Source organism: Pseudomonas alkylphenolica (genome assembly GCF_000746525.1).
Lineage (GTDB): Bacteria > Pseudomonadota > Gammaproteobacteria > Pseudomonadales > Pseudomonadaceae > Aquipseudomonas > Aquipseudomonas alkylphenolica.
This window is the reverse complement of record NZ_CP009048.1, coordinates 440,954-498,624: the sequence shown is the minus strand read 5'-3', so window position 1 is coordinate 498,624 and position 57,671 is coordinate 440,954. Positions and strand designations below refer to the sequence as shown.

The 57,671-nt window shown below is 61.4% G+C and carries 50 protein-coding genes and 1 tRNA gene (1 of these 51 cut by a window edge); 35 read left to right on the top strand and 16 right to left on the bottom strand.

What is annotated here, in order from left to right; genetic code table 11:
- The 10 genes from surA to PSAKL28_RS02210 all read left to right on the top strand — a co-directional run.
- Positions 1-1,022, top strand: the 3' portion of a protein-coding gene (gene surA / locus PSAKL28_RS02255; RefSeq protein WP_038606048.1) for a peptidylprolyl isomerase SurA. 295 nt of this gene lie to the left of the window's left edge; the window shows 1,022 of its 1,317 coding nt (coding positions 296-1,317); its start codon lies off the left edge, out of view; it ends in the stop codon at positions 1,020-1,022.
- Positions 1,019-2,008 carry a 4-hydroxythreonine-4-phosphate dehydrogenase PdxA gene (pdxA, locus tag PSAKL28_RS02250; protein ID WP_038606045.1) on the top strand — a complete coding sequence of 330 codons (990 nt, stop codon included), beginning with the start codon at positions 1,019-1,021 and terminating at the stop codon, positions 2,006-2,008. Before surA ends, pdxA begins: the two co-directional genes overlap by 4 nt.
- The gene (gene rsmA, locus PSAKL28_RS02245) at positions 2,005-2,811 is read left to right on the top strand and encodes a 16S rRNA (adenine(1518)-N(6)/adenine(1519)-N(6))-dimethyltransferase RsmA (protein WP_038606042.1); all 807 of its coding nucleotides are present in this window, start codon (positions 2,005-2,007) and stop codon (positions 2,809-2,811) included. The genes pdxA and rsmA overlap by 4 nt, the downstream gene beginning before the upstream one ends.
- 105 nt (positions 2,812-2,916) lie before the next feature.
- Positions 2,917-3,297 carry a Co2+/Mg2+ efflux facilitator ApaG/CorD gene (gene apaG / locus PSAKL28_RS02240; RefSeq protein WP_038606039.1) on the top strand — a complete coding sequence of 127 codons (381 nt, stop codon included), beginning with the start codon at positions 2,917-2,919 and terminating at the stop codon, positions 3,295-3,297.
- Positions 3,297-4,172: a symmetrical bis(5'-nucleosyl)-tetraphosphatase gene (locus PSAKL28_RS02235; RefSeq protein WP_038606036.1), complete on the top strand. Its 876-nt coding sequence runs from the start codon at positions 3,297-3,299 to the stop codon at positions 4,170-4,172. Before apaG ends, PSAKL28_RS02235 begins: the two co-directional genes overlap by 1 nt.
- 14 nt (positions 4,173-4,186) lie before the next feature.
- Positions 4,187-4,516, top strand: a complete 330-nt coding sequence (gene glpE / locus PSAKL28_RS02230; protein ID WP_038606033.1) for a thiosulfate sulfurtransferase GlpE — start codon at positions 4,187-4,189, stop codon at positions 4,514-4,516.
- 282 nt (positions 4,517-4,798) lie between these two features.
- Positions 4,799-6,721: a PrkA family serine protein kinase gene (locus tag PSAKL28_RS02225; RefSeq protein WP_038606031.1), complete on the top strand. Its 1,923-nt coding sequence runs from the start codon at positions 4,799-4,801 to the stop codon at positions 6,719-6,721.
- A 104-nt stretch (positions 6,722-6,825) separates the two neighbouring features.
- On the top strand, positions 6,826-8,097 hold the full coding sequence (locus tag PSAKL28_RS02220) for a YeaH/YhbH family protein (RefSeq protein WP_038606029.1): 1,272 nt from the start codon (positions 6,826-6,828) through the stop codon (positions 8,095-8,097).
- Positions 8,094-9,656, top strand: coding sequence for a SpoVR family protein (locus tag PSAKL28_RS02215; RefSeq protein WP_038606026.1), 1,563 nt, complete (start codon positions 8,094-8,096; stop codon positions 9,654-9,656). The genes PSAKL28_RS02220 and PSAKL28_RS02215 overlap by 4 nt, the downstream gene beginning before the upstream one ends.
- A 55-nt stretch (positions 9,657-9,711) precedes the next feature.
- The gene (locus PSAKL28_RS02210; RefSeq protein ID WP_038606023.1) at positions 9,712-10,941 is read left to right on the top strand and encodes a multifunctional CCA addition/repair protein; all 1,230 of its coding nucleotides are present in this window, start codon (positions 9,712-9,714) and stop codon (positions 10,939-10,941) included.
- A 75-nt stretch (positions 10,942-11,016) separates the two neighbouring features.
- Here PSAKL28_RS02210 and folK read toward each other — a convergent pair whose 3' ends face one another.
- Positions 11,017-11,526 (bottom strand): 2-amino-4-hydroxy-6-hydroxymethyldihydropteridine diphosphokinase, encoded by a 510-nt coding sequence (gene folK, locus PSAKL28_RS02205; RefSeq protein ID WP_038606021.1) that lies wholly within the window; start codon positions 11,524-11,526, stop codon positions 11,017-11,019.
- The gene (folB, locus tag PSAKL28_RS02200) at positions 11,517-11,870 is read right to left on the bottom strand and encodes a dihydroneopterin aldolase (protein WP_038606019.1); all 354 of its coding nucleotides are present in this window, start codon (positions 11,868-11,870) and stop codon (positions 11,517-11,519) included. Before folB ends, folK begins: the two co-directional genes overlap by 10 nt.
- A gap of 74 nt (positions 11,871-11,944) precedes the next feature.
- Here folB and plsY point away from each other — a divergent pair, with 74 nt between their 5' ends.
- Positions 11,945-12,514 (top strand): glycerol-3-phosphate 1-O-acyltransferase PlsY, encoded by a 570-nt coding sequence (plsY, locus tag PSAKL28_RS02195; RefSeq protein ID WP_038606016.1) that lies wholly within the window; start codon positions 11,945-11,947, stop codon positions 12,512-12,514.
- A 23-nt stretch (positions 12,515-12,537) separates the two neighbouring features.
- Here plsY and tsaD read toward each other — a convergent pair whose 3' ends face one another.
- Positions 12,538-13,563: a tRNA (adenosine(37)-N6)-threonylcarbamoyltransferase complex transferase subunit TsaD gene (gene tsaD / locus PSAKL28_RS02190; protein ID WP_038606013.1), complete on the bottom strand. Its 1,026-nt coding sequence runs from the start codon at positions 13,561-13,563 to the stop codon at positions 12,538-12,540.
- A 202-nt stretch (positions 13,564-13,765) separates the two neighbouring features.
- Here tsaD and rpsU point away from each other — a divergent pair, with 202 nt between their 5' ends.
- From rpsU to PSAKL28_RS02165, 5 genes are all read left to right on the top strand, one after another.
- Complete coding sequence (gene rpsU / locus PSAKL28_RS02185) at positions 13,766-13,981, top strand: 30S ribosomal protein S21 (protein ID WP_002551877.1); 216 nt, start codon at positions 13,766-13,768, stop codon at positions 13,979-13,981.
- 304 nt (positions 13,982-14,285) lie between these two features.
- Positions 14,286-16,256, top strand: a complete 1,971-nt coding sequence (gene dnaG, locus PSAKL28_RS02180; protein ID WP_038606011.1) for a DNA primase — start codon at positions 14,286-14,288, stop codon at positions 16,254-16,256.
- 67 nt (positions 16,257-16,323) lie between these two features.
- Entirely contained in the window at positions 16,324-18,174 is a 1,851-nt protein-coding gene (gene rpoD / locus PSAKL28_RS02175) for an RNA polymerase sigma factor RpoD (RefSeq protein ID WP_038606008.1), read from the top strand.
- Between the two features lie 127 nt (positions 18,175-18,301).
- The gene (locus tag PSAKL28_RS02170) at positions 18,302-22,045 is read left to right on the top strand and encodes an EAL domain-containing protein (RefSeq protein WP_038606006.1); all 3,744 of its coding nucleotides are present in this window, start codon (positions 18,302-18,304) and stop codon (positions 22,043-22,045) included.
- A gap of 13 nt (positions 22,046-22,058) precedes the next feature.
- Positions 22,059-22,135: transfer RNA gene (locus tag PSAKL28_RS02165), tRNA-Ile, on the top strand.
- A 94-nt stretch (positions 22,136-22,229) separates the two neighbouring features.
- Here PSAKL28_RS02165 and PSAKL28_RS02160 read toward each other — a convergent pair.
- Positions 22,230-22,775: a serine acetyltransferase gene (locus tag PSAKL28_RS02160; protein ID WP_038606003.1), complete on the bottom strand. Its 546-nt coding sequence runs from the start codon at positions 22,773-22,775 to the stop codon at positions 22,230-22,232.
- A 306-nt stretch (positions 22,776-23,081) separates the two neighbouring features.
- Between PSAKL28_RS02160 and PSAKL28_RS02155 the strand changes: the two genes are divergently transcribed.
- From PSAKL28_RS02155 to PSAKL28_RS02100, 13 genes are all read left to right on the top strand, one after another.
- The gene (locus PSAKL28_RS02155; protein ID WP_038606000.1) at positions 23,082-23,873 is read left to right on the top strand and encodes a WaaZ-like lipopolysaccharide core biosynthesis protein; all 792 of its coding nucleotides are present in this window, start codon (positions 23,082-23,084) and stop codon (positions 23,871-23,873) included.
- Positions 23,874-23,965: 92 nt separating this feature from the next.
- Positions 23,966-24,436: an Lrp/AsnC family transcriptional regulator gene (locus tag PSAKL28_RS02150; RefSeq protein ID WP_051939134.1), complete on the top strand. Its 471-nt coding sequence runs from the start codon at positions 23,966-23,968 to the stop codon at positions 24,434-24,436.
- A gap of 159 nt (positions 24,437-24,595) precedes the next feature.
- Positions 24,596-26,110: an IS21-like element IS1491 family transposase gene (gene istA / locus PSAKL28_RS02145; RefSeq protein WP_019364253.1), complete on the top strand. Its 1,515-nt coding sequence runs from the start codon at positions 24,596-24,598 to the stop codon at positions 26,108-26,110.
- A gap of 17 nt (positions 26,111-26,127) precedes the next feature.
- Positions 26,128-26,883, top strand: coding sequence for an IS21-like element ISPpu7 family helper ATPase IstB (gene istB, locus PSAKL28_RS02140; RefSeq protein WP_003290589.1), 756 nt, complete (start codon positions 26,128-26,130; stop codon positions 26,881-26,883).
- Positions 26,884-27,281: 398 nt separating this feature from the next.
- Positions 27,282-28,964, top strand: coding sequence for a flavin monoamine oxidase family protein (locus tag PSAKL28_RS02135; RefSeq protein WP_038605997.1), 1,683 nt, complete (start codon positions 27,282-27,284; stop codon positions 28,962-28,964).
- 13 nt (positions 28,965-28,977) lie between these two features.
- The gene (locus tag PSAKL28_RS02130) at positions 28,978-29,781 is read left to right on the top strand and encodes a carbon-nitrogen hydrolase family protein (protein WP_038605994.1); all 804 of its coding nucleotides are present in this window, start codon (positions 28,978-28,980) and stop codon (positions 29,779-29,781) included.
- Between the two features lie 38 nt (positions 29,782-29,819).
- Positions 29,820-32,165: a pyrroloquinoline quinone biosynthesis protein PqqF gene (gene pqqF, locus PSAKL28_RS02125; RefSeq protein WP_038605992.1), complete on the top strand. Its 2,346-nt coding sequence runs from the start codon at positions 29,820-29,822 to the stop codon at positions 32,163-32,165.
- Between the two features lie 157 nt (positions 32,166-32,322).
- Positions 32,323-32,394, top strand: a complete 72-nt coding sequence (gene pqqA, locus PSAKL28_RS26645) for a pyrroloquinoline quinone precursor peptide PqqA (RefSeq protein WP_008365141.1) — start codon at positions 32,323-32,325, stop codon at positions 32,392-32,394.
- 67 nt (positions 32,395-32,461) lie between these two features.
- Entirely contained in the window at positions 32,462-33,373 is a 912-nt protein-coding gene (gene pqqB, locus PSAKL28_RS02120; RefSeq protein WP_038605989.1) for a pyrroloquinoline quinone biosynthesis protein PqqB, read from the top strand.
- Positions 33,374-33,384: 11 nt separating this feature from the next.
- Complete coding sequence (gene pqqC / locus PSAKL28_RS02115) at positions 33,385-34,140, top strand: pyrroloquinoline-quinone synthase PqqC (protein ID WP_038605986.1); 756 nt, start codon at positions 33,385-33,387, stop codon at positions 34,138-34,140.
- On the top strand, positions 34,137-34,412 hold the full coding sequence (gene pqqD, locus PSAKL28_RS02110) for a pyrroloquinoline quinone biosynthesis peptide chaperone PqqD (protein ID WP_038605984.1): 276 nt from the start codon (positions 34,137-34,139) through the stop codon (positions 34,410-34,412). Before pqqC ends, pqqD begins: the two co-directional genes overlap by 4 nt.
- Entirely contained in the window at positions 34,384-35,544 is a 1,161-nt protein-coding gene (gene pqqE, locus PSAKL28_RS02105; RefSeq protein ID WP_038605981.1) for a pyrroloquinoline quinone biosynthesis protein PqqE, read from the top strand. The genes pqqD and pqqE overlap by 29 nt, the downstream gene beginning before the upstream one ends.
- Positions 35,510-37,348 (top strand): S9 family peptidase, encoded by a 1,839-nt coding sequence (locus PSAKL28_RS02100; protein WP_038605978.1) that lies wholly within the window; start codon positions 35,510-35,512, stop codon positions 37,346-37,348. Before pqqE ends, PSAKL28_RS02100 begins: the two co-directional genes overlap by 35 nt.
- Before the next feature lie 98 nt (positions 37,349-37,446).
- Here PSAKL28_RS02100 and PSAKL28_RS26640 read toward each other — a convergent pair whose 3' ends face one another.
- Positions 37,447-37,605, bottom strand: a complete 159-nt coding sequence (locus PSAKL28_RS26640; protein ID WP_003177654.1) for a YqaE/Pmp3 family membrane protein — start codon at positions 37,603-37,605, stop codon at positions 37,447-37,449.
- A gap of 162 nt (positions 37,606-37,767) precedes the next feature.
- Complete coding sequence (locus PSAKL28_RS02090) at positions 37,768-39,048, bottom strand: aspartate aminotransferase family protein (protein WP_038605974.1); 1,281 nt, start codon at positions 39,046-39,048, stop codon at positions 37,768-37,770.
- A 158-nt stretch (positions 39,049-39,206) separates the two neighbouring features.
- On the opposite strand from PSAKL28_RS02090, the gene PSAKL28_RS02085 reads away from it, so the two are divergent.
- The gene (locus tag PSAKL28_RS02085; RefSeq protein WP_038605972.1) at positions 39,207-40,130 is read left to right on the top strand and encodes a LysR family transcriptional regulator; all 924 of its coding nucleotides are present in this window, start codon (positions 39,207-39,209) and stop codon (positions 40,128-40,130) included.
- Between the two features lie 228 nt (positions 40,131-40,358).
- Here PSAKL28_RS02085 and PSAKL28_RS02080 read toward each other — a convergent pair whose 3' ends face one another.
- The 9 genes from PSAKL28_RS02080 to bioB form a co-directional block, all read right to left on the bottom strand.
- Complete coding sequence (locus PSAKL28_RS02080; RefSeq protein WP_038605969.1) at positions 40,359-42,137, bottom strand: acyl-CoA dehydrogenase C-terminal domain-containing protein; 1,779 nt, start codon at positions 42,135-42,137, stop codon at positions 40,359-40,361.
- Positions 42,138-42,260: 123 nt separating this feature from the next.
- On the bottom strand, positions 42,261-43,544 hold the full coding sequence (locus tag PSAKL28_RS02075) for a GGDEF domain-containing protein (RefSeq protein WP_038605967.1): 1,284 nt from the start codon (positions 43,542-43,544) through the stop codon (positions 42,261-42,263).
- 257 nt (positions 43,545-43,801) lie between these two features.
- The gene (locus tag PSAKL28_RS02070; RefSeq protein WP_038605966.1) at positions 43,802-45,607 is read right to left on the bottom strand and encodes a phenylacyl-CoA dehydrogenase; all 1,806 of its coding nucleotides are present in this window, start codon (positions 45,605-45,607) and stop codon (positions 43,802-43,804) included.
- A 264-nt stretch (positions 45,608-45,871) separates the two neighbouring features.
- Complete coding sequence (locus PSAKL28_RS02065; RefSeq protein ID WP_038605964.1) at positions 45,872-46,168, bottom strand: hypothetical protein; 297 nt, start codon at positions 46,166-46,168, stop codon at positions 45,872-45,874.
- Positions 46,169-46,275: 107 nt separating this feature from the next.
- The gene (bioD, locus tag PSAKL28_RS02060; RefSeq protein ID WP_038605962.1) at positions 46,276-46,956 is read right to left on the bottom strand and encodes a dethiobiotin synthase; all 681 of its coding nucleotides are present in this window, start codon (positions 46,954-46,956) and stop codon (positions 46,276-46,278) included.
- Between the two features lies 1 nt (position 46,957).
- A complete protein-coding gene (gene bioC, locus PSAKL28_RS02055) occupies positions 46,958-47,782 on the bottom strand; it encodes a malonyl-ACP O-methyltransferase BioC (RefSeq protein ID WP_038605960.1) in 825 nt (274 codons plus the stop codon).
- Positions 47,775-48,506, bottom strand: coding sequence for an alpha/beta fold hydrolase (locus PSAKL28_RS02050; RefSeq protein WP_038605958.1), 732 nt, complete (start codon positions 48,504-48,506; stop codon positions 47,775-47,777). Before PSAKL28_RS02050 ends, bioC begins: the two co-directional genes overlap by 8 nt.
- Complete coding sequence (bioF, locus tag PSAKL28_RS02045; protein WP_038605955.1) at positions 48,499-49,671, bottom strand: 8-amino-7-oxononanoate synthase; 1,173 nt, start codon at positions 49,669-49,671, stop codon at positions 48,499-48,501. The genes PSAKL28_RS02050 and bioF overlap by 8 nt, the downstream gene beginning before the upstream one ends.
- 7 nt (positions 49,672-49,678) lie before the next feature.
- Complete coding sequence (gene bioB, locus PSAKL28_RS02040; RefSeq protein ID WP_038605953.1) at positions 49,679-50,737, bottom strand: biotin synthase BioB; 1,059 nt, start codon at positions 50,735-50,737, stop codon at positions 49,679-49,681.
- A gap of 89 nt (positions 50,738-50,826) precedes the next feature.
- Between bioB and PSAKL28_RS02035 the strand changes: the two genes are divergently transcribed.
- The 5 genes from PSAKL28_RS02035 (at position 50,827) to rarD (ending at position 56,463) form a co-directional block, all read left to right on the top strand.
- The gene (locus PSAKL28_RS02035) at positions 50,827-51,564 is read left to right on the top strand and encodes a ComF family protein (RefSeq protein WP_038605950.1); all 738 of its coding nucleotides are present in this window, start codon (positions 50,827-50,829) and stop codon (positions 51,562-51,564) included.
- Positions 51,565-51,624: 60 nt separating this feature from the next.
- A complete protein-coding gene (locus tag PSAKL28_RS02030) occupies positions 51,625-52,389 on the top strand; it encodes a TOBE domain-containing protein (RefSeq protein ID WP_038605947.1) in 765 nt (254 codons plus the stop codon).
- A 63-nt stretch (positions 52,390-52,452) separates the two neighbouring features.
- Entirely contained in the window at positions 52,453-54,354 is a 1,902-nt protein-coding gene (locus PSAKL28_RS02025) for a PhoX family protein (protein WP_038605944.1), read from the top strand.
- A gap of 183 nt (positions 54,355-54,537) precedes the next feature.
- Positions 54,538-55,512 (top strand): serine/threonine protein kinase, encoded by a 975-nt coding sequence (locus tag PSAKL28_RS02020; protein WP_038605942.1) that lies wholly within the window; start codon positions 54,538-54,540, stop codon positions 55,510-55,512.
- Positions 55,513-55,575: 63 nt separating this feature from the next.
- On the top strand, positions 55,576-56,463 hold the full coding sequence (gene rarD / locus PSAKL28_RS02015) for an EamA family transporter RarD (RefSeq protein ID WP_038605940.1): 888 nt from the start codon (positions 55,576-55,578) through the stop codon (positions 56,461-56,463).
- 343 nt (positions 56,464-56,806) lie between these two features.
- Here the strand turns inward: rarD and PSAKL28_RS02010 are convergent, their stop codons facing one another.
- The gene (locus tag PSAKL28_RS02010) at positions 56,807-57,325 is read right to left on the bottom strand and encodes a glycine cleavage system transcriptional repressor (RefSeq protein WP_038605938.1); all 519 of its coding nucleotides are present in this window, start codon (positions 57,323-57,325) and stop codon (positions 56,807-56,809) included.
- Positions 57,326-57,671 lie beyond the last annotated feature (346 nt).

The following is a 57,671-nucleotide window of genomic DNA, read 5'->3' as shown; positions in this document are numbered from 1 at the left end:
AAGAGCTGAACCAGGCCATCGGCACCATCGCCCAGCGCAATGGCATGAACCTGGAGCAGTTCCGCGCGGCCCTGGCCCGCGACGGTCTGTCCTATGACGATGCTCGCGAGCAGGTACGTCGCGAGATGATCATCAGCCGCGTGCGTCAGCGTCGTGTCGCCGAGCGCATTCAGGTGTCGGAGCAGGAAGTGAAGAACTTCCTCGCCTCGGACATGGGCAAGATGCAGCTGTCGGAAGAGTTCCGCCTGGCCAACATCCTGATCCCTACCCCGGAACGCGCTGATTCGACCGCCATCCAGGCCGCAGCCAAGCAAGCAGAACAGGTTTACCTGCAGCTCAAGCAGGGTGCCGACTTCGCTCAACTGGCGATCGCCCGTTCGGCAAGCGAAAGCGCGCTGGAAGGCGGTGAGATGGGCTGGCGTAAAGCGGCTCAGCTGCCACCACCTTTCGACCGTATGCTCAGCGCCATGTCGGTGGGCGATGTCACCGAGCCTGTCCGTACACCAGGCGGCTTCATCATCCTCAAGCTGCAGGAAAAGCGTGGCGGCCAGACCATGGTGCGTGACGAAGTGCACGTTCGCCATATCCTGATCAAGCCTAGCGAGATCCGCAGCGAAGCGGCTACCAAAGCACTGGCAGAGAAACTCTACGAGCGCATCCAGAACGGTGAAGATTTCGCCCAACTGGCGAAGAGCTACTCCGAAGACCCGGGTTCGGCTCTCAACGGTGGCGACCTGAACTGGATCGACCCGAATGCCCTGGTGCCCGAGTTCCGTGAAGAAATGGCCACTGCCCAGCAGGGTCAGGTCACCAAGCCGTTCAAAACCCAGTACGGCTGGCACGTCCTTGAAGTCATCGGCCGTCGCGCCACTGACAGCACCGAGCAAGCCCGTGAGCAACAAGCGATGAACGTACTGCGTAACCGCAAGTACGACGAAGAGCTGCAAACCTGGCTGCGTCAGATCCGGGACGAAGCCTACGTTGAAATCAAGCTTCCTGGCGCCGATCAGGCCTCCCAGTGAAACTTCAGCGCTTCGCCCTCACACCCGGTGAGCCGGCCGGTATAGGTCCCGACCTGTGCCTGCTGCTCGCCGCGCAAGCCCAGCCTCACCCCCTGATTGCCATCACCAGCCGTGACCTGCTCGCCGAGCGGGCCACGCAGCTGGGTGTGGCTGTCAATCTGCTCCCGGTCAGCCTCGACACCCTTCCTGACCAGCCTGCTCCAGCCGGTAGCCTGTATGTCTGGGACACGCCGCTGCAGAACCCGGTGGTGGCTGGCCAGCTGGACAAGGCCAATGCCGCTTTCGTTCTGGAAACCCTGACCCGCGCAGGCCAAGGCTGCCTGGACGGGCATTTTGCCGGGATGATCACCGCGCCTGTGCACAAGGGTGTGATCAACGAGAGCGGTATCGCCTTTTCCGGCCACACCGAATTTCTCGCCGATCTCACCGGCACCGCGCAAGTGGTGATGATGTTGGCCACTCGCGGCTTGCGCGTAGCCCTGGTGACCACTCACCTGCCCCTGCGCGATGTAGCCGACGCCATCACCCCGGAACGCCTGGAACGCGTCACGCGGATCCTGCACGCCGACCTGCAACAGAAGTTCGGCATTGCCAATCCGCGCATCCTGGTCTGCGGCCTGAACCCGCACGCCGGTGAAGGTGGCCACCTTGGCCATGAAGAAATCGACACCATCGAACCCACATTGGCGCGCCTGCGCAGCGAAGGCATGGACCTGCGCGGCCCGTTGCCTGCCGATACCCTGTTTACCCCCAAATATCTGGAGCACTGCGACGCAGTGCTGGCGATGTACCACGACCAGGGCTTGCCCGTACTCAAGTACAAGGGCTTTGGCGCCGCCGTCAACGTGACTCTGGGCCTGCCGATCATCCGCACGTCGGTCGATCACGGCACCGCCCTGGATCTGGCCGGCAGCGGCAAGATTGACACCGGCAGCCTGCAAGTCGCCCTGGAAACCGCCTACCAGATGGCCGAGACCCGACTATGAGTGAGCAATACCAACACCGGGCGCGCAAGCGCTTCGGCCAGAACTTCCTGCACGATGCCGGGGTCATTGACCGCATCCTGCGCTCGATCCACGCCAAGGCGGGCGATCGCATGCTGGAAATCGGCCCGGGCCAGGGCGCCCTGACCGAAGGCCTGCTGGGCAGCGGCGCACAGCTTGACGTGGTCGAGCTGGACAAGGACCTGGTGCCGATCCTCAACCAGCAATTCGCTGGCCGCGACAACTTCCGCCTGCACCAGGGCGACGCCCTGAAGTTCGACTTCACCAGCCTGGGCGCCGCGCCAAACAGCCTGCGCGTGGTCGGCAACCTGCCGTACAACATCTCCACGCCACTGATCTTCCACCTGCTGGCCAATGCCGAGCTGATCCGCGACATGCACTTCATGCTGCAGAAGGAAGTGGTCGAGCGCCTGGCTGCAGGTCCCGGGGGTGGCGACTGGGGCCGCCTGTCGATCATGGTTCAGTACCACTGCCGGGTCGAGCATCTGTTCAACGTCGGCCCCGGTGCGTTCAATCCGCCACCGAAGGTCGACTCGGCCATCGTACGCCTGGTTCCCCACGAAACCCTGCCGTTCCCGGCCAAGGATCACCGCCTGCTTGAGCGCATCGTCCGCGAAGCCTTCAACCAACGCCGCAAGACCCTGCGCAATTCCCTCAAGGCCCTGCTCAGCAGCGAAGCCATCGAAGCCGCTGGCGTCGACGGCAGCCTGCGCCCGGAGCAGTTGGACCTGGCCGCCTTCGTCCGCCTGGCTGACAAGCTGGCCGAGCAACAAGGCAGCCACTAAGCTGCTGCAACGGCCAGTCATGCCCGCATGACTGGCCGGCAACCCCGCCAATAGCCTAGACTGGACGCAATTGCCGTATCCGCGTCTGCTTCCAAGGCCCCTTGCATGTCTGATCCCCGCTACCAGATCGACGTCAGCGTCGTGACCCGCTTTCTCAAAGAACAATCCGACCCCGAAAACGAGCGTTTCGCCTTCGCCTATACCATTACCGTGCAGAACAATGGATCGGTGCCGGCCAAACTGATGTCGCGTCACTGGCTGATCACCAATGGCGATGGTCAGGTCGAAGAGGTAAAGGGCGCCGGCGTGATCGGTCAGCAACCGCTGATCGAACCCGGCAAGAGCCATACCTACAGCAGTGGCGCAGTGATCAGCACCCAGGTCGGCACCATGCAGGGCAGCTACCAGATGTTCGCCGAAGACGGTAAACGCTTCGAGGCCATCATCGCCCCGTTCCGCCTGGCCGTTCCCGGAGCCCTGCACTAATGGCGGTGTACGCAGTAGGTGACTTGCAAGGGTGCCTGCAACCGCTCAAGTGCCTGCTTGAGCGGGTCAACTTCAACCCCGCCGTCGACCGTCTGTGGCTGGTGGGTGACCTGGTCAACCGTGGCCCGGAGTCGTTGGAAACCCTGCGCTTCCTGTACTCCATCCGCGACTCACTGGTGTGTGTGCTGGGCAACCACGACCTTCACCTGCTGGCGGCCTGGCACAACATCGAGCGCCTGAAAAAGAGCGACACCCTGCTCGAGATTCTCCAGGCGCCGGACGCTGACGAACTGCTTGACTGGTTGCGACGGCAAAAACTGCTGCACTACGACGAGCAGCGTGGCGTAGTCCTGGTCCATGCTGGCATTCCACCGCAGTGGACCCTGGGCAAGGCGCTGGAGCTGGCGAGCGAGGTCGAGGAAGTGCTGCGCGACGACAACCGCCTCAAGCCCTACCTGGACGGCATGTACGGCAATGAGCCGAACAAGTGGAGCAAGGATCTCAGTGGCGTAACCCGCCTGCGGGTGATCACCAACTACTTCACCCGCATGCGCTTTTGCACCAGTGAAGGCAAGCTCGACCTCAAGGGCAAAGAAGGTGTCGAGACCGCCCCGCCGGGCTACAAGCCGTGGTTCGCCCATAAAGGGCGGCGCTCACGGCATGTGAAGATCATCTTTGGCCACTGGGCGGCGCTTGAAGGCCGCTGCAAGGAGCCAGGTGTGATTGCCCTGGACACCGGCTGCGTCTGGGGCGGTGCAATGACCCTGTACAACGTCGATAACGGCCAATTGCATCGCTGCGATTGCACCGACGAAGGCACACCGCGCCCTCTACCCGCGCCAGCACAACCCGCTAGAATAAGCGACCAGTCCTGAAGGAAACCGTACCCATGAGCGAATTCAAACGCATCCCTCCCGAGCAGGCTCAGGCGCTGCGCGAGCAAGGTGCGGTCGTGGTCGATATTCGCGACCCGCAAACCTATGCCCTCGGCCACATCAGCGGTTCCAGGCATCTGGACAACCATTCGGTGGCAGACTTCATCCGCGGCGCCGACCTCGACGCCCCCACTGTGGTGGTCTGCTATCACGGCAACTCCAGCCAGAGCGCTGCGGCCTATCTGGTCAGCCAGGGCTTTTCCGACGTCTACAGCCTCGACGGTGGCTTTGAGCTGTGGCGTGGCACGTACCCGGCAGAAACTGCTCAAGGCACTGCCGAATAATTTTTTTCACCTGCCGCAGCCCGCGTCCTGTGCGGGCTCGCGCCTGACCAGACGAACGGTCATGGCGAACTTCATGCGCAACCACCCTTGACCTCCCCGATTACGAACTATCCTTAAGCCCAGGCCATCCAAAAAGGGGAGAGCCGGTACACCGGCGTGCGGGTCATCGGTAGCGAGTTCTAGGTGTTCTGGGGGGTATACAGCAATCGGCACTCGTCGATTGCATGCCAGCATCAGCTGACTGATCCGGCGTCGGCTCCACGTATCGAGCGAGGTGACGTCATGAGTATTTTTAGCCACTTCCAACAACGTTTCGAGTCCACCCGTCAGGAAGAGTTTTCGCTGCAAGAGTACCTTGAGCTCTGCAAAAGCGATCGCAGTGCTTACGCGTCGGCGGCTGAACGCCTGTTGATGGCCATCGGCGAGCCGGAACTGGTCGACACCTCGAACAACTCAAGGCTGTCGCGAATCTTCTCCAACAAGGTGATCCGCCGTTATCCGTCCTTTGAGGACTTCCATGGCATGGAGGAGTGCATCGATCAGATCGTCTCCTACTTCCGCCATGCCGCTCAGGGCCTGGAAGAAAAGAAACAGATCCTCTACCTGCTCGGCCCCGTGGGTGGCGGCAAGTCCTCCCTGGCCGAAAAACTGAAGCAACTGATGGAGAAGGTGCCCTTCTATGCCATCAAGGGCTCACCGGTCTTCGAGTCGCCTCTGGGGCTGTTCAACGCCACGGAAGACGGTGCGATTCTCGAAGAAGACTTCGGTATTCCGCGGCGTTACCTGAATACCATCATGTCGCCCTGGGCGACCAAGCGACTGGCCGAGTTCGGGGGCGACATCAGCCAGTTCAAGGTGGTCAAACTGTACCCGTCGATCCTCAACCAGATCGCCATCGCCAAAACCGAACCGGGTGACGAGAACAACCAGGATATTTCCGCCCTGGTCGGTAAGGTCGATATCCGCAAACTCGAGGAATACCCACAGAACGACGCCGACGCCTACAGCTACTCGGGCGCACTGTGCCGGGCCAACCAGGGCCTGATGGAATTCGTCGAGATGTTCAAGGCGCCCATCAAGGTTCTGCACCCGCTGCTGACTGCCACCCAGGAAGGTAACTACAACAGTACCGAAGGCCTTGGTTCGATCCCCTATTCCGGGATCCTGCTGGCCCACTCCAACGAATCGGAATGGCACAGCTTCCGCAACAACAAGAACAACGAAGCGTTCATCGACCGGATCTACATCGTCAAGGTGCCTTACTGCCTGCGGGTCAGCGACGAGATCAAGATCTACGACAAACTGCTGTTCAACAGCTCGCTGGCCAAGGCCCATTGCGCACCTGACACCCTGAAGATGCTCGCCCAGTTCACCGTGCTGTCGCGACTCAAAGAGCCGGAAAACTCGAACATCTATTCGAAGATGCGCGTCTACGACGGCGAAAATCTCAAAGACACCGACCCCAAAGCCAAATCGATCCAGGAATACCGCGACGCTGCCGGGGTGGACGAAGGCATGAACGGCCTGTCGACCCGCTTCGCCTTCAAGATCCTGTCGAAGGTGTTCAACTTCGATCCTCACGAGATCGCTGCCAACCCGGTGCACTTGCTCTACGTGCTGGAGCAGCAGATCGAACAGGAACAGTTCCCGGCCGAAGTGCGCGAGCGCTACCTGCGCTACCTGAAAGAGTACCTGGCACCGCGTTACATCGAGTTCATCGGCAAGGAAATCCAGACGGCTTACCTGGAGTCCTACAGCGAGTACGGACAGAACATCTTCGACCGCTACGTGCTGTACGCCGACTTCTGGATCCAGGACCAGGAGTACCGCGACCCGGAAACCGGCGAAATTCTCAACCGCATCGCCCTCAACGAAGAGCTGGAAAAAATCGAGAAACCGGCGGGCATCAGCAATCCGAAGGATTTCCGCAACGAGATCGTCAACTTCGTGTTGCGCGCCCGGGCCAACAACAACGGCAAGAACCCGACCTGGCTCAGCTACGAAAAACTGCGGGTAGTGATCGAGAAGAAAATGTTCTCCAACACCGAAGACCTGCTACCGGTCATCAGCTTCAACGCCAAGGCGAGCAAAGAGGATCAACAGAAACACAACGACTTCGTCACTCGAATGGTGGAACGCGGCTACACAGACAAGCAAGTTCGGCTGCTCTCGGAATGGTACCTGCGGGTCAGAAAATCGCAGTGACCGAGCTGTAAGTGGCAAGCCGCAAGCTCTGCGCCAGGCTCTTGTCAGCCGCCTGGCCCGGCTTGCGGCTTGAAGCTTGAGTCTTCAGCTCCCCGGAGGGGCCTATGAGCTATGTGATCGACCGACGCCTGAACGGCAAGAACAAGAGCACGGTCAACCGCCAGCGTTTCCTGCGGCGTTACCGTGACCACATCAAGAAAGCCGTCGAGGAGGCCGTAAGTCGCCGCTCCATTACCGACATGGAGCATGGTGAGCAGATCAGCATTCCCGGTCGTGATATCGACGAACCGGTGCTTCACCACGGCCGCGGCGGCAAGCAGACCGTGGTCCACCCAGGCAACAAGGAATTCACCGCCGGCGAACACATCGCCCGGCCACAGGGTGGCGGTGGCGGCGGTGGGCGAGGCAAGGCCGGCAATTCCGGCGAGGGCATGGACGAATTCGTCTTCCAGATTACCCAGGAGGAATTTCTCGAATTCATGTTCGAGGACCTGGAGTTGCCCAACCTGGTCAAACGCCATCTGGCCGGCACTGACACCTTCAAGACCGTGCGAGCCGGTATCAGCAACGAAGGCAACCCGTCGCGCATCAACATCATCCGCACGCTGCGTTCGGCTCACGCCCGACGCATCGCCTTGTCTGGCAGCAGCCGCGCCAAGCTGCGTGTAGCGCAAGAGGAACTGGCGCGACTTAAACGGGAAGAACCAGACAATTTCGGCGATATTCAGGAAATAGAAGCCGAAATTGAGCGTTTGAGCGCACGTATAAACCGCGTACCTTTCCTCGACACCTTCGACCTCAAATACAACTTGCTGATCAAGCAACCCAACCCCAGCTCGAAAGCGGTGATGTTCTGCCTGATGGACGTTTCCGGATCCATGACCCAGGCCACCAAAGACATCGCCAAGCGCTTTTTCATCCTTTTGTACCTGTTTCTCAAGCGCAACTACGACAAGATCGAAGTGGTGTTCATCCGCCACCACACCAGTGCCCGCGAAGTCGACGAAGAGGAGTTCTTCTACTCCCGGGAAACCGGCGGCACCATCGTCTCCAGCGCCCTTAAACTGATGCAGGAAATCATGGCCGAACGCTACCCGGCCAATGAATGGAACATCTATGCCGCCCAAGCCTCTGACGGCGACAACTGGAACGATGATTCACCGATCTGCCGCGAAATCCTCACCAAGCAGATCATGCCGTTCGTCCAGTACTACACTTACGTTGAGATCACCCCCCGCGAACATCAGGCATTGTGGTTCGAATATGAACGCATCGGCGAAGCCTTTGCCGATACGTTCGCCCAGCAGCAGCTGGTGTCGGCCGGCGATATCTATCCGGTCTTCCGTGAACTCTTCCAGCGCAGGTTAGTGACATGACCGCTAGAGAGCAGAAGCGCCAACCCATTTCCACCGGGTCTGAATGGACATTCGAACTGATCCAGGCCTATGACCGGGAAATCAGCCGCCTGGCCGAGCGCTATGCCCTGGACACCTACCCCAACCAGATCGAAGTGATCACCGCCGAGCAGATGATGGATGCCTACGCGTCCGTCGGCATGCCTCTGGGCTATCACCATTGGTCCTACGGCAAACACTTCCTCAGCACCGAGAAGTCCTACAGCCGGGGCCAAATGGGCCTGGCCTACGAGATCGTGATCAACTCCGACCCGTGCATTGCCTACCTGATGGAAGAAAACACCATCTGCATGCAGGCCCTGGTGGTTGCTCACGCCTGTTACGGGCACAACAGTTTCTTCAAGGGCAATTACCTGTTCCGTACCTGGACCGATGCCAGCTCGATCATCGACTACCTGGTGTTCGCCAAGCAGTACATCACCCAGTGCGAGGAACGCCACGGCATCGATGCGGTGGAAGACCTGCTCGACTCCTGCCACGCCCTGATGAACTACGGTGTCGACCGCTACAAGCGCCCCTACCCGATTTCCGCCGAGGAGGAACGACGGCGGCAGAAGGAGCGCGAAGAACACCTGCAAAAGCAGATCAACGACCTGTGGCGGACCATCCCCAAAGGCGCCGACAAGAACAGCGACCGTGACAACGCGCGCTTTCCGGCCGAGCCCCAGGAGAACATTCTCTACTTCATCGAGAAACACGCACCGCTGCTCGAGCCCTGGCAACGCGAGATCGTGCGCATCGTGCGCAAGATCGCCCAGTACTTCTACCCGCAGCGCCAGACCCAGGTAATGAACGAAGGCTGGGCGACTTTCTGGCACTACACCCTGATGAACGACCTGTACGACGAAGGCCTGGTTACCGAGGGCTTCATGATGGAGTTCCTGCAGTCGCACACCAGCGTGGTGTTCCAGCCCGGCTTCGACAGCCCCTACTACAGCGGCATCAACCCCTACGCCCTGGGTTTTGCCATGTACCGGGACATCCGGCGCATGTGTGAACACCCCACCGAAGAGGACCGCCGCTGGTTCCCGGAAATCGCCGGCAGCGACTGGCTGTCGACCATCAAGTTCGCCATGAGCAGTTTCAAGGACGAGAGCTTCATCCTGCAATACCTGTCACCCACGGTGATCCGCGACCTCAAGCTGTTCAGCATCCTCGATGACGACCAGCGCGATGACCTGCTGGTACCGGCCATCCATGACGAAAGCGGCTACCGGATCATCCGTGAAACCCTGGCCGCTCAATACAACCTGGGCAACCGCGAACCCAACGTGCAGATCTGGAGCATCGACCGTCGTGGCGACCGCTCCCTGACCCTGCGCCACCAGCAACACGATCGCAAGCCGCTAGGCGACTCGACCGAGGAGGTGCTCAAGCACCTGCACCGCCTCTGGGGCTTCGATATCCACCTGGAAACCCTGCAGGGTGACCAGATCATGAAAACCCACCACGTGCCGCCCAAGGGCGAGCATGGCGAGGCCGAGTACGGGCGCCTGGACCTGGCGGTCGTGCACCTCTAGCCAGCCCTCCGTTGCTGCCAGACAGGGTATCCTGTGGCATCAACGGAGGATTTTCATGCAGATCTACAAAGTCGGCGGTGCCGTACGCGACCGCCTGCTCGGCCGGCCGGTCAGTGATATCGACTGGGTTGTGGTCGGCGCTAGCGCAGAGCAAATGCAGGCGCTCGGCTATCGGCCCGTGGGTGCCGACTTTCCGGTGTTCATCCACCCCAAAAGCGGCGAGGAATACGCCCTGGCGCGCACCGAGCGCAAGAGTGGCCGCGGTTACGGTGGCTTCACCTTTCACGCCAGCCCCGAGGTAACCCTCGAGGAAGACCTGATCCGGCGCGACCTGACCATCAATGCCATGGCCGAAGATGAGCAGGGTAACGTCAGCGATCCTTATGGCGGCCAGAAAGATCTCGAAGCCCGCATTTTGCGCCATGTTTCCCCGGCATTCGCCGAAGATCCCTTGCGAGTCCTGCGCGTCGCCCGTTTTGCCGCGCGCTACGCCGCAATGGGTTTCAAGGTAGCGCCGCAAACCATTGAGCTGATGCGCCAGCTCAGCGAATCCGGTGAACTCCAGGCACTCACCGTCGAGCGCAGCTGGAAAGAAATTGCCCGGGCACTGATGGAAGATCAACCCCAGGTGTTCATTCAGGTGCTGCGCGATTGTGGCGCTCTCAAGGAGCTGATGCCTGAACTCGACGCCCTGTTCGGCGTACCGCAACCTGCGGCCCACCACCCGGAAATCGACAGTGGCATCCACACCCTCTCGGTCCTCGAACAAGCCGCACAGCATCAGCAACCCCTGAGTGTGCGCTGGGCTTGCCTGCTCCACGATCTGGGCAAAGGGCTTACCCCGGAGGAGGAATGGCCGCGGCACATCGCTCACGAGCAACGCGGGCTCAAGCTGATCAAGGCCGTCAACCAGCGCTTCAAGGTGCCACGCGAGTGCCAGGAGTTGGCGGCACTGGTCGGTGAGTACCACACGCACTGCCACCGCGCTCTGGAGCTCAGGGCCTCGACCTTGCTTGAACTGCTGCAAAGCTTCGATGTTTATCGTCGGCCGCAGCGTTTTGAGGAGTTCATCGCAGCGTGCGAAATGGACGCCCGGGGACGCAAGGGGCTGGAGCAGCGGCAGTACCCACAAGCCGATTACCTGCGCGGTGCGGCGGCGGCAGCGCGGGCAGTACAGGTGCAGCCACTGGTGCAGCAAGGGCTGACCGGGCAAGCGCTGGGAGAGGCGCTCAAGGGCGAGCGCTTGAAAGCCTTGAAGGCCTACAAGAACAACTTCGGCGCCTGAAAGCATCGCGGGGCAAGCCCGCCCCCACAGAACCGGTGGGAGCGGGCTTGCCCCGCGACAGGGACCAGAAAAAGCTCAGAGACAGGTCAACTGCTGCCCGTGCCACTCAAAGGGTACAGGCGCAAGCACCTGGTCGATCTGCGCCTCTTCCCACAACCGGCCCATGGTTTTGCCAGCTCCCGGATGCAGCAACTCAGGGGCAATCAACGAAAGCGGCCACAGCACAAAGGCATTCTTGAGGATCTCGGCGCGGGGCAGCACCAGTCCGTCAAAACTGCCATGCAGATCGTTGTACATCAGCACATCGATATCCAGCGGCAGGCCTTTGCGCTCTGGCGCATAGCGGCCATTGTCAGCCTCGATGAACTTGAGCCGACGGTCCAGCTCCATCAACGGCATATCGGTCAACCCGGTCACTACCAGATTGAAGAACGGGCCGCTTTTGATGCCTACCGCCTGGCTTTCGAACACTGGCGAACACTGCATGTCCTGCAGAAAAACGGCCAGCGCATCCAGCCCCGCCGTCAAATGCCGTTCACGCTCGACATTGCTGCCAAGGCCAAGGTAAACCCGGTTCAGAGACATCCGCGCTCGATCTCCACGCCCACTCCAGTGGCGGCCGACACGGCGCCGGGCTTGGTCAGTTTGAGCTGCAGCCAGGGAATCTGGAACTCGCTCATCAGCACCGCGGCCAGGCGCTCGGCAAAGGTCTCGACCAACTGGAACTCGGACTGCTCGGCAAACGCCTGGATACGCGCAGTCACACTGGCATAGTCCAGGGCCAGGGTCAGGTCGTCGCCCGCCGCTGCCGGCCGGTTGTCCCAGGCAAAACGCAGGTCCAGGCGCAGGCACTGGCGAATGCCACGCTCCCAGTCATAGGCACCGATGACGGTATCGACTTCCAGGCCTTCGATGAACACTCTGTCCAAGCACTTCTCTCCACTGCACGACAAGGGCGACTGGCGCCGTTAGAATCAAGGCGTCCTCGCCCGGAATAGTTAGCATGTTTTGGTTACTGGCGCTGCTCGCCTACCTGCTTGGCTCGCTGTCCTTTGCCATACTCCTCAGCCGCCTCAATGGCAGCCCGGACCCGCGCATGAGCGGTTCTGGCAACGCCGGGGCAACCAACATGCTGCGTCTGGCCGGCCGCAAGCTGGCGGTCCTGACCCTGCTTGGCGACCTGTGCAAGGGCTTGTTGCCCGTACTGGTCGCCAATCTTGCCGGCCTTGACCTGCAACAACAGGCCTGGATCGGCGTGTGTGCGGTCATCGGCCACCTGTTTCCGGTGTACTTCTGCTTTCGCGGCGGCAAAGGTGTCGCCACCGCTGCCGGCCTGTTACTGGGGCTCTACCCGCCAGCAGCACTGCTGGCCATCTGCGCCTGGCTGCTGACCTTCTACCTGACCCGCACCAGCTCCCTCGCGGCACTGATCGCCACACCTCTGACCCTGCCACTGCTGGCCTGGCGCGAGCCGGAAGCGCTATTGCCAATCAGCGTGCTGACCGTGCTGATCGTCTGGCGTCACCGCGGCAATCTACGCGACCTTTTTGCCGGCCGCGAACGGCATTTCTGAATCGGACGCATGAACGCCGCTCATCACAGCGGCGCCAGCTGTTCCATTGGCCAACGTGCCTGCACACTGATCGCCAGGCTTTCCTGCTGCCCAGCAGCCAACCGCTGGCAACCGGCATAGGCGATCATGGCGCCATTGTCGGTGCAGAACTGTGGGCGGGCGTAGTACACATTGCCCTTGATGCCCTCGAGCATGTCTTCCAGCGAGGTCCGCAGGGCCTTGTTGGCACTGACACCACCGGCGATCACCAGGCGCTTGAGGCCGGTCTGCTTCAGGGCACGCTTGCACTTGATGGTCAGAGTCTCCACCACCGCCTGCTGGAAGGCCAGCGACACGTCGCAACGGGTTTGCTCGCCGTCGTCTCCAGCACTCTGGCACTGCTGCCAGGTGTTCAAGGCAAAGGTCTTGAGGCCGCTGAAGCTGAAATCCAGGCCAGGTCGATCGGTCATCGGCCGCGGGAAAACGAAACGCCCTGGAACGCCCTGGGTCGCAAGACGGGCGATTTCCGGGCCACCTGGATAATTCAGTCCCATCAGCTTGGCGGTCTTGTCGAACGCCTCGCCCGCTGCGTCATCAAGGGTTTCACCCAGCAATTGGTAACGGCCAATGCCGTCCACGCGCACCAGCTGGGTATGTCCACCGGACACCAGCAAGGCGACAAACGGGAACTCAGGCGGCTGCTCTTCGAGCATCGGCGCGAGCAGATGACCTTCCATGTGATGTACGCCCAACGCCGGAATACCCCAGGCAAACGCCAGGGCCTGGGCGCAGGACGCCCCTACCAGCAGCGCGCCGACCAGCCCGGGGCCGGCGGTATAGGCAATGGCATCAATTTCGGTAGCGACACAGTCGGCCTCGTCCAGCACCTGGCGGATCAACGGCAGCATACGCTTGACGTGATCGCGCGAGGCGAGCTCCGGCACCACGCCGCCATAGGCACGGTGCAGGTCGATTTGACTGAACAATGCATCGGCCAAAAGGCCGCGTTCACTGTCGTATAATGCGACGCCGGTTTCGTCGCAGGATGTTTCCAATCCCAGTACTAGCATGGGTCTGCGCCTTGTGGAGGCTGAATTCGAAGGCGCGCATGATAGTCCCCACTCCCGGTGCCGACCAGCGGTTTTCGATCAGAGGCTTTGCATTCCGGCTGGCTAAGGGTTAACATCCGCAACCCTTAAAAACCGACGTTCTCCAGTGCACAGTTTTGCCACGAGTTCGTTGACCCCCGGTAATGAATGAAGGTAGCTCTGGATGCCAGCCGTCAAAGTTAAAGAGAATGAACCCTTCGACGTAGCTCTGCGTCGTTTCAAGCGCTCCTGCGAAAAAGCCGGTGTTCTGGCTGAAGTTCGTAGCCGCGAATTTTACGAGAAGCCGACTTCTGAGCGTAAGCGCAAAGCAGCAGCCGCTGTTAAACGTCACGCCAAGAAAGTTCAGCGCGAACAGCGCCGCGCCGTTCGTCTGTACTAATACAGACGTCCGTCGCAAGCTTCTGCCTCGCCCGGCCCAAAGCCGGGCTGCCGGCAGTAGTTGTTTGATCCTCAGACCTTCGTGTCCGAGGCGTCCCATTGCCCTGCAGTGTGGACAACCTGCCTGAAACGTCAGAACTGGCCTCAACGCCAGCTGTGCACGTCATTACTGACGAGCCCTCACCGGCTACAGACGAGCACGTCTTTCCGAATTTTGTGTTACGCCATTCGACATCGCTCGAACGCGCAGCCGTTCCCGCAGCATTAGCGATTACACTTGCTTATCGCCTGATGATGAGAGTGCCATGGCCGGGCTGATTCCCCAAAGCTTCATCGACGACCTCCTCAACCGTACCGACATCGTCGATGTGGTGAGTTCGCGCGTGCAGCTGAAAAAGGCCGGCAAGAACCTCACCGCCTGCTGCCCGTTCCACAAGGAAAAAACCCCGTCCTTCAGCGTCAGCCCCGACAAGCAGTTCTATTACTGCTTTGGCTGCGGCGCGGGCGGCAACGCCCTTGGCTTCATCATGGACCACGACAACCTGGATTTCCCCCAGGCCGTCGAGGAGCTGGCCAAGGCTGCCGGCATGGAAGTCCCTCGCGAGGAAGGTGGACGCGGGCAAAAGCCCCGGCAACCTACCGACTCGCCGCTGTACCCCCTGCTGGAAGCGGCTGCCGAATTTTATCGCCAGGCCCTGAAAAGCCATCCGACCCGTCGCTCGGCGGTGGAATACCTCAAGGGCCGCGGCCTGTCCGGGGAAATCGCTCGCGACTTCGGTCTCGGCTATGCCCCGCCTGGCTGGGACAACCTGTTCAAACATTTGAGCAGCGATACCCTGCAACAAAAGGCCATGATCGATGCCGGCCTGTTGATCGAGAACGCCGAGTCCGGCAAGCGCTACGATCGCTTCCGTGACCGGGTCATGTTTCCGATCCGCGACAGCCGCGGCCGGGTCATCGCCTTTGGCGGCCGGGTGCTCGGCGACGACAAGCCCAAGTACCTGAACTCCCCGGAAACCCCGGTGTTCCACAAAGGCCAGGAGCTGTACGGGCTCTACGAGGCGCGCAAGTTCAACCGCAACCTCGATGAAATCATCGTTGTCGAAGGTTACATGGACGTCATTGCCCTGGCCCAGCAAGGCCTGCGCAATGCGGTGGCGACCCTGGGTACCGCCACCAGCGAAGAGCACCTCAAGCGCCTGTTCCGCGTGGTTCCCAGCGTATTGTTCTGCTTCGACGGCGACCAGGCTGGCCGCAATGCCGCCTGGCGCGCCCTGGAGGCCACCCTTTCGAGCCTGCAGGACGGTCGCAAAGCGCGTTTCCTGTTCCTGCCCGAAGGTGAAGACCCGGACACCCTGATCCGCGCCGAAGGCACTGACGCGTTCCGCGCCCGCATCAACCAGCATGCCCAACCTCTGGCCGACTACTTTTTCCAGCAGTTGACCGAAGAAGCCGACCCGCGCTCGCTTGAGGGCAAGGCGCATATGGCCACCCTGGCAGCACCGTTGATCGAAAAAGTGCCCGGTGCCAACCTTCGCACGCTGATGCGCAATCATCTCAAGGAAATCACCGGGCTCGACAACCAGCAGGTCGAGCAACTGAGCCATAGCGCCCCCACCGAAGCGCCACCCAGCTACGACCCGGGCATCGATTACGACGCCATTCCCGACTACACCCCGGACTACGGCGACTTCCACCAACCCGAGTACGCACCAGCGCAACAGCAGTGGACGCCGAACAAGGGCGGCAAGAAGAAATGGGAAGGCAAACCGTGGGACAAGAAGGGCAAGCCCTGGGAACGCAACGGTCAACGCCAGGATGCGCCGCCACGGGTGCCGACTTCGGTGGAACCCCCGACCTTGAGCGCTTTGCGCACCCTACTGCACCATCCGCAGCTGGCCAAAAAAGTCGAAGATGCCGGCCATTTCGCGGCCGAAGAACACGTCTACGCCCAGTTGCTGGTGGCGCTGCTGGAAGCGTTGCAAAAGAATCCTGAGCTACGCTCACTACAGCTGATTGCACGCTGGCACGGCACCGAACAAGGCCGATTGCTGCGGGCATTGGCAGAAAAGGAATGGCTGATCGATGCCGACAACCTTGAACAACAGTTTTTCGACACTATAACTAGCTTGTCCGCTCGCCAACGCGAGCGAAGCCTGGAACATTTGCTCAGGAAAGCACGTCAAAGTGAACTGAGCGCAGAGGAAAAAAATCAGCTGCGCGACCTGTTAAGCCGGAATGTTCCCGCACAAACCCCGACCTCAACTGGCGCGTGAGGTCCTAGCTCGGGTATAATCCTCGGCTTGTTTTTTGCCCGCCAAGACCTTCAGTGGATAGGGTGTTATGTCCGGAAAAGCGCAACAGCAGTCTCGCATCAAAGAGTTGATCACCCGCGGTCGTGAGCAGGGCTACCTGACTTACGCGGAGGTCAACGACCACCTGCCAGAGGATATTTCAGATCCGGAGCAGGTGGAAGACATCATCCGCATGATCAACGACATGGGGATCAACGTATTCGAGAGTGCTCCGGATGCGGATGCCCTTTTGTTGGCCGAAGCCGATACCGACGAAGCCGCAGCTGAAGAAGCCGCCGCAGCGTTGGCGGCTGTGGAAACCGATATCGGTCGCACGACTGACCCAGTGCGCATGTACATGCGTGAAATGGGTACCGTCGAGCTGCTGACCCGCGAAGGCGAGATCGAAATCGCCAAGCGTATCGAAGAAGGTATTCGCGAAGTCATGGGCGCTATCGCTCACTTCCCGGGTACTGTCGAATACATTCTCAGCGAATACGACCGGGTAACCGCCGAAGGCGGCCGCCTGTCGGATGTTCTCAGTGGCTACATCGACCCGGACGACGGCATCGCCCCGCCGGCCGAAGTACCGCCGCCTGTCGATCCGAAAGCACCGGCCAAGGCCGAGGCTGACGACGAAGAAGACGAAGAGAAAGAAAGCAGTGACGATGAGGAAGAGGCCGAAAGCGGTCCCGATCCAGTCGTTGCCCAACAGCGCTTTGGTGCCGTCCAGGAACAACTGAACGCCACCCTCAAAGTGCTGAAAAAGAACGGCCGCCAGCACAAGGACAGCCTCAAGGCGATGCTTGAACTGGCAGAACTGTTCATGCCGATCAAGCTGGTGCCAAAGCAGTTCGAAGTACTGGTCGAACGCGTTCGTGGGGCCCTGGATCGTCTGCGTCAGCAAGAACGCGCCATCATGCAACTGTGTGTCCGTGACGCACGCATGCCACGCGCCGACTTCCTGCGCCTGTTCCCGAGCAACGAAGTCGACCAGACCTGGGCCAGCGATCTTTCCAAGCGCAGCACCAAGTGGGCTGCTGCACTGGGCGAGAAAAGCGACGCCATCGTCGCTTGCCAGCAAAAGCTGATCGACCTGCAGGACGAAACCGGCCTGACCATCGCCGAGATCAAGGACATCAACCGTCGCATGTCGATCGGTGAAGCCAAGGCTCGCCGGGCGAAGAAAGAGATGGTTGAGGCCAACCTGCGTCTGGTTATCTCGATCGCCAAGAAGTACACCAACCGCGGCCTGCAGTTCCTCGACCTGATTCAGGAAGGCAACATCGGCCTGATGAAGGCGGTGGACAAGTTCGAATACCGTCGTGGTTACAAGTTCTCGACCTATGCCACCTGGTGGATTCGCCAGGCGATCACCCGTTCGATCGCCGACCAGGCCCGCACCATCCGTATTCCGGTGCACATGATCGAGACGATCAACAAGCTCAACCGTATTTCCCGGCAGATGCTGCAGGAAATGGGTCGCGAACCGACCCCGGAAGAGCTGGGTGAGCGCATGGAAATGCCTGAGGACAAAATCCGCAAGGTATTGAAGATCGCCAAAGAGCCGATCTCCATGGAAACCCCGATCGGCGATGACGAAGATTCGCACCTGGGTGACTTCATCGAAGACTCGACCATGCAGTCGCCAATCGATGTCGCCACGGTCGAAAGCCTCAAGGAAGCGACCCGTGATGTGCTCTCCGGTCTGACCGCACGCGAGGCCAAAGTGCTGCGCATGCGTTTCGGTATCGACATGAACACCGATCACACCCTCGAAGAGGTCGGCAAACAGTTCGACGTGACCCGTGAACGGATCCGTCAGATTGAAGCCAAGGCGCTGCGCAAGCTGCGCCACCCGACGCGAAGCGAGCATTTGCGCTCCTTCCTCGACGAGTGATGACAAACCCCGGCCCAGGCCGGGGTTTTTCTTTTCTGCGATCACACACTTTAAGTCTTTCGCCACTACCCTGGCGCAGAAATGCCCGTCTACACTCGAAGCAGTTCATCTGTGTGACGAGGCCGTTATGCCCAAAATGCCGGCCCTCCTGTTGCTGTTCCAGATGCTCTGGAGCGCAACGGCCGGCGCCTTGACCCTGACCGACGAAGAACAAGCCTGGCTCAGCGCCCACCCGCAGCTGCGCCTGGGCGTCGACGCATCCTGGCCACCGTTTGAATACCGTGACCAGGACGGTCGCTACCAGGGATTGGCTGCCGATTACATTGCCCTTATTCAGGAACGACTGGGCGTAGTGTTCAAACCGGTCGAGCCGTCCAGTTGGTCTGCCGTGCTTGAACAGGCACGGCGAAACCAGCTGGAGTTACTCCCTGGAGTCATGTCGACACCGGAGCGTCAGGGTTTCCTGGCCTTCACCCGCCCCTACCTGGATTTCCCGATCGTCATTCTGGCCCATGAGGGCGGAGCACAACCGCGTACCCTGAAGGACCTCTACGGGCTGAAGATTGCCGTGGTGGAGAACTATGCGCCGCATGAACTGCTGCGCACCCATCACCCTGACCTGAACCTGGTGGCCTTGCCCAACGTCAGCTCGGCACTGCAGGCACTGGCCACCGATGAAGTCGACGCGGTGGTCGGCGACCTCGCATCGAGCATCTGGAGCCTGCGTCAGCTCAAACTCGACGGTCTGTATGTCAGCGGTGAAACCAACTACCGCTACCAGCTGGCCATGGCGGTACCGCGGGAGCAAAAGATCCTGGTCGGCATTCTCGACAAAGTCATGGCCGACATGAGCACCAGCGAAATCAGCAAGATCCAGGAGCGCTGGGTCGGCAATGTCCTCGATCACCGGACCCTCTGGTACGACCTGTTGATCTACGGACTGCCCGGCATATTGCTGTTGGTGGCAATACTGGCGGCAATGATGCGGGTCAACCGGCGGCTGAGTTCGGAAATTTCCCGCCGCATCGCCCTGGAACAGGAACTGCGCAGCAGCGAATACCACTACCGCGGCCTGATCGAAAGCCTCTCGGCGATCGCCTGGGAAGCCGATGCCAACGACTTCACTTACAGCTACGTCTCGCCGCATGCCGAAGACCTGCTCGGCTACCCGCTGGGTCATTGGCTGCGCCCGGGCTTCTGGCGCAGCATCATTCACCCCGATGACGCCCTTTGGGCCCAGGCCTACTGCGACAGCGAGACCGCTGCCGGGCGCGACCACAGCCTCGATTATCGGGTGATTTGCGCCGATGGCCGCAGCCTGTGGGTGCGCGATATCGTCAGCCTGATCGAGCACGGGCACAAGCCGGTGATGCGCGGCTTGATGATCGATATCAGCGAAACCAAGAATGCCGAGGATGCCCTGCGCCTGTCGGAGCAGAAATTCGCCTCGGTATTCCAGCAGTGCCCGGACATCCTGCTGATCGCCCGCCTCAGCGACGGCTGTTTGCTGGAGGTCAACGAGGCCTTCGAAGAGCAGATCGGCCTGAGCTCGGCAGAGGTCATTGGCCGCACCGCTACAGAGTTGAGCATCTGGGGAGTCGACGGGATCGGCCCAGGATTACTCCTGCGCCTGCAGTCAGGCAGCATTCGCAACCTGGAAACGCTGTTCCGGCGCAGCAACGGCCAGTTGTTCACCGGTTTGATCTCGGCGGAGACCTTTGAGCTCGACAACACACCAGCCCTGGTCGTGGCCGTGCGCGATATCAGCCAGCTCAAGGAAACCCAGGAGCAACTGCAAACCTCCGAAGAGAAGTTCGCCAAGGCCTTCCACGCCTCGCCTGACGGTCTGCTGTTGTCACGCCAGAGTGATGGCTTGCTGCTTGAGGTCAACGAAGGTTTCTGCCGCCTGACCGGCTTCGACAGCCATACCTCGCTGGATCACACCTCGCTGGACCTGGGCATCTGGGTGGACCTTAACGAACGTCGGCGCCTGCTGGAGATGCTGAAAAAAGACGGCTTCGTCCGTGATTTCAGCTGCCATATCCGCCGCAGCGACGGCCAGATACGCCTGTGCGAGCTGTCTGCCCGGCCATTGCCGATAGCCGGTGTCGACTGCATGCTGACCATCGCCCGCGACATCACCGAACGCCACCTGATGCAGGAAAAGCTGCAACTGGCCGCCACCGTATTTGAAAATACCGCCGAAGGTGTGTTGATCACTGACACCGAACAGCGCATCAGCGCCGTCAACCGGGCCTTCAGCGAAATCACCGGTTACAGCGAATTCGAAGCTTTGGGGCAAACACCGCGCTTGCTCGCCTCAGGTCAGCACGACAGCGCTTTTTATGCCGCCATGTGGCACCAGTTGACCGCCGAAGGGCACTGGCAAGGCGAAATCCATAACCGGCGCAAAAATGGCGAGCTGTATCCCAGCTGGCTGACCATCAGTGCCGTGCGCAACAGCGAACGGGCCATCACCCACTTTGTCGCGGTGTTCGCCGATATTTCCAGCCTCAAACATGCCCAGGCGAAACTCGACTACCAGGCTCACCATGATCCACTCACTGGCTTGCCCAACCGCACGCTGTTCGAAAACCGCCTGCAAGCGGCCCTCACCTGTGCCCAGAGCTCCAAACGTCAGGGGGCCGTGCTGTTTCTCGACCTCGACCGTTTCAAGCACATCAACGACAGCCTTGGCCATCCGGTCGGCGACCTGCTGCTCAAAGGCATCGCCCAACGCCTGAAAGAACAGGTGCGCGATATCGATACAGTGGCGCGTTTGGGCGGTGATGAGTTCATCATCCTGTTGCCCGGCCTGCATCAGCCCAGCGACGCCAGTCATATCGCCAACAAACTGCTGGCCTGCTTCAGCGCGCCGTTCCAGGCCGGCGAACACGAGTTCTTCACCAGCGCGAGCATTGGCACCAGCCTGTACCCGCAGGACGGCACCGACGTCGCCTCATTGATCCGCAATGCCGACGCGGCGATGTACCGTTCCAAGGCCAAAGGCCGCAACCGGGTCGAATGCTACACCCGCGACCTCACGGCCCAGGCCAGCGAGCGCATTGCCCTGGAGCACGAGTTGCGCCGGGCCATAGAACGCAACGAGCTGAGCCTGTGCTACCAGCCCAAATTCAGCCTGAAAACCCAGAGTCTGGTGGGCGCCGAAGCCCTGATTCGCTGGACCCACCCACTGTTTGGCGACGTGCCTCCAGAACATTTCATCGGCCTGGCCGAAGAGAACGGCATGATTCTGCAACTGGGCGACTGGGTGCTGGAACAGGCCTGTCGGCAAATGCAGATCTGGAAGAAACGCTACCAGGCCTTCGGTCCGCTGTCGGTCAACCTGGCCGGCGCCCAACTGCGTCAAACCAGTTTGATCAAACGCATAGAACAGCTGCTCAAGACTCACCAGCTCAAAGCCGGTGACCTGCAACTGGAAATTACCGAGAACTTCATCATGAGCCAGGCCGAAGAAGCCCTGGCCATTCTGCACCAGCTCAAGCACCTGGGAGTGCAACTGGCGATCGACGACTTTGGCACCGGCTACTCGTCACTGAGCTACCTCAAGCGCCTGCCGCTGGACATCCTCAAGATCGACCAATCGTTCATTCGCGGCCTGCCGGATGACCCTCACGATGCCGCCATCGCCCGGGCGATCATAGCCCTGGGGCGCAGTATGCAATTGACCATCATTGCCGAAGGTGTCGAGAACCAGGCCCAACAGCAATTTCTCGCCGCTGAAGGCTGCGAGCAGATCCAGGGCTACATCGTCAGCCTGCCGTTACCTGCGGAGGAATTCGCCGCGTCATTCCTTCGTATAGCAGTTTCGGATCTTTCGGATGGCACTGCCTGGAAACCCTCGTTATAATTCGCGACCACTGGGGCCTATAGCTCAGTTGGTTAGAGCAGAGGACTCATAATCCTTTGGTCCACGGTTCAAGTCCGTGTGGGCCCACCAAAACAGAAAGCCGCGCATTGCGCGGCTTTCGTCGTTTCAGGGAATCATCAACACAGCAGACCAGGGGTTTCGACTCCAGGCCCGCTACAGTCATTCACTTCTGATTGATCGTCGTTACGTGCCGGGTAAAGCAAGTGCTGTTATCCGGTACATCCTTGTTGATAAAGGCCATTGCTCCGATGGTTACATTGTCGCCGATGCGTAGGTTGTCGCCGATTATGCAAACATTGGCCCCTACTACTACGTTGTCGCCGATGTGGATCAAACCTTTCTGGCCAGCGGTTTTCACACCGATAGTGGTGTTTTGGCGAATGGACAGGTTTTTGCCTATGCGTGCCGCATCCGCGATCACTATCCCTACACGGTGAGAGAAGCTCAGACCAGGACCGATTTCCGCCGCCAGCATGATATCGATGCCATGGGTACGCACTAAACTTGCGTGGATTCGACGGGCAATCTTGGGGTAATTGAGCACCCCTTTCCGGCGTCGGTGAAGATGCTGCGCCAGCCTGAACCAGAACAGATAATGCTCTTGTTCTTTTAGGCGAATACGTCGAAATATCCGTTTGAACTTCAATTTCTTTTCTTCACCGCCCATCACTTCGATGCGCCAGAATCTCTTCAGATTCTCCCAATCCATGTATTCCACTTGCGATCTTCTCCCGGATGAATCCGAATCCATCCGCCTGGACAGTTTCTCTATAGATGGCGCAATTGTATCGAATTCGACATAGCGCCGACACATTCGGCGGGATGGACGGAACTCCCGCCCCCCCTGTCGACCGAATAGACAGAACTGCTCAAGCGCTTGCTCGATGGTGGGCGCAGCACCCTCTATCAGGCTACCCACGCAGGCGATTAGCAATCAGGTCAGGAAAACTTATAAAATAAGAGGTCTTCGCCCAGCCATCCCCCCAATCATCGATGCAAGTTAAGGATTTCTAAAATGGACGCTTCCACAGCACAGTTGATTTCTGACGTGCCATTCAGCGTCAGCCATTTCGATGATTGCCGCAATGCAGGGTCAGGCTCGGTTTTCGTGATTGCCTCGGGCAGTTCGGCAAAGGACTTTCCTTTTCAGGAATTCTCCGACATCCCGATGATCACGATGAACGGCGCGATCTCCATGTTCGTCGATACGCCGATCAAGCCATTTTTTTATGTCTGCACGGACAAGGACTTTTCCAACCAGCAACCCGAGCTGTTTGCCGAAGCCATGCGCCGCAGTGAACGGGTTGCGCTCTGGGAGGACCACTACAAGTCCGCCGGTGTTGCCGCCAGCGGCGAGCTGTATTTTCTGCGCAAAGCCCGCAAGGCGAAGTTTTCCGACCTGCTGCGAAAAGACCCTGAACTCATCCGCAATCGCCCCTTCCCGGGCAGTCGCCGGAAACCCCTGGGGTTCAGCAAGAACCTGCACCGCGGCTTCTTTGATGCTCGCACGGTGGCTTACGTAGCGCTGCAGATTGCCTACCATGCGGGTTTCAACAAGGTCTTCATGGTGGGAGTGGACTTGAACCAGAATGCTGGCAGGTTCTACGAAAACCGACATTCCAAGCTGTCACCTTGCGGCCTGGACCAACACTTCGATTCGCGCATCCTGCCGTCCTTCGAGTTGCTGGCCGAGTCGGTGGTCGACAAGGATTTCGCCGTCTACAACCTGTCGCCCACCTCCCGACTGCCACGCACAGTGATTCCTTACAAAACCCTCGATGAAGTGCAGGCACTGGTGCGCAGCTGAGCAAGCGCGGCTTGCTCGCCAGCGTGCGGTGTGGATAGGCTAATGCATTCAGTTCATGCGCCGTACTACGCGGCGCACACCCGAGAGTCTCCATGTCCGACAGCCGTCCCGTCGCCCTCGATGAAATCGACCGCCAACTGATTTCGCTACTGCAGATCAATGCCCGCGAAAGTGTCGCCATGCTGGCCCGGCAGCTGGGCATCGCACGCACCACGGTGACCTCGCGCCTGGCGCGACTGGAAAAGACCAAGGTCATCAGCGGCTATGGCGTACGCCTGGGCCAGCGCCTGATCGACGGCGGCTTGCAGGCCTATGTCGGGATCAAAGTGCAACCACGCTCGGGCAAGGACGTGGTGCGCCGCCTGAGTGCCATGGGACAAGTCCAGCAGTTGTGCGCGGTCAGTGGCGAGTTCGACTACGTGGCCTGGCTGCGCAGTGATTCACCGGAGCAACTGGACCAGTTGCTCGACCAGATCGGCAGTGTCGATGGTGTGGAAAAGACCACGACCTCGATCATCTGCGGATTCCACGGTCATCTGGCCACCCATTCCATGAGCATCTGACCACCGATTCCACGCTGATCCGGCCACCCATTCCACGCGCATCCGGCCACTGATTCCACGGCCATCCGGCCACTCAACCGGGCAGGCAGCTACGCAGGATTTCTTCACTACCATCGACCTCTTTTTCGAAGCAGAGAGGTCGTCGTGGAGCGTTTATCCATGCGTAAGATTCGCGAAGTACTACGTCTCAAGTTCGAGGTCGGACTATCAGCTCGCCAGATTGCGGTCAGCGTGCAGGTCGGTCGTGTCACCGTCGGCGACTACCTCAATCGTTTTGCCGCCAGTGGTCTCAGTTGGCCCTGTTCGTTGTCCGATGCCGAGTTGGAGCAGCAACTGTTCCCGCCGGCCCCGGCGGTTGCCAGCGAGAAGCGGCCTTTACCCGATTGGGCATGGGTGCATGCCGAACTGCGCCGCCCCGGGGTGACCCTGGCGCTGCTCTGGCAGGAGTACCGCCTGAGCCAGCCGCAGGGCTTTCAGTACAGCTGGTTCTGTGAGCACTACCGGGCCTGGCAGGGCAAGCTGGACGTGGTGATGCGTCAGGAGCACCGCGTCGGCGAGAAGCTGTTCGTCGACTATGCCGGCCAGACGGTGCCGGTTATCGACCGCCACAGCGGCGAGATCCGCCAGGCGCAGGTGTTCGTCGCGGTGCTCGGCGCGTCCAGCTACACCTTCGCCGAAGCCACCTGGTCGCAGCAGCTGCCGGACTGGCTAGGCTCGCATACCCGTTGCTTCGCCTTCCTCGGCGGCGTGCCGGAGATCGTGGTGCCGGACAACCTGCGCAGCGCGGTGAGCAAGGCCCATCGTTACGAGCCGGACATCAACCCCAGCTACCGCGACCTTGCCGAGCACTACGGAGTGGCGGTGGTGCCGGCGCGGGCACGCAAACCGCGCGACAAGGCCAAGGCCGAAGTCGGCGTGCAGGTGGTCGAGCGTTGGATCCTCGCGGCCCTGCGCAACCGTCAGTTCTTCTCCTTGGACGAACTCAACAGCGCCATCTCCGTGTTGCTGGAGCGGCTCAACCAACGCCCGTTCAAGAAGCTGCCGGGCTCGCGCCAGACGGCCTTCGACAGCCTGGATCGTCCGGCGCTGCGCCCCCTGCCGGAGCAACCCTACGTCTACGCCGAGTGGAAGAAAGCGCGGGTGCACATCGACTACCACGTCGAGGTCGATGGGCATTACTACTCGGTGCCGTATCAACTGGTGAAGAAGCAGCTGGAGGTGCGCCTGACGGCGCGCACCGTCGAGTGTTTCCACGCCAACCAGCGAGTGGCCAGCCACCTGCGCTCAATGCACAAGGGCCGGCACAGCACGCAGGCCGAGCACATGCCCAAGAGCCATCGCGAGCATGCCGAGTGGACGCCACAACGGCTGATCCGCTGGGCCGAGCAGACCGGGCCGAACACCGCCGGCGTGATCCGGCACATCCTCGAACGGCGCATCCATCCGCAGCAGGGCTACCGGGCCTGCCTGGGCATCCTGCGCCTGGGCAAAACCCACGGCGAAGTGCGCCTGGAGTTGGCCTGCCGTCGCGCCATCAGCCTCGGCACGTGCAGCTACAAGAGCCTCGAATCGATCCTGCGCCAGGGGCTGGAGAACCTGCCGCTGGCCCAGCAGCACCTGCCCCTGCTGCCGGACGACCACGCCAACCTGCGCGGCCCCGGCTACTACCACTGAACACAAGGAATCCCACCATGCTGCCCCATCCGACCCTGGACAAGCTGCAAACCCTGCGCCTGCACGGCATGCTCAAGGCGCTGAACGAACAACTGAAAACCCCGGACATCGACAGCCTGAGCTTCGAGGAACGCCTCGGCCTGCTGGTCGACCGCGAGCTGACTGAACGCGACGACAAGCGCCTGAGCAGCCGCCTGCGCCAGGCCCGGCTCAAGCACAACGCCTGCCTCGAAGACATCGACTACCGCAGCCCGCGCGGGCTGGATAAGGCGCTGATCCTGCAACTGAGCGGCGGCCAGTGGCTACGCGACGGCCTCAACCTGATCATCGGCGGCCCCACCGGTGTCGGTAAAACCTGGCTGGCCTGCGCCCTGGCCCACCAGGCCTGCCGAGAAGGCTACAGCGTGCGTTACCTGCGCTTGCCGCGTTTGCTGGAAGAACTGGGTCTGGCCCATGGCGACGGGCGCTTCGCCAAGCTGATGAGCAGCTACGCCAAGACCGACCTGCTGATCCTCGATGACTGGGGCTTGGCCCCGTTCACCGCCGAACAGCGGCGCGACATGCTGGAGCTACTGGACGACCGCTACGGCCAGCGCTCGACCATCGTTACCAGCCAGATGCCGGTGGACAACTGGCACGAACTGATCGGCGATCCGACCCTGGCCGACGCTATCCTCGACCGCCTGGTGCACAACGCTTACCGGATCAATCTGAAGGGTGAATCAATGCGCAAACGGACGCAGAAATTGACGACGCCAGCCAACCCGGACTAACAATGCCACCCCTGCGTCGCTGCGCTCCGACTGCCCGGCCGGATGGCCGTGGAACAGGTGGCCAGATGGCCCTGGAATGCCTGGCCAGATGAGAGCGGACTGGGTGGCCGGATGGCGTGGAATCCGCAATCATCCTCAGCAGCAAGGTTGACCGAGGGTAGGAGCGGGCTTGCCCCGCGATGGGGCCAGTGCATTCAGCACATGCTTTTCGCGGGGCAAGCCCGCTCCCACAGCATGCACCCTGCCGATATGACGAACAAACCACTCAAAACGACAAATAACACCACAAATAGACGACACTCTGCATCTTAATTACGTAACTCCCAGCCTCTAAACTGACCGCCAGCGTTTTCCTATACTCAAGCTCCGCATCCTGCGCAGCCCTGGCAAGGTCATCTATGAACAAGAACAATCGCCACCCCGCCGACGGCAAGAAACCTGTCACCATCTTCGGCCCGGACTTTCCGTTCGCCTTTGACGACTGGATCGAGCACCCCGCTGGCCTGGGCAGTATCCCGGCCGAACGCCAGGGTGAAGAAGTGGCGATTGTCGGTGCCGGTATCGCCGGCCTGGTGGCGGCCTACGAGCTGATGAAGCTGGGCCTCAAACCGGTGGTCTACGAAGCGTCGAAGATGGGTGGCCGCCTGCGCTCGCAGACCTTCGAAGGTACCGACGGGATCATCGCCGAGCTTGGCGGTATGCGTTTCCCGGTATCGTCCACGGCGTTCTATCACTATGTGGACAAGCTGGGCCTTGAGACCAAGCCCTTTCCCAACCCGCTGACGCCGGCCTCAGGCAGTACGGTCATCGACCTGGAAGGTCAGACCCACTACGCCGAAAAACTTTCCGACCTGCCGAAACTGTTCCAGGAAGTCGCCGATGCCTGGGCCGACGCGCTGGAAGATGGCGCCCGCTTCGGTGAAATCCAGCAGGCGATCCGCGACCGCGATGTGCCACGTCTCAAAGAACTGTGGAACACCCTCGTGCCGCTGTGGGACGACCGCACCTTCTACGACTTCGTCGCTACTTCCAAGGCCTTCGCCAAGCTCAGCTTCCTGCACCGGGAAGTGTTCGGCCAGGTCGGCTTCGGCACCGGCGGCTGGGACTCGGACTTCCCCAACTCGATGCTGGAAATCTTCCGCGTGGTGATGACCAACTGCGACGATCACCAACACCTGGTGGTCGGCGGCGTCGAGCAAGTGCCGCTGGGCATCTGGCGCCATGTTCCCGAGCGTTGCGCGCACTGGCCGCAAGGCACCAGCCTCAGCTCGCTGCACCGTGGCGCGCCGCGTCCGGGGGTCAAGAGCATCGCCCGCGATGCCGACGGACGCCTGGCGGTGACCGACACCTGGGGCGACACCCGCCACTACGCCGCCGTGCTCACCACCTGCCAGAGCTGGCTGCTGACCACCCAGATCGAATGTGAAGAGTCGCTGTTCTCGCAGAAGATGTGGATGGCTCTGGACCGCACCCGCTACATGCAGTCGTCGAAAACCTTCGTCATGGTCGACCGGCCATTCTGGAAAGACAAAGACCCGGAGACCGGCCGCGACCTGATGAGCATGACCCTGACCGACCGTCTGACCCGCGGCACCTACCTGTTCGACAACGGTGACGACAAGCCGGGGGTCATCTGCCTGTCCTACTCGTGGATGAGCGACGCCCTGAAGATGCTCCCGCACCCGGTGGAAAAGCGCGTGAAGCTGGCCCTCGACGCGCTGAAGAAGATCTACCCGAAAGTCGACATCGCCGGCCACATCATTGGCGACCCGATCACCGTGTCCTGGGAAGCCGACCCGCATTTCCTCGGGGCGTTCAAGGGCGCCCTGCCTGGCCATTACCGTTACAACCAGCGTATGTACGCGCACTTCATGCAGCAGGACATGCCCGCCGAACAGCGCGGTATCTTCATCGCCGGTGACGACGTGTCGTGGACCCCGGCCTGGGTCGAAGGCGCGGTGCAGACCTCGCTCAATGCGGTGTGGGGTATCATGAATCACTTCGGTGGGCATACCCATCCTGATAACCCAGGCCCGGGCGATGTATTCAACGAGATCGGACCGATCGCCCTCGCCGACTGACGGGAGTAACGCCATGCGCATCGCGCTGTATCAAGGTGCTTCGCAGCCACTGGACGTACCCGGCAATCTCGAGCGCCTGCACCAGCAGGCGCAACTGGCCGCAGCCCGGGGTGCAGAGTTGCTGGTGTGTCCGGAGATGTTCCTGACCGGCTACAACATCGGCAGCGAGGCCGTGGAACGCCTGGCCGAGGCCGAAGACGGGCCTTCGGCCATGGCCGTGGTGGAGATCGCCCAGAGCAATCGCATCGCCATTGCCTACGGTTATCCCGAGCTGTCCGAAGACGGCCGGATCTACAACGCCGTACAGCTGATCGACGCCCATGGCAGCAGCCTGTGCAACTACCGCAAGACCCACCTGTTCGGCGGTCTGGACCGGGCGATGTTCAGCCCGGGCCCCGATCATTTCCCGGTGGTGGAATTGAACGGATGGCGGCTGGGCTTGCTGATCTGCTACGACATCGAGTTTCCGGAAAATGCCCGACGCCTGGCCCTGGCCGGTGCCGAGCTGATTCTGGTGCCGACGGCGAACATGGTGCCTTACGACTTCATTGCCCAAGTCACCGTGCGCGCCCGCGCCTACGAAAACCAGTGCTACCTGCTCTACGCCAACTACTGCGGCAGCGAAGACGAGATCCACTACTGCGGACAGAGCAGCATTGTCGGCCCGGACGGCAGCATCCTGGCCATGGCCGGTCGCGACAGCACCCTGCTGCAGGCAGACCTGGAACTGCAACGGGTCCACGAAGGACGCGCCAGCACGCCCTACCTGCACGACCTGCGCCCTGAGCTGTATGGCGATCCGCGCGATCGCGGATAATCCGCTAGCATGACGGTTCGCGCTGCAACGGAACCGTCATGCCCAGCACTGTGCAACACCTCATCCTCGACAATGGCCTGCAGGTCATCCTGCGGCATGCCCCGCAGCTGAAGCGCTGCGCCGCTGCCGTGCGGGTCATGGCCGGCAGTCATGACGCACCGCGCGCCTATGCAGGGCTCGCACACTTTATCGAGCACCTGTTGTTTCTCGGCACTGAGCGCTTCCCCCTGGGCGACGGCCTGATGCGCTATGTGCAGCGTCATGGTGGCCAGGTCAACGCCAGTACCCGCGAGCGCACCACCGACTACTTTTTCGAAGTCCCGCAAGCGGCGTTTGCCGGCGGCCTCGAGCGTTTGTGCGACATGCTCGCCCGCCCGGTTTTCGATCAACAACGCCAGTTGCGCGAACGTGAAGTGATCCATGCCGAATTCATCGCCTGGTCGCGCAATCCCCAGGCCCAGGCCCAGTTTTCCCTGCTGCAGAGGGTTTCCAGCCAGCATCCCCTGAGTGGTTTCCAGGCCGGCAACCGCTACAGCCTGCCCGTGCACAGCCGCGACTTTCAGACAGCGTTGCAGGCTTATCACCAGCGTTACTACCAGGCAGGACAGATGATCCTGAGCCTGAGCGGCCCGCAAAGCCTTGAGCAACTGGAAGCGCTGGCCCGTGGCGCTGCCAGCCACCTGGCCAGCGGTGTTCGGATCGGGCAGGCGCAACCACCCACGCTTGTCGACGAAAGGCTTGAGCCGCAACTGAGCGCTCAGCAACTGGACCTGTTGTATGCCGTGGAGCAACAACCGACGGGCACGGAACAGGCCATCGAGTTTCTCAGCACCTGGCTGACCGATGCCCGGGCAGGTGGACTGCTGGCGGCACTTCGTCATCAAGGGTTGCAAGCGCTTGAGTGTTCGTCGTTGTACGGTTTTGCCGGTCAGGGACTGCTGCACGTCCGCCTGAAACTCAACGACGCAGCCATAGGTGAGCAGGCACAGGCGCTTGTGCAGAGCTGGTTAAGGTTCTTCCGCGAGGTGGACCGCTCGGCGCTGTACCAGGAATACGCAAGCTTGCAACAGTGCCGCGCCCAGGCGGCGACAGCCTTGGATCTGGCCTGTCGTGACAGTGCTGCCCGGCCTTATGAAGCGCTGAGCGAACAAGCCCGGCACGCCCTGGACAGCTTGCTCGACAGCCTGCTGCAAGGCGACTCACCGACATGCACTGAGAGCTGGCATTTACCTGCCCCGGAACCCTTGCTCAACGTGCATTACGCCGACCACCCAGCCGTCCCGGCTCCCACGAGGCTGTGTTTGAGTCCGCTACTAGCGCCTGAACGTCGGCATGGAGTCGTTTATCTACGCTGGCAGTTGACTACGGCCACACGCGCCCCGCTCTGGCAGGTCCTGGACCGGGCTTTGCAGCCCCTGCGTGAACGTGCGGCAAGGGCTGGGGTGACATTGCAGTTCGAAGCCTGTGGCCCGTTCTGGCAGTTACGCTGCGCCGGCGTACCTGAAACGGTGGTCGCCGTAACCCAAGAGGCGCTGGAGGCACTCCAACATCCCGGTGCGGCCAGCTGGACTGCAAAGCCTGCGAGTGAAGCCGACGCCATGCCGATTCGCGTCCTGCTCCGCCAGCTCCCCGAGCAGCTCATCGGCCCAGACGAAGCACCTTTGCCCGCTTGTACCCTAGGGCAAAGCGACCTGCAGGTAGTGTGGCAACACGCCCGATGGCAGGCCATGGCCACAGGATTCGGCGACAGACCGCAACAAGCCCTCAACCGCGTGCTGCAGAGTGTTCCCGGGTATCCTGGCGCGCATCACCCGATCGTTGTGGAGCCTGCTCGCCGCTGGCACTGCCTGCCACCGCTGGCCAGCGAGCAGGCATTACTGCTGTTCTGCCCCGTGGCGATCACTGAAGAAGCCAGCACCCGTTTGCTGGCACAGCACATTCAAGGGCCGTTCTATCAACGCCTGCGTGTCGAACTGCAACTGGGTTACGCCGTATTCAGCGCCTTCCGTCAGATTCAGGGCATCAACGGCCTGCTGTTCGGCGTGCAGTCGCCGAGTGCCAGCCACGCGCAGATCCTTGCCCATATCGATGATTTCCTCACGTCCCTGCCGACTACACTTACCGCTAGCCCCGACGTGCGCCAGGCCCTTGCCGAACAAATGAGCGAAGCCGCAATGAGTAACGCCGACGTCGCCGAATGGGCCTGGCAGGCACAACTGGCGGGCCGCAGCCAGACGACGCTGGACGATCTCCAGATAGAGATTCTCAGCATTGATGACGCACAGCTGCGACAGAGTGCCGAGGATCTTTTACACGCCAAACGAGGCTGGCTGATCCTGGCCAATGGCCCCGCAGCCGAAGACGGCGACTGGGTTACCGGGTGATTCTTACCGAATATGTAACGGCATTTATCGTAGATTTAACCATTCAGTACGTAGTTTTTAGTAAGATAGCGCAATCTCGGCGAGTGGAACCGCTCGTCATCCGAGCGGACTAAACCAGTAACCGCCCAACCCAGCCCCATCCGGAAGGAGTCATTCCATGTGGACCAAACCTGCTTACACTGATCTGCGTATCGGCTTTGAAGTGACCATGTACTTCGCAAGCCGCTGAGTTCGCTTGCGTTACAACGCCTCGGTCAGCCGGGGCGTTTTTATTTCAAGACGCGGCAGGAGTGGCCATGTACATCCAGATTCTAGGTTCCGCCGCCGGTGGCGGATTCCCGCAGTGGAACTGCAACTGCGAGAACTGCAAAGGCTTTCGCGACGGTACCTTGCGCGCTGCAGCGCGTACCCAGTCGTCGATTGCCCTGTCTGACGACGGTGTCCACTGGGTGCTGTGCAACGCCTCGCCGGATATCCGCGCGCAACTGCAAGCGTTCGCGCCCATGCAACCCGCACGCGCGCTGCGCGACACCGGGATCAGCGCGATTGTCCTGCTCGACAGCCAGATCGATCACACCACCGGCCTGCTGAGTCTGCGTGAAGGCTGCCCGCATCAGGTCTGGTGCACCGACATGGTCCACCAGGACCTGAGCACCGGCTTCCCGCTGTTCAACATGCTCAGCCACTGGAACGGCGGCTTGCAGTGGAACCGCATTGAACTGGAAGGCAGCTTTGTCATCGACGCCTGCCCGAACCTGCGCTTCACCCCCTTCCCGTTGCGCAGCGCTGCCCCGCCCTACTCGCCACACCGCTTCGACCCGCATCCGGGCGATAACCTCGGGCTGATGGTCGAAGACCTGCGCACTGGCGGCAAACTGTTCTATGCCCCGGGCCTGGGCCAGGTCGATGCCAAGCTGCTGCAGATGATGCATGAAGCCGACTGCCTGCTGGTCGACGGCACCCTGTGGGAGGATGATGAAATGCAGCGCCGTGGTGTCGGCACGCGCACCGGCCGGGAAATGGGTCACCTGGCGCAGAATGGCCCCGGTGGCATGCTTGAAGTGCTGGAAGGCTTCCCTGAGCAACGCAAGGTGCTTATCCACATCAACAACACCAACCCGATTCTCAATGAAGACTCGGCCGAACGCGCCGAACTCAATCGCCGTGGCGTCGAAGTCGCCTTCGACGGCATGAGTATCAGCCTCTAGCAGGAGCCGACATGAGCGACGCCAAAGCACTGTCCCCCGCCGAATTCGAACAGGCCCTGCGCGCCAAGGGTGCCTACTACCACATCCATCACCCCTACCATGTGGCGATGTATGAAGGCCGCGCCAGCCGCGAACAGATCCAGGGCTGGGTGGCCAACCGTTTCTACTATCAGGTCAACATCCCGCTCAAGGATGCCGCGATCCTCGCCAATTGTCCGGATCGCGAGATCCGCCGCGAGTGGATTCAGCGCCTGCTCGACCATGACGGTGCGCCGGGTGAAGACGGCGGTATCGAAGCCTGGTTGCGCCTGGGCCAGGCGGTCGGCCTCGACCCTGACCAACTGCGCTCCCAGGAGCTGGTACTACCCGGTGTGCGCTTTGCCGTCGATGCCTATGTCAACTTCGCCCGCCGCGCCAGCTGGCAGGAAGCGGCCAGCAGTTCGCTGACCGAACTGTTCGCCCCGCAGATCCACCAGTCGCGCCTGGACAGCTGGCCGCAGCACTACCCGTGGATCGACCCGGCCGGCTACGAATACTTCCGCACCCGCCTGGGCCAGGCCCGCCGCGATGTCGAGCACGGGCTGGCGATCACCCTGCAGCACTACACTACAGTAGAGGGCCAGCAGCGCATGCTGGAGATCCTGCAGTTCAAGCTGGATATCCTCTGGAGCATGCTCGATGCCATGAGCATGGCGTATGAACTGAACCGTCCGCCTTATCACAGTGTCACCAGCGAAAGGGTCTGGCACAAAGGAATCGCCTTATGAGTTTTGATCGCGCGCAAACCCCGAAATGGCGTCCGGGTTATCGTTTCCAGTACGAGCCAGCGCAGAAGGGCCACGTGCTGCTCTACCCCGAGGGCATGATCAAGCTCAACGAAAGCGCGGCCCTTATCGGTGGACTGATCGATGGCCAGCGTGATGTCGCCGCGATCATTGCCGAGCTGGACCAGCAGTTCCCCGGTGTCGCCGAGCTCGCTGACGACATCGAGCAATTCATGGAGGTCGCCCGTGCCGAACACTGGATCGTCCTTGAGTGAAGTACCGGCAAAACCCGAGGTCGGCCTGCCGCTGTGGCTGCTCGCCGAGCTGACCTACCGCTGCCCGCTGCAATGCCCGTACTGCTCCAACCCGCTGGACTTTGCTGCCCAGGGCCAGGAGCTGAGCACCGAACAGTGGTTCAAGGTGATGGCCGAGGCGCGGGAAATGGGCGCGGCGCAGCTAGGCTTTTCCGGCGGTGAGCCGCTGGTGCGCCAGGACCTCGCCGAGTTGATCGGCGAAGGCCGGCGCCTGGGGTACTACACCAACCTGATCACCTCCGGCATCGGCCTGACCGAATCAAAAATCGCCGCCTTCAAAGCGGCCGGCCTTGACCACATCCAGATCAGCTTTCAAGCCAGCGACGAGCAGGTCAACAACCTGCTGGCGGGCTCGAAAAAAGCCTTCGCGCAAAAGCTCGAAATGGCCCGGGCGGTCAAAGCCCACGGCTATCCGATGGTGCTGAACTTCGTCACCCATCGGCACAACATCGACAAGATCGACCGCATCATCGAGCTGTGCATCGCCCTGGAAGCCGACTTCGTTGAACTGGCCACCTGTCAGTTCTATGGCTGGGCCCAGCTGAACCGCGCCGGCCTGTTGCCAACCCGTGCACAGCTGGAACGCGCCGAGCGCATCACCAATGAGTACCGCGAGCGACTCAAGGCTGCCGGCAACCCGTGCAAACTGATTTTCGTCACACCCGACTACTACGAAGAGCGCCCCAAAGGCTGCATGAACGGCTGGGGTAGTGTGTTCCTCACGGTGACTCCGGACGGCACCGCGTTGCCATGCCATGGTGCCCGACAGTTACCGGTGCAGTTCCCCAACGTGCGCGAGCACAGCATGCAGCACATCTGGTACGACTCGTTCGGCTTCAACCGCTTTCGCGGTTATGACTGGATGCCCGAGCCGTGCCGCTCCTGCGACGAGAAGGAAAAGGACTTCGGCGGCTGCCGCTGCCAGGCCTTCATGCTCACTGGCGACGCCAGCAACGCCGACCCGGTGTGCGCCAAATCAGCGGACCACGGCATCATCCTCAAGGCCCGCGAAGAAGCCGAGAGTGCCCAGTTGAACATTGAACAGTTGACCTTCCGTAATGAGCGAAATTCCCGTGTCATTGCCCGCGGCTGAGCGTTTCAGCGCCGAACAGGCGGTGGCCGCCGGCACCGACTTCGCTGAGTTGCGGGTGGGTCCGCAGGGCTTGTTCTGGAACGAGTTTCGCCCACGCGACGGTGCCTGCCGGATCTGGCACTGGCGTCATGGCCAGGCCCACTGCCTGACCCCGGACGGCTTCAGCGTACGCAGCCGGGTCTACGAGTACGGCGGTGGCAGCTTCTGCCTGAGTGATGACGGCCTGGTGTTCATCAACGAATCTGACCAGCAGATCTATACCCAGGAACTACAGGCTGGTGTGCCCCAAGCGTTAACACAGGGCGAACGCCGATACGGCGATCTGCGCTGGGCCGCAGGCCAGGTCCTGGCCGTGGAGGAAACCCATGCCGCAGATCAGGTCGAACACCGCCTGGTGGCCATCGCCGCGCAGCAGCGAGAGGTACTCGCCGAAGGTGCGGATTTCTATGCCGCGCCAACCCTGAGTGCCGATGGCTCACGCCTGGCATGGATCGAGTGGAGCCGCCCCGAACAGCCCTGGACCGCTACCCGCCTGCTGTGTCGCGAGCGTATGAACGACGGGCGCTGGGGTGAACCCCGCTGCATGGCCGGCGACCAGAGCCCGGCGCAATCGCTGCAACAACCACGTTTCGATGGCCGTGGCCGCCTGTACTGCCTTTCTGACCGCAACGGTTTCTGGCAACCCTGGGGGGAAACGGCCGAGGGCTGGAGTGCGCTGCCTGCGGCAAACGCCGATCACGCTGCAGCCCCTTGGCAACTGGGTGCCTGTACCTGGCTGCCGCTGGGCGAACATCACTACCTGGCCACCTGGCTTGAGGACGGTTTCAGTCGTCTCGGTCTGTGTCATGCCGATGGCTCGCAACAGCCAGTGCAAACCGCCTACAGCCGTTTACGCTGCCTGGACCTGGATCAGGATCATCTCTACGCCATCGCTGCGTCGCCCACCAGTCCACCGGCAGTCATTGCCATCGACCGTAAGGATCATCGCGTGCAGGTCCTGGCCGGTGGCGCGGCGCCCCTGCCTGCCGAACGCATCAGTCGCCCGCAATCATTGTGCTACCCCAGCGGCGATGGCATTGCCCACGGTTTCTTCTACCCGGCCATGAACGGCGCCAAACGGCCGCCCTTGATCGTCTTCATCCATGGCGGCCCGACCTCGGCGTGCTACCCGGCGCTCGACCCGCGTATCCAGTACTGGACCCAGCGCGGCTTCGCCGTGGCTGACCTCAACTACCGCGGCAGCAGCGGCTACGGCCGGGCGTATCGCCAGGCCCTGCACCTGCGCTGGGGTGAAATCGATGTCGAGGATGCCTGCGCGGTGGTCGAGCATCTAGCCGATCGCAAGCTGATCGACCCGACCCAGGCCTTTATCCGTGGCGGCAGTGCCGGCGGCTATACCACCCTCTGCGCCCTGGCCTTTCATGATGTCTTTCGCGCGGGCGCCAGTCTTTATGGCGTCAGCGATCCTCAGGCGCTGGCCCGGGCCACGCACAAGTTCGAAGGTGACTACCTGGACTGGCTGATCGGTGACCCGCAAAAAGATGCCGAGCGCTACCGGCAGCGGACGCCGTTGCTGCATGCCGGGAACATCAAGGTTCCGGTGATTTTCTTCCAGGGTGAGCTGGATGCCGTGGTGGTGCCTGAACAGACCCGCTCGATGCTGGCGGCACTCAAGGCCAACGGCATCCGTGCCGAAGGGCATTTCTACCCGTCGGAACGTCACGGCTTTCGCACAGCGGCCAATCTGGCTCATGCGCTGGAAGAAGAGTGGAAGTTTTATCGGCAAGTGCTAGGAGGTCTGTAGGAGCGGATTTATCCGCGATGGACTGCAGTGCAGTCCCAATTTTTGGGGCCGCGCTGCGACCCATCGCGGATAAATCCGCTCCTACAGGCGATGGACGCTCAGCGCTTGGCGATGATGTACACCGCATGCACGATGCCCGGAATGTAGCCCAGCAAGGTCAGCAGAATATTGAGCCAGAAGGCGCCGCCGAAGCCAACCTGCAGGAACACGCCAAGCGGCGGCAGGAGTATGGCGATGATGATGCGGATAAAGTCCATGGCGCAGCTTCCTTCAGTGATGTACTAGAACTGACTGTAGCGCCGTGCCAGGGTTCAACCGGTAATCCACAGATAAAAAAACGCCCCAGGCCAAAAACTACAGGCCCGGGGCGATGCGCAGGAACGCGAGACGGTTCGGTTAATTCGTAAATTCGCGGGCAATCAAGCCGTGGCTTCTCGCCGCTGGTGCTGTTGCGCCGAGTGCACTCGGGCAAAGGCCCGGGCCAGACGCAGGAGCATTTCGTCGATGTTGCCCTTGCTTACCGTCAAGGCAGGCGACAAGCGCAGCACATCCGGCTGTGGCGCATTGAGCAACAGACCTTCATGGAGCGCAGCCTTGACCAGCTCGGCAGCATTGTCTTCGCTCAGTTGCAGCGCCCAGAGCAGGCCCTGGCCACGGACTTCGCTCTGGCCGTAACGGCCAGCCAGACGACTCAGGCCATCACGCAGGTGCCTTCCGGACTCCTGAACGTGCTCAAAGAAGCCTGGCTCCAGCACGGTTTCCAGCACCGCCAGGCCCGCGGCGCTCATCAGCGCATTGCCGTGGTGACTGCCTTCAAGCTCACCGGCTTCGGCGCAGCAGGCACTACCTCGGGCCAGCAATGCGGCCAGCGGAACGCCACCGCCCAGCCCCTTGCCCAGGGTGATGATGTCGGCGCGTACGTCGTAGGTCTGCTCGGCAAGCAGGGCACCGCAGCGGCCGACACCCGTCTGTACTTCATCGAGAATCAGCAGGATGCCCAGCTCGCGGCACAGACGCTCAACGCCCTTGAGGTAGGCGGCCGTCGCTGGAATCACCCCGGCTTCACCCTGAATAGGTTCGAGCATGATCGCCACGGTGCGCGAATCGACAGCGGCGTGCAGCGCCTCCAGGTCGTTGAACGGCACCTTGCTGAAGCCTGGCAAACCTGGCTCGCAACGATTGCACGGCGACGGATCGGACGCCGACAACGCACCCAGGCTACGCCCATGGCAACTCTGGCTGGCGGTGATGATGTGATAGGCGCCGTTGCGATGCAGTTGGCCCCACTTGCGCGCCAGTTTGATCGCCCCTTCGCAGGCCTCGGCACCGCTATTGAGCAGGTAGGCCTGGTCGCTGCCGGTGCTCTGGCAGAGGAGGTTGACCAATTTCAGCAAACCACGGTTATGAAAACCGGCACCCGGATTGATCAGCGCCTGGGCCTGGCTGCCCAATGCCTTGACCAGCACGCTCGGGCTATGGCCGAGGCTGTTGACCGCACAGCCCTGTGTAAAGTCAAGATAGGCGTGGCCTTCGCTGTCCCACAACCACGAGCCCTGACCGCGAACGAACACTTGCGGCGCACGCTCAGTGGCTGGCATCAGGCAATCGCGAGGCAGTGCCTCAGCGGCCACGGCGGCAACCGGCACAGGCTTGCGCTCGGCCACGACCGGCGTCGGGCGGCGAAAACTGAACAAATTCATGTTTTCAACCCTTTTGCCAATCCTATGTAAACAACATCGAGATACACAGTGTTCATCGCGCCTTGTGGCCCTGCAAGCCTTGTGAATACGGGATAGACTAGGCGTATTGACGGCTAACGGCCATTTGGTTTTTCGAGCATTTTTGATAAGTATTACTTATGGATTTTCGCCAACTGCGTTATTTCGTCGCGGTCTATGAAGAAGGCCATGTGGGCCGGGCCGCCGAGCGCCTGTCGTTGTCGCAACCGGCGCTGTCGCAACAGATCCGCCAGCTCGAACACAGCCTGGATGTCAGCCTGTTCGAACGGGGCAACAAGCGCCTGCTGCCGACCCTCGCTGCACACACCTTGTACAACCATGCCCTGCCCCTGCTCGACGGTTTGCAACGCGCCCGCGAGGCCTTGCGCAACTTCAAGGGCCAATCCCTGCGGACCCTGGCCATTGGCGTCCTGCAAACCGTACGCCCGAGCCTGGTGCCACAACTGCTCGACCGGGTACGCAAGGCCCAGCCGCATCTGGTAGTGCAGATTTACGAACTGTCGGGCCTGGAAATCGAGCGACGCCTGCTCAATGGCAGCCTGGACATCGGCATCAGCTACCTGCCGCCACGTCAGCCTGGTCTGCATGGCCTGCTGCTGTACGAAGATGAACTGCAACTTGTAATCCCCAACACTCACCCGCTGCGGGAATTCAAGAAAGTCTCGCTCAAACAAGCTGCGGAGCTGCCCATGCTGCTGCTCGGTGAAGAGTTCCAGGTGCGGCAGATCTGGCAAACGCAACTGGCCAACCTCGGCCGGCGGCCACAGGTACAGGCCGAAATGAACAACATGGGCGGGATTCTCGACAGCCTCGGCCACACCTCGCTGGCCACCGTGCTGCCGGGGCGGGCCAAGGAAGTGGTCGAGGACGATCAGGAACTGCTGTGGAAGCCGCTGAGCGAACCACGGGTGCCGCTGAAGATCGGCCTGGTGTTTCGCGATGCGCAGCGCCAGCAAGCGTCGGTCGAGCTGCTGCGCACACTGCTGGAAGAGGAGGCCGATCCAAGGCAGATCGGGGTATCGCCGCTGGATGTGCTGGGCTGAAACTTTTCTTTGGGCAAAAGAAAACCCCGCCGAAGCGGGGCTTTGCAGACTGTTTCCCTGACATCCATTTCGCCCCGCCACCCTGGCAGGAATCCTACGTGTCCGTGTTATGTACTTTGCGCTTCCTGCGCGACGTCCATGTGAGAAGATTAACTGTGGATCCAATCTTCCGATAGAGGCGAAAAGTCACCACGTCGTGTAAGAGATTACTTACACGACGCGCTATTGTCAGAACTGTGCCGCATCCAGCAGGTACAGCGACTCGCTACCGGCTTTCACCGAAGCGCTGAGCGAGTGGATACGCGGCAGCAAACGGGCGAAGTAGAAGCGCGCGGTGCCGAGTTTGCTGGCGTAGAAATCCTCTTCACCCTGTTTGGCCAGTGCGGTACGTGCCATCAGTGCCCACATGTAGGCATAGGCGGTGTAACCGAACACCTGCAGGTACTCCACTGACGCTGCGCCGATTTCGTTCGGGTTGTTCTTGGCCCGGTCCAGAACCCAGGCGGTCAGGTCGTCGAGGTTGTCCAGGGCGGCGTTCAGCGGTTTGACGAACTCGCCCAGCTCACTGCCGGCAGTGGCGGTGAAATGGCGGATCTCGTCGGCGAACAGCTTGTACAGCGCACCGCCGCTGCCCACGACCTTGCGACCCATCAGGTCCAGCGCCTGGATGCCGTTGGTGCCCTCGTAGATCTGGGTGATGCGCACATCACGCACCAGTTGCTCCTGGCCCCACTCGCGAATATAGCCATGACCACCGAACACTTGCTGGCCATGCACCGCAGACTCCAGGCCGAGGTCGGTGAGGAAAGCCTTGGATACCGGGGTCAGCAGGGCGACGAGGTCTTCGGCACGTTTACGGGTGGTTGCGTCTTCGCTGAACTTGGCGGTGTCCAGCTGCATGGCGACGTAGGTAGAAAAGGCACGACCGCCTTCGTTCAGCGCCTTCATGGTCAGCAGCATGCGACGCACATCGGGGTGAACGATGATCGGGTCAGCGACCTTGTCCTTGGCTTGCGGGCCGGTAGGTGAGCGGCTCTGCAGACGGTCACGGGCGTACTCGATGGCATTCTGGTAAGAACGTTCCGCCGACGCCAGGCCCTGGATACCCACGCCCAGACGCTCGTAGTTCATCATGGTGAACATCGCCGCCAGGCCCTTGTTCGGCTCGCCGACCAGGTAACCCACGGCTTCATCGAAGTTCATCACGCAGGTGGCCGAAGCCTGGATCCCCATCTTGTGCTCGATCGAACCGCAGTTGGCCGGGTTGCGCGCACCCAGGCTGCCATCGGCGTTGACCATGAACTTGGGCACCAGGAACAGGGAAATGCCCTTCGGCCCGGCGGGCGCATCCGGCAGCTTGGCCAGCACCAGGTGAATGATGTTCTCGGTCAGGTCGTGCTCACCGCCGGTGATGAAAATCTTGGTGCCGCTGACTTTGTAGCTGCCATCAGCTTGCGGCTCGGCCTTGGTGCGAATAATGCCCAGGTCGGTTCCCGCGTGCGGCTCGGTCAGGCACATGGAGCCTGCCCAGATACCGGCGTACATGTTCGGCAGGTACTTTTCCTTGAGCTCGTCGCTGGCGTGGGCGTTGATCGACAGACAAGCGCCAGCGGTCAGCATCGGATACAGACCGAACGCCAGGCTCGAGGAGTTGACCATTTCCTCGACCTGAGCCGAGATCACCTTGGGCATGCCCATGCCGCCGTAGGCAGGGTCACCACCGACGCCGACCCAGCCACCTTCAGCGTAGGTCTTGTAAGCCTCGATGAAACCGGCCGGGGTGCGCACCGCACCGTTGTCCCAATGGCAGCCTTCTTCGTCACCGCTACGGCTCAGCGGCGCGATGCTTTTGCCTGTGACCTTGCCGGCCTCCTCCAGCACCGCCAGGGCGGTCTCTTCATCGACAGCTTCGGCCAGGCCCGGCAATTGCGCCCAGAGCTTGGAAACTTCGAAGACTTCATTGAGGACGAAGCGCATATCGCGCAGGGGCGCTTTATAGTCAGCCATGGCAACCTCTCACACTTGAGTCGGGGACGGTCCCGCAGGACCGCTTCACTGTTATGCAAGCAGTGTAACCGAACAACTTTTGCGAGACATAGGGTCATCTAGTGACCATACAGTCACTCACGGTCACGCCGTACGCACTGCACCCCGCTTGGCCTGATGACCGTAGGCCATGACGCAGTTACGTCCCGCGCCCTTGGCGCTGTAGAGCGCCTGGTCCGCCGACTTGAGCACTTCGTCGGGAGAGCGGTGATCGATCAGGCGTTCGCTGGCGCCGATACTGATGGTCACAGAAACACTGGTCGCTGCAGACGCCCCGCGGCGCTGGCGCCCCTGCTGGTCGTCCTGGGGACGGTTGTCCTGGTTGCGCAACTGGATGTTGTAGTTGGCGATCACCTCGCGCACCGCTTCCAGATGCGGCATGCACTCCTCGATGCTCTTACCGGCAAACACCAGGGCGAATTCCTCACCACCGTAGCGATAGGCGCGGCCGCCACCGGTCACCTTGGACAGCTTGCTGGCCACCAGACGCAGCACCTGGTCACCGACATCGTGACCATGGGTGTCGTTGAATTTCTTGAAGTGATCGACGTCGGTCATCGCCAGCACATAGTTGCGCCCCATGCGCTGCATGCGCTCGTTGAGGGCCCGGCGTCCGGGCAGGCCGGTGAGTTCATCACGAAACGCCATCTGATAGGCCTCGTGGGAAACCGCCGCAGCGATCATCAGCATCACCTGACTGCACATGATGTTCAGGGTGAAGGGCAGGATGAAGGTCTTGGGCAACATCCAGAAAATCCCGATCAGGCCAATCACCTGCGCGGCATGCAAAGGCCTGGGCTCACGCAGGTACTGCACCACCAGCAGGACGAAGGCAATGATGAACACCGGATACGCCAGCTGGATCAGACTCATCCACTGGCCATGCAGCGACGGCCAGCGAATTTCTGCCAGCCAGCCCAACAATGCCTGTGGAAAACTTTGCTCAAGGCCCAGGGCGACGCTGCCGACAGCCAGCAAGACGGCGAAACGCGCGACCATGTCCTGGAACAGATGTGTGCGCTCCTGCCAGGCGCCGTAGAGGGCAAACATCAGCGGCAGCAGTAGACAGACCAAATGGAACACCACCGCCGCATCTTCCCGAACCCGGCCATTGTCGCGATAGAAATCGGTCTGGGTGTCGAGCAGGAAATAGGCGATGTACACCGTGACCATCAGAAACAGTTCGCGCTGACGGCGATACACGGCGCAGTAGGCGCCGCCCAGCAACAGCACCAAGGTAGGCAAGACATTGAACAGCGATGTGAAGAAGACGTTGAGGTCTCTCACATAAGCGGCGGCGAGCCCTGACACCAGCAAACAGACTGACGGCAGGAAGTGGCTCGGACGTACTGCGGATAAACGAAACAAGGGTAATCTCCGACCCGGCAGATCAATAATGGCATTGTGCCTTTAAGGTATCGGCAGTGCACATGAATTGATGAATGCGCTTGGTCGGAATCTATGGTGGGCGTGCATGCGGTGGCGGTGGCGGTGGGAGCGGGCTTGCCCCGCGATTGCGGTGTGTCAGTCAAATCGCAATCGCGGGGCAAGCCCGCTCCCACCAGGACACCACAAACAAAAAAGCCTGCCGGATAAGGGCAGGCGTTTTCGTTACAGCAGATGACTCAGTACGAGAGACCGAAGTGCTCTTCGTTCATGTCCATCAGGTTGTTGGCGCCCGACAGCATGGTCGCAACGTGGGTGCGGGTACGCGGCAGGATGCGCTGGAAGTAGAAACGCGCGGTCTGCAGCTTGGCAGTGTAGAAGGCTTCTTCGCTGGTACCGGCAGCCAGTTTCTCGGCAGCCAGGCGCGCCATGTCGGCCCAGAAGTAGGCCAGGCAGGCGTAACCGGAGTACATCAGGTAGTCCACCGAGGCAGCACCGACTTCTTCGCGGTCTTTCATCGCCGCCATACCGACCTTCATGGTCAGCTCGCCCCACTCTTTGTTCAGCTGGGCCAGCGGTGCGACGAACTCGCTGATCGCTTCGTTGCCTTCGTTGTTCTGGCAGAACTTGTGCACGATCTTGGTGAAGCCTTTGAGCGCTTCGCCCTGGGTCATCAGCACTTTACGGCCGAGCAGGTCCAGCGCCTGGATGCCGGTGGTGCCTTCGTACAGCATGGAGATACGGCTGTCGCGAACGTTCTGCTCCATGCCCCACTCGGCGATGAAGCCGTGGCCGCCATAGATCTGGACGCCGTGGTTGGCCGCTTCGAAGCCGACTTCGGTCATGAATGCCTTGGCGATCGGGGTCATGAAAGCCAGCAGTGCGTCGGCTTTCTTCTTCTCTTCTTCGTCCTGGCTGTACTTGACGATGTCGACCTGCTTGGCGGTGAAGTACACCATCGCGCGGTTGCCTTCGGCGAAGGCCTTCATGGTTAGCAGCATGCGACGTACATCAGGGTGAACGATGATCGGGTCAGCGGCTTTGTCCGGCGCTTTCGGGCCAGTCAGCGAGCGCATTTGCAGGCGGTCGCGAGCGTATTTCAGGCCACCCTGGAACGCCACTTCGGCGTGGGCCAGGCCTTGCAGCGCGGTACCCAGGCGAGCGGTGTTCATGAAGGTGAACATGCAGTTCAGGCCTTTGTTGGCCGGGCCGATCAGGTAGCCGGTTGCGGCGTCGAAGTTCATCACGCAGGTGGCGTTGCCGTGGATGCCCATCTTGTGTTCGATGGAACCACAGGACACGGCGTTGCGCTCACCGACAGTGCCTTCGGCGGTCGGCAGGAACTTCGGCACGATGAACAGCGAGATACCTTTGGTACCCGCCGGTGCATCGGGCAGGCGAGCCAGCACGATGTGGACGATGTTACCGGCCATGTCGTGTTCACCGGCCGAGATGAAGATCTTGGTGCCGGTCACTTTGTAGGAACCATCGGCCTGAGGTTCGGCCTTGGTGCGCAGCATGCCCAGGTCGGTACCGCAGTGAGGTTCGGTCAGGCACATGGTGCCGGTCCATTCGCCGGACACCAGCTTGGTCAGGTAGGTTTCTTGCTGCTCGGCGGTGCCGTGCTCGGAGATGGTGTTCATCGCGCCATGCGACAGGCCAGGGTACATGCCCCACGACCAGTTCGACTCACCGACCATTTCGCTGATCGCCAGGCCCAGCGACTCGGGCAGACCCTGACCGCCGTGCTCGACGTCATGGGCCAGGCTCGGCCAGCCGCCTTCGACGAACTGGTTGTAGGCTTCCTTGAAACCGGTCGGGGTCTTCACGCCCGACTCGCTCCAGGTGCAGCCTTCCAGGTCACCGACACGGTTCAGCGGGGCCAGCACCTGTTCACAAAACTTGGCACCTTCCTCGAGGATGGCATTCACCATGTCTGGAGTGGCGTCCTGGCAAGCCGGCAGGCTCTGATAATGCGCTTCGTAACCCAGCAGCTCGTCACGAACGAAGCGAATATCACGCAAGGGGGCTTTGTAATCAGGCATAGCGATGAACCTCTGCTGATGAATCCTGGATAGAGAGACCACGACCGATCCGTTGTTGTTGGCATTCGGTCAAACAGTTGTTTGAAACATACGTTTACGCCGAAAACTTGTCAAGCATCAACCCGAGGGCAGTTCGGTCATGCAAGACTGCGTGGTTTGGTGGGCAAAAAACCCCACGCACGCGCAGCCGAGCGCCTGCCGGCAAAGCCAAGGCGCTGATACTCAAAGAATAGTTGAAGACCCGCAGCGAGCGCGGCGGGAGGGTCAGGCGTAGGTGTCGATCAGCGTGCCGAGCATTTCGTCCGATGCTTTGGCCACTTTGACACCGAGTTCGACCTGATGCTTGCCCAGGGCCATTTCCACACTGCTGGTGGCCAGGTCCATCTGCTGGCTGCGATCGACCGCACGCAGACGCTCGGCCTGATAGTCACTGGACTGGCTGGTGGCGGCGCGCTCGACGGTGGTGTTGGCGATCTGGCTGGCGGCCTGATCGACGCGGTTCTGCCCGGCCTGGATCGCACCGAGCCCGGCGTAGAATGCTGAGTTGCCTGAGATTTCCATGTCGAAACTCCATGACGCTGAAGGCGAACAGCCCCTATTGAAGCAGACCTGCCGATAAAAGGCCCGTTGAAATCGCTAATGGCATGTTGCCATACGATAGACGCAGGCTAGTCCAGCAGGTCCAGCTGCAAGTGGTCCGCCACTGCTTCAGCGCTGACCTGCTTGAGCTTGGGTACCCGCCCCAGGCACGGCGCTGGCAATCGCTCGGCCAGACTCGCCAGGTTCTCTTCAAGGCGCGAGGTGCGTGGATCGACAATGTTCGCGACCCAGCCGGCCAGTTGCAGCCCGTCGCGGGCAATGGCTTCGGCGCTGAGCAAGGCATGGTTGATGCAGCCCAGGCGCACGCCGACCACCAGAATCACCGGCAGCTTCAAGGCAATGGCCAGGTCCGACAGGTTGGCTTGATCAGACAGCGGTACGCGCCAGCCACCGGCACCTTCGATCAGGGTGAAATCTGCGCCCTGAGCCAGCACTGCGCGCATAGGGTCCAGCAAAGCTTGCACGTTCAGCGTGACACCGGCTTCACGGGCCGCCAGATGCGGGGCAATGGCGGGCTCGAAAGCGAAGGGATTGACCTGTTCGTAAGGCAACTTGACCGAACTCTGGGCAATCAGCGCCAGGGCATCGTCATTGCGCAAGCCTTTGGCGCTGGCAGTGCAACCGGAGGCTACCGGTTTGGCGCCCAGCGTGCTCAGGCCCGCCAGCTGCGCCGCATGCAACAACCCGGCAGCCACGGTGGTCTTGCCGACATCGGTGTCGGTTCCGGCGATGAAATAGGCTGGGCTCATTTCACTTCCCTTCTATCAGCGGCTTTTGCAGTACACCGTAGACCACCTGATAAGTGGCTGGCAGTCCTTGCGCTTGACGAAATTGCTCATAGGCCTGCAACAACCCCTGCATCCGCGCCCGTCCGGTCAGCCCGGCCGGGCGGCCCGGGTTGAGGTTGTGCGCGCCGAGCGCCTTGAGTTCGTGGGTCAGGCTGCGCACATCGGGGTAATACAGCACATGCGGGCGAACCTCCAGCCCCAGTACCTGCAACTCACTCCCGGCACACAGGCGCTGGTAGTCCTGCAGAGGGCGGAAGCGATTGACATGCACCAGGCCATCGACCGCCTGCCAGCTCTCGCGCAGCTCATGCAATGTGCCGGCGCAAAGGCTGGCGAAGGCCAGCACACCGCCCGGTTGCAGGACCCGTCGAGCTTCACTGAGCACGGCGCGAAAATCGCCACACCATTGCACCGCCAGGCTGGTAAAGATCAGCTCGACGCTGGCGTCCTGCATTGGCAAACGCTCGGCATCGCCAGCCACATGGTAGTGCGCCCCACCTTGCTCGCGTGCATGCTGGAGCATGCCTTCGGCAATATCCACGGCAACACCTGCGGCCTGCGGGAAGCGCTTGTGCAAAGCGCGGCTGAAATAGCCGGTGCCGCTGCCCAGGTCCAGCCAGCGTTGCGGCGCGATGCTGGTGGGCAGTTGTTCAAGCAAGGCGCTACCCACCGCGCGCTGCAGTTCGGCAACGCTGTCGTAACTGGCGGCAGCGCGCGAGAACGAGGCCGCGACCTGACGCTTGTCAGGCAAGGCGCCGGGCAGGCCCGGTTGGGAAAGATCAGTCATCGCCACTCTCATGTACAAAGGCCTTTATCGCAGCCGCCAACTCATGAGGTGTTTCCATCACAAAACCATGAGCACTGTCTTCCAGCAGCCCGACTTCCACGTCGGGCAATTCTTCGAGCAACACCCCGGCGACTTCGGCCGGCACCAATCCGTCACGACCGGCAAACAGGTGCAACTGCGGGCCGCCATAGGCCTGCAGCGCTGCCCGGGTATCGAGCTGGCCGAGCACTTCGAGGCCGGCCACCAGTTGTTCGGGGGCAGGTTCAGGCATCGCCGCACCGAGCAAGCGGGCCAGGCTGCGAGGTTCTTCAGCGCCCTGGCTGCACAGCGAAATGAAGCGCTTGAGGGTGACCTGGGTGTGATAGCGGCAGCCTTCGAGGAAGGTCTGGAACGTGTCTGCCGGCATAGCGTGCGGCCAGTCCGGGCGGCTGACGAAACTGAGGTTGCTGCCCAGGGTGATCAATCCGCAGCAGTCATCGCCACGGCGCGCCGCCAGTTCGGCGGCGAGCATGCCGCCCAGCGACCAGCCGCCGAGCCAGGCATTGCGTGGCAATTGCCGGTCGAGCTTGTCGAGCCAGTCCTGCGGATCATTCGACACCAGACTGGGCAAATCCTGGATTTCGACCTGCAAGCCGGGGTCGATGGCGCGCAACGCCGCCACCAATGGCTGCAATGCCGAACGTCCCAGGCCCCAGCCCGGCAGAAGCACCAGTCGGTTACGCATCAGCAGGCTCCAGCAGCGGATAACAGTCGGACAATGCATCCAACAATAGCTGCACCTGAGCCGCACTGTGCGCCGCGCTCAAGGTTACCCGCAGGCGCGCGCTGCCAGCGGGTACCGTCGGTGGACGGATTGCGGTGACCAGCAAGCCGCGTTCGCGCAGCATCTGCGAAAGGCGCAAGGCCCGCGCACTGTCGCCGATCAGGATCGGTTGAATCGGGGTGAAGCTGTCCATCAACTGCAGGCCGATTTGCTCGGCGCCGCTACGAAACTGCTGGATCAGCGCCGCCAGATGCTCTCGGCGCCAGTGCTCGCTGCGCAGCAGTTGCAGGCTGCGCAAGGTGGCACACGCCAACGCCGGTGGCTGGCTGGTGGTATAGATGTAGGGGCGGGCGAACTGGATCAGGCACTCGATCAGCTCCTCGCTGCCGGCAACAAAGGCACCGGCAGTACCGCACGCCTTGCCCAGCGTGCCGATCAGCACCGGCACCTGCTCGGTGCTCAAGCCGAAATGCTCGACAATCCCGCCGCCGTTGCGCCCCAGCGTGCCGAAGCCATGGGCATCATCGACCATCAGCCAGGCGTCGCGGGCCTTGGCTGTGGCAGCCAGGGCCGGCAGATCGGCAATGTCGCCATCCATGCTAAACACCCCGTCAGTGACCACCAGGGTATTGCCCACCGCCTTGTCCAGACGGCTGGCCAGGCTGCCCGCGTCGTTGTGCAGGTAACGATTGAAGCGCGCGCCGCTGAGCAGGCCGGCATCAAGCAGCGAGGCATGATTGAGGCGGTCTTGCAGCACCGTATCACCCTGCCCGACCAGCGCCGTCAAGGCACCGAGATTGGCCATGTAGCCGGTGGTAAACAGCAACGCGCGTGGCCGGCCGGTGAGTTCGGCCAGCGCCTCTTCCACTTCATGGTGCGGGGTGCTGTGGCCGATCACCAGGTGCGAAGCGCCTCCGCCTACGCCCCAGCGTTCAGCACCGGCGCGCCAGGCGGCGATCACTTCAGGGTGATTGGCCAGGCCCAGGTAGTCGTTGCTGCAAAAAGCCAGCAACGGCTGCCCATCGACCACCACTTGCGGCCCTTGCGGGCTCTGCAGTAACGGCCGCTGACGGTACAGGTCGGCAGCGCGGCGTTGTTCCAGCCGCGCACGAAGATCAAAAGCCATGGGCGCCTCAGGCCGAGGCGGCGTTGTAGAACAGCTCGCTGCTCTTCTGTTCGATCAGCGCCTGTTCGATGGCCGCCTGATGGACTTCGTCGGCATGCTCTTCACGGGCTTCAGGCTGGATGCCGAGGCGGGCGAACAGTTGCATGTCCTTGTCGGCCTGCGGGTTGGCGGTGGTCAGCAGTTTCTCGCCGTAGAAAATCGAGTTGGCGCCGGCAAAGAACGCCAGGGCCTGCATCTGCTCGTTCATTGCCTCGCGGCCGGCCGACAGCCGCACATGGGATTTCGGCATCAGGATCCGCGCTACGGCGAGCATGCGGATAAAGTCGAACGGATCGACCTCTTCGGCGTTTTCCAACGGCGTGCCAGCGACTTTCACCAGCATGTTGATCGGTACCGACTCCGGATGCTCCGGCAGGTTGGCCAGCTGGATCAGCAGGCCGGCGCGGTCATCCAGCGACTCGCCCATGCCGAGGATGCCGCCCGAGCAGATCTTCATCCCGGCGTCACGCACGTAGGACAGGGTCTGCAGGCGCTCGCTGTAGGTACGGGTGGTGATGATGCTGGCGTAGAACTCCGGCGAGGTGTCGAGGTTGTGGTTGTAGTAATCGAGCCCGGCTTCGGCCAGCGCCTGGGTCTGTTCCTGGTCGAGCTTGCCCAGGGTCATGCAGGTTTCCAGGCCCATGGCCTTGACCCCTTTGACCATCTGCAGCACGTAAGGCATGTCTTTGGCCGACGGGTGCTTCCAGGCCGCGCCCATGCAGAACCGGGTAGAGCCGATGGCCTTGGCGCGAGCGGCCTCTTCGAGGACCTTCTGCACTTCCATCAACTTCTGTTTTTCCAGCCCGGTGTTGTAGTGACCGGACTGTGGACAATATTTGCAATCCTCCGGGCAGGCGCCGGTCTTGATCGACAGCAGGGTCGAGACCTGAACGCGGTTGGCGTCGAAGTGCGCACGGTGCACGGTCTGCGCCTGAAACAGCAAGTCATTGAACGGTTGCTGGAACAGCGCCTTGACCTCGGCCAGGGTCCAGTCGTGACGTGTTGTTGCAGTTGTGCTGGCGCTCATCGGCGGTTCCTTGTTTAGGCTTGTTCTGGCGCCGGAACAGGATTGCCCGCCAGCGCATCACGGATAGCTCGCATAGTTAAGGAAGCTCGATGCACTGTCAACCACAACTCAAAAGCATGGTTTACAAGTGGTTAAATAATGACCATACCTGTCTACTGTGCAATGAAACCGCCGACCAACCCTACCCGCTTTGCGTCGCCTGCGAAGCCGACCTACCCTGGCTGGAAGATGGCTGCCAGGTGTGCGCCTTGCCGCTGCCGATGCACGGTTTGACCTGCGGCCAGTGCAGCCGCCGTGCACCGGCTTTCTACCGGGTTGAGGCGCCGTGGCACTACGGTTTTCCGCTGGATGCGCTGATCAGCCGGTTCAAGTACCACAGCCAGTGGCCGCTCGGGCACCTGTTGGCACAGTTGCTGGGCCGCTGGCTGACACACCGTTTCAGCGACGGCCTGCCGCGTCCGGCGCTGCTCCTGCCGGTACCCCTGAGCCGTCGCCGCTTGCGCCAGCGCGGCTACAACCAGGCCGCCATGTTGGCCCGCTGGCTGGCCGTGCACACCGGTATCGCCTGCGACGAACGGTTACTCAAGCGCCTGGTCGACACACCGGCGCAGCAGGGCCTCAACGCCCGGCAGCGCAAGCGCAATCTACGCCAGGCCTTTACCGTGGAAAACGCCGACCGGCTGGAAGGTCGGCACCTGGCCCTGATCGACGATGTGCTGACCACCGGCGCCACCGCCCAGGCCCTGGCCAGCCTGCTGCTCAAGGCCGGCGCTCGCCGCGTCGATGTCTATTGTCTGGCACGCACCGCCAAGCCCGGCAGCGCTTGACTTGCCGTCAGGCTGCGGGCACTTTCGTGGCTGATATTTCCTACATACTCGTGCCCGCACATGTCCTTGCCAGCCCTGCTCACCCAACACATTGTTCGCCGCCCACAGCGGATCGCCTTGCTGCAGCACATTGCCGAACAAGGCTCGATCACCCGTGCGGCCAAGAGCGCCGGCATGAGTTACAAAGCGGCGTGGGATGCCATCGACGAACTCAATAACCTGGCGGCCAGCCCACTGGTAGAGCGCAGTGTCGGTGGCCGCGGCGGTGGTGGCGCCAAGCTGTCGCAAGAAGGCCAACGGGTGCTGCGCCTGTACCAGCGCCTGCAAGCGTTGCAGGCACAGATTCTGGAAGCCGCCGAAGACGCCAGCGACCTCGACCTGCTCGGTCGCCTGATGCTGCGCACCAGCGCGCGCAATCAGTTGCACGGCCGGGTCAGTGCCATCGAGGCACAAGGGCATTACGACCGTATCAGTCTGGCCCTGGCCGGCGACCTGAGCATCGACGCACTGATTACCCGCGATAGCACCCAGCGCCTGGAGCTGACCCCGGGCACTACCGTGGTGGCCCTGATCAAGGCGGGCTGGCTGACCCTGCTCAGCCCTCAAGAGCGCCCACTGGCGGGCTACAACTGCCTGCAGGCCAAGGTTGAGGAACTGCTCGACGAGCCTCAGGGGCCGACTGAGGTGCGCCTGACATTGAGCAACGGGCAAACCCTGTGCACCTTCGCTGAACCTGCCTGGCTCAACGCCCATGCAGTGGCTGCAGGCAGCAACCTACGCGTTCAGTTTCAACCGTCCTACGTCCTTATCGGAACGCCTTTGTAAAACCGACACAAAACCGTCATAAGCGCTGACTAAGGTGACTGCCAAACCCGCAGGAAGCCTGTCATGAACCTATTAGAAGAACACCAGTCCACCGACCTCGAACAGCTGGTCAGCCTGAGTCGCCGTCGTTTCATCGGAGCGGGCGCCCTGTGCGGCGCCGCCCTGTTCCTGAGTGGCAATCTGCTCAGCCGCAGCGTCATGGCCGCCAGTGTCAGCGCCGCCAACAGCAGCCTGCTCGGCTTTACCAGCATCCCCAGTGCCACCGCCGACAGCATCAGCCTGCCCCCTGGTTACAAAGCCTCGGTACTGATCAGCTGGGGCCAGCCGCTGCATGCCGATGCCCCGGCCTTCGATGCATCCGGCCAGGGCACAGCCAAGGCCCAGGAACTGCAGTTCGGTGACAACAATGACGGCATGAGCCTGTTCCCCTTCCCCGATGATGACAATCGGGCGTTGATGGCCATCAACAACGAATACACCAACTACCGCTATCTGTTCGCTCACGGCGGACAACCGGCCTCCGCCGAAGACGTGCACAAGGCCCAGGCTGCCGAAGGCGTCTCGGTGATCGAGGTCAAACGCAGCAACGGCCAATGGCAGTTCGTCCAGGGCTCGCCCTACAACCGGCGCATCCACGGCAACTCACCGATCCGTGTCAGCGGCCCGGCGGCGGGCGATGCCTTGATGAAGACCGCGGCCGACAACAGCGGCCGCAAGGTGCTCGGCACGTTCCAGAACTGCGCCAACGGCAAGACGCCGTGGGGCACCTACCTGACCTGCGAAGAGAACTTCACCGACTGCTTCGGCAGCAGCGATCCGGCCCATGTGTTTGATGCCGGGCAGAAACGCTACGGAGCCACGATCGACAGCAAGGAAATCGGCTGGCACCGGCACGACCCGCGCTTTGACCTGGCGAAGAACCCCAATGAACTGAACCGTCATGGCTGGGTGGTGGAAATCGATCCGTTCGATCCGGACTCGACCCCGGTCAAGCGTACGGCCCTGGGCCGTTTCAAGCACGAAAACGCGGCCCTTGGCGAAACCCGCGATGGCCGGGCGGTGGTCTACATGGGCGACGATGAGCGCGGTGAGTTCATCTACAAATTCATCAGCCGCGACCGCATCGACCACAAGAACCCCAGCGCCAACCGCAGCCTGCTCGACCACGGCACCCTGTATGTCGCGCGGTTCGACGATGGCGACCAGAACGCCGACCATCCGCGAGGCAAAGGTCAGTGGCTGGAGCTGAGCCATGGCAAGAACGGCCTGATTGCCGCCAACGGTTTTGCCAGTCAGGCCCAGGTCCTGATCCATGCGCGCCTGGCTGCCAGCCAGCTCAAGGCCACGCGCATGGACCGCCCGGAATGGATTGTGGTCAGCCCCAAGGACGGTCAGGTCTATTGCACCCTGACCAACAACGTCAAACGCGGGGAAGAAGGCCAACCGGCAGGCGGCCCCAACCCACGGGAGAAAAATCTCTACGGGCAGATCCTGCGCTGGCGTGAAACTGATAATGACCACGGCGCCATGAGCTTCGACTGGGACCTGTTCGTGGTCGCCGGCAACCCTTCGGTACACCCTGATGATGCCAAGGGCGGTTCAAGCAACATTACCCCGCAGAACATGTTCAACAGCCCGGACGGGCTGGGCTTCGATCCGGATGGCCGGTTGTGGATCCTCACCGATGGTGACTACAGCAATAGCGGTGATTTCGCCGGCATGGGCAATAACCAGATGCTCTGTGCCGATCCGGTCAGCGGCGAGATCCGGCGCTTCATGGTCGGGCCGGTGGCCTGTGAAGTGACGGGTATTGCTTTTGCGCCAGACCAACGCACCTTGTTCGTGGGGATTCAGCATCCGGGTGAAACGGGTGGCTCGACTTTTCCTGAGCATCTACCCAACGGCAAGCCGCGTTCGTCGGTAATGGCGATCAGCCGGGAGGATGGCGGGATCGTCGGGACCTGATTGAAGCACTGCCTTGACTCGGTGGGAGCGGGCTTGCCCCGCGATTGCGGTTTGTCAGTCACATCGCATCGCGGGACAAGCCCGCTCCCACCGGGTTAAGGCAGCTATCCAGCCAAATCATCTGTCCCTACAGTGCTCGGTGATGTGCGATACCATGCAGGGAACCGCACAGCAGGAGCTGACATGTCGCACCCCTTCGAAACCCTTACCCCCGACCTGGTCCTCGACGCTGTGGAGAGCATCGGCTTTCTCAGCGATGCCCGCGTTCTGGCACTCAACAGCTACGAGAACCGCGTCTACCAGGTAGGTATCGAAGAGTCTGAACCACTGATCGCCAAGTTCTACCGCCCGGACCGCTGGACCGATGCGGCGATTCTCGAGGAACACAGCTTCACCGCCGAGCTGGCCGAGTGCGAAGTACCCGTCGTAGCGCCACTTATCCACAACGGCAAAACCCTGTTCGAACACAGCGGTTTTCGCTTCACCCTGTTCCCCCGCCGTGGCGGCCGCGCCCCGGAACCCGGCAATCTCGACCAGCTCTATCGCCTCGGCCAGTTGCTCGGACGCCTGCATGCAGTCGGCGCTACCCGCCCGTTCGAGCACCGTGAAGCCCTGGCAGTGGATAACTTTGGCCACGCCTCGCTGGCCACGCTGCTTGAAGGCAATTTCGTGCCGAAAAGCCTGCTGCCGGCCTTCGAGTCAGTCGCCCGCGACCTGCTCAAACGGGTCGAAGCCATCTATGCCAGCACCCCGCACAAAACCATCCGTCTGCACGGCGACTGCCATCCAGGCAATATGATGTGCCGCGACGAAGTCTTCCACATTGTCGACCTTGATGACTGCCGCATGGGCCCCGCCGTCCAGGACCTGTGGATGATGCTTGCCGGCGACCGTCATGAACGCCTGGGCCAACTGGCCGAACTGATGGATGGCTACAACGAGTTCCACGATTTCGACCCCCGCGAGCTGGCCCTGATCGAGCCGCTGCGCGCCCTGCGCCTGCTGCACTACAGCGCCTGGCTGGCACGGCGTTGGGACGATCCGGCATTTCCGCGCAGCTTCCCCTGGTTCGGCCAGGAGCGTTACTGGGGCGACCAGATTCTCGCCCTGCGCGAGCAGATGGCGGCACTAGATGAAGAACCGCTGAAATTGTTCTGACACACGCCCAAGTCTGTCTACAATAGCGGTGCTTTTAGATAGCTGCCTAAGCAAGGAATTTGCATGCACGCCGCCAACCCGCGCCGCGGGTACATCCTGGGCTTGACCGCCTACATCATCTGGGGCTTGTTCCCGCTCTACTTCAAAGCGCTGCAAAGCGTGCCAGCGGTGGAAATCATCGTCCACCGCGTGCTCTGGTCGGCACTGTTCGGCTCGTTGCTGTTGTTGGTCTGGAAGCATCCGGGCTGGTGGCGCGAGCTGCGTGACAACCCCAAGCGTCTGGCGATCCTGGCCCTCAGTGGCTCATTGATTGCCGGCAACTGGCTGACCTATGTCTGGTCGGTGAACAACGGACGCATGCTTGAAGCCAGCCTGGGCTATTACATCAACCCGCTGGTCAACGTGCTGCTGGGCATGTTGCTGCTGGGTGAGCGCCTGCGCCGCTTGCAGTGGGTTGCCGTAGGCCTGGCGGCACTCGGTGTGGCTCAGCAAGTCTGGCAAGTCGGCAGCCTGCCCTGGGTTTCACTGGTGCTGGCACTGAGCTTCGGCTTCTACGGTTTGATTCGCAAGCAGGCACCGGTCGCGGCCTTGCCGGGCTTGGTGGTGGAAACCTGGATGCTGATACCGCTGGCCATCGGCTGGCTGCTGCTCAACCCCATGGCCCATAGCGCTCAAGCGAGCTTCTATACCAGCAGCGAAGCGCTCTGGCTGATCGCCGCCGGCCCGGTGACCCTGGTGCCGCTGGTATGTTTTAACGCTGCCGCTCGGCACCTGCCTTACACCACATTGGGCTTTCTGCAGTACCTGGCGCCGACGCTGGTGCTGCTGCAGGCGGTGCTGCTGTTTGGTGAGCACCTGTCGAGCAGCACACTGGTGGCCTTCATGTTCATCTGGGCCGGTCTTGCCCTCTACAGCGTCGATGCCTGGCTAAGCTTGCGCCGGCGCAGCTGATCAAAAAACGTACAATCCTCTACAGGCCACGTGATTCGTGGCCTGCAGCAACCTCTCCCAAGGTTATCCACACCCTCATCCCCGTGCTTTGTGCACAAGCCACTGATTATTGGTGGTTTTTTGCTCAAGTGGCGCAAAGGCCCGCTGTGACTGGGCTGGCGGACGATCCCCCCAGGTTATCCACAGGGCCATCCCCGTGAAACCGGGATAACCCCATCGCTGCACTGCTCCCTGTAGGAGCGGATTTATCCGCGATGGGCTGCGTAGCAGGCCCGGTTTGGCGTCGTACTTCCGGCCTTCGCGGATAAATCCGCTCCTACTGGGAGGTCTCCTGCAGCCTAAATCAATCTTCCGGCCGCAGCTTGAGTTCCACCATCAGGTCATCCGCCAGTTCCTCAAGCTTGGCCTGAAGCACATCCAGAGAAAGGGTCAAAGGCATCGCCAGCAACGCATCGGCGTGAAACAGCGGCTCGCTGCTCATCGGGGCCGGACGCACGTCGGTGCTGAGGCGCTCGACATTGACCCCCTGTTCGGCCAGCAAGCGGGTGATGTCACGGACAATACCTGGGCGGTCATTGCCCACCAGCTCCATGGCAATCGGCTTCCAGGTACAGGACGGATCGATGCCGCTTTTGGCAATCAGCACGCGAATATCATGTTTGCTCAAGGCTTCCAGGGCCCGGACCAGCTCTTCGTAGGACTCGGCCGGCACCGCTACCTTGAGGATCCCGGCAAACTGCCCGGCCATCCGCGACATGCGGCTCTCCAACCAGTTACCGTTATGCTCGGCAATGCATTCAGCGATACGTTCGACCTGGCCGGCTTTGTCGGGGGCGATCACTGTCAGTACGAGATGATCCACGCGGTAACCCTCTGCTTTTAACGGTTCGGCCCCTGAAATCAAAGGCTGCGGAGAAAGTATAGGCAAGGCGCGGCAACCTGCCGCAGCAGCCGCTGAAGACAAATCGTGTACTGTTTCAAGATTTATCTGGAACAATCTGCCACTTTTTTGAGAACATACTGATTCCCAGCGTGACCCTCTGCGACAAAATGGTCGCAGAACGACGTATTTAGTCTGATTTTCACAACCGCAGCGCATCATGTAGTATGCCGCAGCGCGGACTACAAAACGTCGAATCGATGTCTGCCAAGGCGCCTGTGAAAATACGCAACCGCTCGCCAGCCTGTCTGGCAGGCAGCACCCAGCC

Bases quoted from the DNA above. Each gene is read 5' to 3' on its own strand.
- rsmA (WP_038606042.1), top strand. From the start codon at position 2,005: ATGAGTGAGCAATACCAACACCGGGCGCGCAAGCGCTTCGGCCAGAAC.
- apaG (WP_038606039.1), top strand. From the start codon at position 2,917: ATGTCTGATCCCCGCTACCAGATCGACGTCAGCGTCGTGACCCGCTTT.
- PSAKL28_RS02235 (WP_038606036.1), top strand. From the start codon at position 3,297: ATGGCGGTGTACGCAGTAGGTGACTTGCAAGGGTGCCTGCAACCGCTC.
- glpE (WP_038606033.1), top strand. From the start codon at position 4,187: ATGAGCGAATTCAAACGCATCCCTCCCGAGCAGGCTCAGGCGCTGCGC.
- PSAKL28_RS02225 (WP_038606031.1), top strand. From the start codon at position 4,799: ATGAGTATTTTTAGCCACTTCCAACAACGTTTCGAGTCCACCCGTCAG.
- PSAKL28_RS02220 (WP_038606029.1), top strand. From the start codon at position 6,826: ATGAGCTATGTGATCGACCGACGCCTGAACGGCAAGAACAAGAGCACG.
- PSAKL28_RS02215 (WP_038606026.1), top strand. From the start codon at position 8,094: ATGACCGCTAGAGAGCAGAAGCGCCAACCCATTTCCACCGGGTCTGAA.
- PSAKL28_RS02210 (WP_038606023.1), top strand. From the start codon at position 9,712: ATGCAGATCTACAAAGTCGGCGGTGCCGTACGCGACCGCCTGCTCGGC.
- folK (WP_038606021.1), bottom strand. From the start codon at position 11,526: ATGTCTCTGAACCGGGTTTACCTTGGCCTTGGCAGCAATGTCGAGCGT.
- plsY (WP_038606016.1), top strand. From the start codon at position 11,945: ATGTTTTGGTTACTGGCGCTGCTCGCCTACCTGCTTGGCTCGCTGTCC.
- tsaD (WP_038606013.1), bottom strand. From the start codon at position 13,563: ATGCTAGTACTGGGATTGGAAACATCCTGCGACGAAACCGGCGTCGCA.
- rpsU (WP_002551877.1), top strand. From the start codon at position 13,766: ATGCCAGCCGTCAAAGTTAAAGAGAATGAACCCTTCGACGTAGCTCTG.
- dnaG (WP_038606011.1), top strand. From the start codon at position 14,286: ATGGCCGGGCTGATTCCCCAAAGCTTCATCGACGACCTCCTCAACCGT.
- rpoD (WP_038606008.1), top strand. From the start codon at position 16,324: ATGTCCGGAAAAGCGCAACAGCAGTCTCGCATCAAAGAGTTGATCACC.
- PSAKL28_RS02170 (WP_038606006.1), top strand. From the start codon at position 18,302: ATGCCCAAAATGCCGGCCCTCCTGTTGCTGTTCCAGATGCTCTGGAGC.
- PSAKL28_RS02160 (WP_038606003.1), bottom strand. From the start codon at position 22,775: ATGGATTGGGAGAATCTGAAGAGATTCTGGCGCATCGAAGTGATGGGC.
- PSAKL28_RS02155 (WP_038606000.1), top strand. From the start codon at position 23,082: ATGGACGCTTCCACAGCACAGTTGATTTCTGACGTGCCATTCAGCGTC.
- PSAKL28_RS02150 (WP_051939134.1), top strand. From the start codon at position 23,966: ATGTCCGACAGCCGTCCCGTCGCCCTCGATGAAATCGACCGCCAACTG.
- istA (WP_019364253.1), top strand. From the start codon at position 24,596: ATGCGTAAGATTCGCGAAGTACTACGTCTCAAGTTCGAGGTCGGACTA.
- istB (WP_003290589.1), top strand. From the start codon at position 26,128: ATGCTGCCCCATCCGACCCTGGACAAGCTGCAAACCCTGCGCCTGCAC.
- PSAKL28_RS02135 (WP_038605997.1), top strand. From the start codon at position 27,282: ATGAACAAGAACAATCGCCACCCCGCCGACGGCAAGAAACCTGTCACC.
- PSAKL28_RS02130 (WP_038605994.1), top strand. From the start codon at position 28,978: ATGCGCATCGCGCTGTATCAAGGTGCTTCGCAGCCACTGGACGTACCC.
- pqqF (WP_038605992.1), top strand. From the start codon at position 29,820: ATGCCCAGCACTGTGCAACACCTCATCCTCGACAATGGCCTGCAGGTC.
- pqqB (WP_038605989.1), top strand. From the start codon at position 32,462: ATGTACATCCAGATTCTAGGTTCCGCCGCCGGTGGCGGATTCCCGCAG.
- pqqC (WP_038605986.1), top strand. From the start codon at position 33,385: ATGAGCGACGCCAAAGCACTGTCCCCCGCCGAATTCGAACAGGCCCTG.
- pqqD (WP_038605984.1), top strand. From the start codon at position 34,137: ATGAGTTTTGATCGCGCGCAAACCCCGAAATGGCGTCCGGGTTATCGT.
- PSAKL28_RS02100 (WP_038605978.1), top strand. From the start codon at position 35,510: ATGAGCGAAATTCCCGTGTCATTGCCCGCGGCTGAGCGTTTCAGCGCC.
- PSAKL28_RS26640 (WP_003177654.1), bottom strand. From the start codon at position 37,605: ATGGACTTTATCCGCATCATCATCGCCATACTCCTGCCGCCGCTTGGC.
- PSAKL28_RS02090 (WP_038605974.1), bottom strand. From the start codon at position 39,048: ATGAATTTGTTCAGTTTTCGCCGCCCGACGCCGGTCGTGGCCGAGCGC.
- PSAKL28_RS02085 (WP_038605972.1), top strand. From the start codon at position 39,207: ATGGATTTTCGCCAACTGCGTTATTTCGTCGCGGTCTATGAAGAAGGC.
- PSAKL28_RS02080 (WP_038605969.1), bottom strand. From the start codon at position 42,137: ATGGCTGACTATAAAGCGCCCCTGCGCGATATGCGCTTCGTCCTCAAT.
- PSAKL28_RS02070 (WP_038605966.1), bottom strand. From the start codon at position 45,607: ATGCCTGATTACAAAGCCCCCTTGCGTGATATTCGCTTCGTTCGTGAC.
- PSAKL28_RS02065 (WP_038605964.1), bottom strand. From the start codon at position 46,168: ATGGAAATCTCAGGCAACTCAGCATTCTACGCCGGGCTCGGTGCGATC.
- bioD (WP_038605962.1), bottom strand. From the start codon at position 46,956: ATGAGCCCAGCCTATTTCATCGCCGGAACCGACACCGATGTCGGCAAG.
- bioC (WP_038605960.1), bottom strand. From the start codon at position 47,782: ATGACTGATCTTTCCCAACCGGGCCTGCCCGGCGCCTTGCCTGACAAG.
- PSAKL28_RS02050 (WP_038605958.1), bottom strand. From the start codon at position 48,506: ATGCGTAACCGACTGGTGCTTCTGCCGGGCTGGGGCCTGGGACGTTCG.
- bioF (WP_038605955.1), bottom strand. From the start codon at position 49,671: ATGGCTTTTGATCTTCGTGCGCGGCTGGAACAACGCCGCGCTGCCGAC.
- bioB (WP_038605953.1), bottom strand. From the start codon at position 50,737: ATGAGCGCCAGCACAACTGCAACAACACGTCACGACTGGACCCTGGCC.
- PSAKL28_RS02035 (WP_038605950.1), top strand. From the start codon at position 50,827: ATGCACTGTCAACCACAACTCAAAAGCATGGTTTACAAGTGGTTAAAT.
- PSAKL28_RS02030 (WP_038605947.1), top strand. From the start codon at position 51,625: ATGTCCTTGCCAGCCCTGCTCACCCAACACATTGTTCGCCGCCCACAG.
- PSAKL28_RS02025 (WP_038605944.1), top strand. From the start codon at position 52,453: ATGAACCTATTAGAAGAACACCAGTCCACCGACCTCGAACAGCTGGTC.
- PSAKL28_RS02020 (WP_038605942.1), top strand. From the start codon at position 54,538: ATGTCGCACCCCTTCGAAACCCTTACCCCCGACCTGGTCCTCGACGCT.
- rarD (WP_038605940.1), top strand. From the start codon at position 55,576: ATGCACGCCGCCAACCCGCGCCGCGGGTACATCCTGGGCTTGACCGCC.